This is a genomic window from Pseudomonas sp. 1L-E-NC-VB-C3, from assembly GCF_057291535.1.
Genome location: NZ_JBXAWD010000018.1, coordinates 57,672 through 113,460 on the forward strand (window position 1 = coordinate 57,672; position 55,789 = coordinate 113,460).

59 protein-coding genes and 1 tRNA gene (1 of these 60 running past the window's edge) are annotated in these 55,789 nt (G+C 56.0%); 23 read left to right on the plus strand and 37 right to left on the minus strand.

Annotated features, from left to right (window positions below; translation table 11 throughout):
* From bamB to trmJ, 18 genes are all read right to left on the minus strand, one after another.
* Positions 1–611, minus strand: the 5' portion of a protein-coding gene (bamB, locus tag AC0Z5Z_RS23905; RefSeq protein WP_016773335.1) for an outer membrane protein assembly factor BamB. The gene continues 541 nt to the left of window position 1, outside the view; only the first 611 of its 1,152 coding nucleotides appear in the window; the start codon lies at positions 609–611; its stop codon lies beyond the left edge, outside the window.
* Positions 604–1,245: a tetratricopeptide repeat protein gene (locus tag AC0Z5Z_RS23910; protein WP_056790153.1), complete on the minus strand. Its 642-nt coding sequence runs from the start codon at positions 1,243–1,245 to the stop codon at positions 604–606. Before AC0Z5Z_RS23910 ends, bamB begins: the two co-directional genes overlap by 8 nt.
* A gap of 41 nt (positions 1,246–1,286) precedes the next feature.
* The gene (hisS, locus tag AC0Z5Z_RS23915; RefSeq protein ID WP_252882632.1) at positions 1,287–2,576 is read right to left on the minus strand and encodes a histidine--tRNA ligase; all 1,290 of its coding nucleotides are present in this window, start codon (positions 2,574–2,576) and stop codon (positions 1,287–1,289) included.
* A gap of 22 nt (positions 2,577–2,598) precedes the next feature.
* Entirely contained in the window at positions 2,599–3,708 is a 1,110-nt protein-coding gene (ispG, locus tag AC0Z5Z_RS23920) for a flavodoxin-dependent (E)-4-hydroxy-3-methylbut-2-enyl-diphosphate synthase (protein WP_016773332.1), read from the minus strand.
* 3 nt (positions 3,709–3,711) lie between these two features.
* The gene (locus AC0Z5Z_RS23925) at positions 3,712–4,731 is read right to left on the minus strand and encodes a RodZ domain-containing protein (protein ID WP_095181707.1); all 1,020 of its coding nucleotides are present in this window, start codon (positions 4,729–4,731) and stop codon (positions 3,712–3,714) included.
* The gene (pilW, locus tag AC0Z5Z_RS23930; protein ID WP_252876855.1) at positions 4,731–5,489 is read right to left on the minus strand and encodes a type IV pilus biogenesis/stability protein PilW; all 759 of its coding nucleotides are present in this window, start codon (positions 5,487–5,489) and stop codon (positions 4,731–4,733) included. The genes AC0Z5Z_RS23925 and pilW overlap by 1 nt, the downstream gene beginning before the upstream one ends.
* Positions 5,490–5,501: 12 nt before the next feature.
* On the minus strand, positions 5,502–6,650 hold the full coding sequence (rlmN, locus tag AC0Z5Z_RS23935) for a dual-specificity RNA methyltransferase RlmN (RefSeq protein WP_024014215.1): 1,149 nt from the start codon (positions 6,648–6,650) through the stop codon (positions 5,502–5,504).
* Between the two features lie 28 nt (positions 6,651–6,678).
* Positions 6,679–7,104, minus strand: a complete 426-nt coding sequence (gene ndk, locus AC0Z5Z_RS23940) for a nucleoside-diphosphate kinase (RefSeq protein ID WP_024014216.1) — start codon at positions 7,102–7,104, stop codon at positions 6,679–6,681.
* Positions 7,105–7,192: 88 nt separating this feature from the next.
* Positions 7,193–7,393 (minus strand): Fe-S cluster assembly protein IscX, encoded by a 201-nt coding sequence (gene iscX, locus AC0Z5Z_RS23945; RefSeq protein WP_252868237.1) that lies wholly within the window; start codon positions 7,391–7,393, stop codon positions 7,193–7,195.
* A gap of 14 nt (positions 7,394–7,407) precedes the next feature.
* On the minus strand, positions 7,408–7,749 hold the full coding sequence (fdx, locus tag AC0Z5Z_RS23950) for an ISC system 2Fe-2S type ferredoxin (protein WP_016773327.1): 342 nt from the start codon (positions 7,747–7,749) through the stop codon (positions 7,408–7,410).
* Complete coding sequence (hscA, locus tag AC0Z5Z_RS23955) at positions 7,749–9,614, minus strand: Fe-S protein assembly chaperone HscA (RefSeq protein ID WP_039761433.1); 1,866 nt, start codon at positions 9,612–9,614, stop codon at positions 7,749–7,751. The genes fdx and hscA overlap by 1 nt, the downstream gene beginning before the upstream one ends.
* 50 nt (positions 9,615–9,664) lie before the next feature.
* A complete protein-coding gene (gene hscB / locus AC0Z5Z_RS23960; RefSeq protein WP_056790165.1) occupies positions 9,665–10,186 on the minus strand; it encodes a co-chaperone HscB in 522 nt (173 codons plus the stop codon).
* Between the two features lie 8 nt (positions 10,187–10,194).
* Positions 10,195–10,518, minus strand: coding sequence for an iron-sulfur cluster assembly protein IscA (gene iscA, locus AC0Z5Z_RS23965; RefSeq protein ID WP_003227904.1), 324 nt, complete (start codon positions 10,516–10,518; stop codon positions 10,195–10,197).
* A gap of 34 nt (positions 10,519–10,552) precedes the next feature.
* Positions 10,553–10,939 (minus strand): Fe-S cluster assembly scaffold IscU, encoded by a 387-nt coding sequence (gene iscU / locus AC0Z5Z_RS23970; protein WP_003227907.1) that lies wholly within the window; start codon positions 10,937–10,939, stop codon positions 10,553–10,555.
* A 100-nt stretch (positions 10,940–11,039) separates the two neighbouring features.
* Entirely contained in the window at positions 11,040–12,254 is a 1,215-nt protein-coding gene (locus AC0Z5Z_RS23975) for an IscS subfamily cysteine desulfurase (protein WP_016773324.1), read from the minus strand.
* Positions 12,255–12,304: 50 nt separating this feature from the next.
* A complete protein-coding gene (iscR, locus tag AC0Z5Z_RS23980) occupies positions 12,305–12,796 on the minus strand; it encodes a Fe-S cluster assembly transcriptional regulator IscR (protein WP_016773323.1) in 492 nt (163 codons plus the stop codon).
* A gap of 240 nt (positions 12,797–13,036) precedes the next feature.
* A complete protein-coding gene (gene cysE / locus AC0Z5Z_RS23985; RefSeq protein WP_024014221.1) occupies positions 13,037–13,813 on the minus strand; it encodes a serine O-acetyltransferase in 777 nt (258 codons plus the stop codon).
* 3 nt (positions 13,814–13,816) lie between these two features.
* The gene (trmJ, locus tag AC0Z5Z_RS23990; protein WP_041479930.1) at positions 13,817–14,587 is read right to left on the minus strand and encodes a tRNA (cytosine(32)/uridine(32)-2'-O)-methyltransferase TrmJ; all 771 of its coding nucleotides are present in this window, start codon (positions 14,585–14,587) and stop codon (positions 13,817–13,819) included.
* 145 nt (positions 14,588–14,732) lie between these two features.
* Here trmJ and suhB point away from each other — a divergent pair, with 145 nt between their 5' ends.
* Positions 14,733–15,551: a type III secretion system regulator SuhB gene (gene suhB, locus AC0Z5Z_RS23995; protein ID WP_016773320.1), complete on the plus strand. Its 819-nt coding sequence runs from the start codon at positions 14,733–14,735 to the stop codon at positions 15,549–15,551.
* A 250-nt stretch (positions 15,552–15,801) separates the two neighbouring features.
* On the opposite strand, the gene AC0Z5Z_RS24000 is transcribed toward suhB, so the two are convergent.
* The 6 genes from AC0Z5Z_RS24000 to queA all read right to left on the minus strand — a co-directional run bounded on the left by AC0Z5Z_RS24000 (position 15,802) and on the right by queA (position 21,906).
* Entirely contained in the window at positions 15,802–16,350 is a 549-nt protein-coding gene (locus AC0Z5Z_RS24000) for a glycine zipper 2TM domain-containing protein (RefSeq protein WP_041479931.1), read from the minus strand.
* A 121-nt stretch (positions 16,351–16,471) separates the two neighbouring features.
* Entirely contained in the window at positions 16,472–17,386 is a 915-nt protein-coding gene (gene secF / locus AC0Z5Z_RS24005) for a protein translocase subunit SecF (protein ID WP_041479932.1), read from the minus strand.
* A gap of 9 nt (positions 17,387–17,395) precedes the next feature.
* A complete protein-coding gene (gene secD / locus AC0Z5Z_RS24010; RefSeq protein WP_016773318.1) occupies positions 17,396–19,264 on the minus strand; it encodes a protein translocase subunit SecD in 1,869 nt (622 codons plus the stop codon).
* A 65-nt stretch (positions 19,265–19,329) separates the two neighbouring features.
* A complete protein-coding gene (gene yajC, locus AC0Z5Z_RS24015; protein WP_016773317.1) occupies positions 19,330–19,668 on the minus strand; it encodes a preprotein translocase subunit YajC in 339 nt (112 codons plus the stop codon).
* A 43-nt stretch (positions 19,669–19,711) separates the two neighbouring features.
* Positions 19,712–20,827 (minus strand): tRNA guanosine(34) transglycosylase Tgt, encoded by a 1,116-nt coding sequence (tgt, locus tag AC0Z5Z_RS24020; RefSeq protein WP_160768392.1) that lies wholly within the window; start codon positions 20,825–20,827, stop codon positions 19,712–19,714.
* A 14-nt stretch (positions 20,828–20,841) separates the two neighbouring features.
* On the minus strand, positions 20,842–21,906 hold the full coding sequence (queA, locus tag AC0Z5Z_RS24025; protein ID WP_485611737.1) for a tRNA preQ1(34) S-adenosylmethionine ribosyltransferase-isomerase QueA: 1,065 nt from the start codon (positions 21,904–21,906) through the stop codon (positions 20,842–20,844).
* A gap of 108 nt (positions 21,907–22,014) precedes the next feature.
* Here queA and AC0Z5Z_RS24030 point away from each other — a divergent pair.
* The 15 genes from AC0Z5Z_RS24030 to AC0Z5Z_RS24100 all read left to right on the plus strand — a co-directional run bounded on the left by AC0Z5Z_RS24030 (position 22,015) and on the right by AC0Z5Z_RS24100 (position 36,398).
* Positions 22,015–22,099 (plus strand) — tRNA-Leu (locus AC0Z5Z_RS24030).
* 164 nt (positions 22,100–22,263) lie between these two features.
* Entirely contained in the window at positions 22,264–23,505 is a 1,242-nt protein-coding gene (locus AC0Z5Z_RS24035; protein WP_485611738.1) for a tyrosine-type recombinase/integrase, read from the plus strand.
* 264 nt (positions 23,506–23,769) lie between these two features.
* A complete protein-coding gene (locus tag AC0Z5Z_RS24040; RefSeq protein ID WP_485611739.1) occupies positions 23,770–24,630 on the plus strand; it encodes a hypothetical protein in 861 nt (286 codons plus the stop codon).
* Between the two features lie 340 nt (positions 24,631–24,970).
* Positions 24,971–25,630, plus strand: coding sequence for a hypothetical protein (locus AC0Z5Z_RS24045; protein ID WP_485611740.1), 660 nt, complete (start codon positions 24,971–24,973; stop codon positions 25,628–25,630).
* A 92-nt stretch (positions 25,631–25,722) separates the two neighbouring features.
* On the plus strand, positions 25,723–26,085 hold the full coding sequence (locus AC0Z5Z_RS24050) for a 4-fold beta flower protein (protein ID WP_485611741.1): 363 nt from the start codon (positions 25,723–25,725) through the stop codon (positions 26,083–26,085).
* Positions 26,086–26,185: 100 nt separating this feature from the next.
* Complete coding sequence (locus AC0Z5Z_RS24055; RefSeq protein WP_485611742.1) at positions 26,186–26,434, plus strand: helix-turn-helix domain-containing protein; 249 nt, start codon at positions 26,186–26,188, stop codon at positions 26,432–26,434.
* A complete protein-coding gene (locus AC0Z5Z_RS24060) occupies positions 26,431–26,700 on the plus strand; it encodes a helix-turn-helix transcriptional regulator (RefSeq protein ID WP_485611743.1) in 270 nt (89 codons plus the stop codon). Before AC0Z5Z_RS24055 ends, AC0Z5Z_RS24060 begins: the two co-directional genes overlap by 4 nt.
* Positions 26,697–27,305, plus strand: coding sequence for a hypothetical protein (locus AC0Z5Z_RS24065; protein ID WP_485611744.1), 609 nt, complete (start codon positions 26,697–26,699; stop codon positions 27,303–27,305). The genes AC0Z5Z_RS24060 and AC0Z5Z_RS24065 overlap by 4 nt, the downstream gene beginning before the upstream one ends.
* The gene (locus AC0Z5Z_RS24070) at positions 27,302–27,607 is read left to right on the plus strand and encodes a hypothetical protein (protein WP_485611745.1); all 306 of its coding nucleotides are present in this window, start codon (positions 27,302–27,304) and stop codon (positions 27,605–27,607) included. Before AC0Z5Z_RS24065 ends, AC0Z5Z_RS24070 begins: the two co-directional genes overlap by 4 nt.
* 530 nt (positions 27,608–28,137) lie before the next feature.
* Positions 28,138–28,419: a hypothetical protein gene (locus AC0Z5Z_RS24075; protein WP_130888221.1), complete on the plus strand. Its 282-nt coding sequence runs from the start codon at positions 28,138–28,140 to the stop codon at positions 28,417–28,419.
* A complete protein-coding gene (locus AC0Z5Z_RS24080) occupies positions 28,416–28,688 on the plus strand; it encodes a DUF3077 domain-containing protein (RefSeq protein WP_485611746.1) in 273 nt (90 codons plus the stop codon). The genes AC0Z5Z_RS24075 and AC0Z5Z_RS24080 overlap by 4 nt, the downstream gene beginning before the upstream one ends.
* Positions 28,685–31,570, plus strand: coding sequence for a DUF927 domain-containing protein (locus AC0Z5Z_RS24085; protein ID WP_485611747.1), 2,886 nt, complete (start codon positions 28,685–28,687; stop codon positions 31,568–31,570). The genes AC0Z5Z_RS24080 and AC0Z5Z_RS24085 overlap by 4 nt, the downstream gene beginning before the upstream one ends.
* 96 nt (positions 31,571–31,666) lie before the next feature.
* Complete coding sequence (locus AC0Z5Z_RS24090; RefSeq protein WP_095048367.1) at positions 31,667–32,521, plus strand: hypothetical protein; 855 nt, start codon at positions 31,667–31,669, stop codon at positions 32,519–32,521.
* A gap of 633 nt (positions 32,522–33,154) precedes the next feature.
* Positions 33,155–34,804 carry an RNA-directed DNA polymerase gene (locus AC0Z5Z_RS24095; protein ID WP_485611748.1) on the plus strand — a complete coding sequence of 550 codons (1,650 nt, stop codon included), beginning with the start codon at positions 33,155–33,157 and terminating at the stop codon, positions 34,802–34,804.
* A complete protein-coding gene (locus AC0Z5Z_RS24100) occupies positions 34,779–36,398 on the plus strand; it encodes a DNA polymerase (protein WP_485611749.1) in 1,620 nt (539 codons plus the stop codon). Before AC0Z5Z_RS24095 ends, AC0Z5Z_RS24100 begins: the two co-directional genes overlap by 26 nt.
* Positions 36,399–36,422: 24 nt before the next feature.
* Here the strand turns inward: AC0Z5Z_RS24100 and AC0Z5Z_RS24105 are convergent, their stop codons facing one another.
* From AC0Z5Z_RS24105 to AC0Z5Z_RS24115, 3 genes are all read right to left on the minus strand, one after another.
* Positions 36,423–37,772, minus strand: coding sequence for a hypothetical protein (locus AC0Z5Z_RS24105; RefSeq protein WP_485611750.1), 1,350 nt, complete (start codon positions 37,770–37,772; stop codon positions 36,423–36,425).
* A 135-nt stretch (positions 37,773–37,907) separates the two neighbouring features.
* Positions 37,908–39,584 (minus strand): hypothetical protein, encoded by a 1,677-nt coding sequence (locus AC0Z5Z_RS24110; protein WP_485611751.1) that lies wholly within the window; start codon positions 39,582–39,584, stop codon positions 37,908–37,910.
* Between the two features lie 288 nt (positions 39,585–39,872).
* Positions 39,873–40,121, minus strand: a complete 249-nt coding sequence (locus tag AC0Z5Z_RS24115) for a DUF6429 family protein (protein ID WP_485611752.1) — start codon at positions 40,119–40,121, stop codon at positions 39,873–39,875.
* Between the two features lie 220 nt (positions 40,122–40,341).
* Between AC0Z5Z_RS24115 and AC0Z5Z_RS24120 the strand changes: the two genes are divergently transcribed.
* Positions 40,342–40,671: a hypothetical protein gene (locus tag AC0Z5Z_RS24120; protein ID WP_485611753.1), complete on the plus strand. Its 330-nt coding sequence runs from the start codon at positions 40,342–40,344 to the stop codon at positions 40,669–40,671.
* A gap of 34 nt (positions 40,672–40,705) precedes the next feature.
* Here the strand turns inward: AC0Z5Z_RS24120 and AC0Z5Z_RS24125 are convergent, their stop codons facing one another.
* Positions 40,706–41,455 carry a hypothetical protein gene (locus AC0Z5Z_RS24125; protein ID WP_252878857.1) on the minus strand — a complete coding sequence of 250 codons (750 nt, stop codon included), beginning with the start codon at positions 41,453–41,455 and terminating at the stop codon, positions 40,706–40,708.
* A 115-nt stretch (positions 41,456–41,570) separates the two neighbouring features.
* On the opposite strand from AC0Z5Z_RS24125, the gene AC0Z5Z_RS24130 reads away from it, so the two are divergent.
* From AC0Z5Z_RS24130 to AC0Z5Z_RS24140, 3 genes are all read left to right on the plus strand, one after another.
* On the plus strand, positions 41,571–41,936 hold the full coding sequence (locus AC0Z5Z_RS24130; RefSeq protein WP_016773311.1) for a hypothetical protein: 366 nt from the start codon (positions 41,571–41,573) through the stop codon (positions 41,934–41,936).
* Between the two features lie 100 nt (positions 41,937–42,036).
* Positions 42,037–42,771: a hypothetical protein gene (locus AC0Z5Z_RS24135; protein ID WP_024014226.1), complete on the plus strand. Its 735-nt coding sequence runs from the start codon at positions 42,037–42,039 to the stop codon at positions 42,769–42,771.
* 71 nt (positions 42,772–42,842) lie between these two features.
* Positions 42,843–44,762: an alkaline phosphatase D family protein gene (locus AC0Z5Z_RS24140; protein WP_041479938.1), complete on the plus strand. Its 1,920-nt coding sequence runs from the start codon at positions 42,843–42,845 to the stop codon at positions 44,760–44,762.
* Positions 44,763–44,885: 123 nt separating this feature from the next.
* Here the strand turns inward: AC0Z5Z_RS24140 and AC0Z5Z_RS24145 are convergent, their stop codons facing one another.
* Positions 44,886–46,058 carry an aspartate aminotransferase family protein gene (locus AC0Z5Z_RS24145; protein WP_305381502.1) on the minus strand — a complete coding sequence of 391 codons (1,173 nt, stop codon included), beginning with the start codon at positions 46,056–46,058 and terminating at the stop codon, positions 44,886–44,888.
* 102 nt (positions 46,059–46,160) lie between these two features.
* Between AC0Z5Z_RS24145 and AC0Z5Z_RS24150 the strand changes: the two genes are divergently transcribed.
* From AC0Z5Z_RS24150 to AC0Z5Z_RS24160, 3 genes are all read left to right on the plus strand, one after another.
* The gene (locus tag AC0Z5Z_RS24150; RefSeq protein WP_122611838.1) at positions 46,161–47,081 is read left to right on the plus strand and encodes a LysR family transcriptional regulator; all 921 of its coding nucleotides are present in this window, start codon (positions 46,161–46,163) and stop codon (positions 47,079–47,081) included.
* A 38-nt stretch (positions 47,082–47,119) separates the two neighbouring features.
* Entirely contained in the window at positions 47,120–47,524 is a 405-nt protein-coding gene (locus tag AC0Z5Z_RS24155) for a GNAT family N-acetyltransferase (RefSeq protein WP_252868261.1), read from the plus strand.
* Between the two features lie 133 nt (positions 47,525–47,657).
* Complete coding sequence (locus AC0Z5Z_RS24160; protein WP_016773307.1) at positions 47,658–48,359, plus strand: hypothetical protein; 702 nt, start codon at positions 47,658–47,660, stop codon at positions 48,357–48,359.
* 361 nt (positions 48,360–48,720) lie between these two features.
* Here AC0Z5Z_RS24160 and AC0Z5Z_RS24165 read toward each other — a convergent pair whose 3' ends face one another.
* From AC0Z5Z_RS24165 to cyoA, 8 genes are all read right to left on the minus strand, one after another.
* Positions 48,721–49,212 (minus strand): RidA family protein, encoded by a 492-nt coding sequence (locus AC0Z5Z_RS24165; RefSeq protein WP_016773306.1) that lies wholly within the window; start codon positions 49,210–49,212, stop codon positions 48,721–48,723.
* A 185-nt stretch (positions 49,213–49,397) separates the two neighbouring features.
* On the minus strand, positions 49,398–49,712 hold the full coding sequence (locus tag AC0Z5Z_RS24170) for a helix-turn-helix domain-containing protein (RefSeq protein WP_041479944.1): 315 nt from the start codon (positions 49,710–49,712) through the stop codon (positions 49,398–49,400).
* Positions 49,709–50,053, minus strand: coding sequence for a toxin (locus AC0Z5Z_RS24175; protein WP_252886777.1), 345 nt, complete (start codon positions 50,051–50,053; stop codon positions 49,709–49,711). Before AC0Z5Z_RS24175 ends, AC0Z5Z_RS24170 begins: the two co-directional genes overlap by 4 nt.
* Positions 50,054–50,168: 115 nt before the next feature.
* Positions 50,169–51,056 (minus strand): heme o synthase, encoded by an 888-nt coding sequence (gene cyoE / locus AC0Z5Z_RS24180; protein WP_016773305.1) that lies wholly within the window; start codon positions 51,054–51,056, stop codon positions 50,169–50,171.
* 10 nt (positions 51,057–51,066) lie between these two features.
* Positions 51,067–51,402: a cytochrome o ubiquinol oxidase subunit IV gene (gene cyoD / locus AC0Z5Z_RS24185; RefSeq protein ID WP_011335842.1), complete on the minus strand. Its 336-nt coding sequence runs from the start codon at positions 51,400–51,402 to the stop codon at positions 51,067–51,069.
* On the minus strand, positions 51,402–52,025 hold the full coding sequence (gene cyoC / locus AC0Z5Z_RS24190) for a cytochrome o ubiquinol oxidase subunit III (protein ID WP_016773303.1): 624 nt from the start codon (positions 52,023–52,025) through the stop codon (positions 51,402–51,404). Before cyoC ends, cyoD begins: the two co-directional genes overlap by 1 nt.
* Before the next feature lie 3 nt (positions 52,026–52,028).
* On the minus strand, positions 52,029–54,059 hold the full coding sequence (gene cyoB, locus AC0Z5Z_RS24195) for a cytochrome o ubiquinol oxidase subunit I (RefSeq protein WP_041479948.1): 2,031 nt from the start codon (positions 54,057–54,059) through the stop codon (positions 52,029–52,031).
* A 3-nt stretch (positions 54,060–54,062) separates the two neighbouring features.
* Complete coding sequence (gene cyoA / locus AC0Z5Z_RS24200) at positions 54,063–55,004, minus strand: ubiquinol oxidase subunit II (protein ID WP_024014231.1); 942 nt, start codon at positions 55,002–55,004, stop codon at positions 54,063–54,065.
* Positions 55,005–55,789 lie beyond the last annotated feature (785 nt).

Genomic DNA, 55,789 nt, shown 5'->3' on the forward strand with positions numbered 1-55,789 from the left:
CCGGTCGACAGGCCAGCTACGGCCAGACGGTTGGTCACCAGCGGAGCACTGGTGCCACGCAGGGTCAGGACCGCCGGGGTGCTGTCATACACCCAGCGCTGGTTGCCGGTGGCAGCGTCCAGACCGATCAGACGATCGTCCTGGGTCTGCACCACCACCACGTCGCCATTGTTGGCCGGCGGCGCGAGCACTTCACTGTTGACGCGGGCACGCCACTTCTCTTCACCGTTGCTGGTGTCCAGAGCGACGACTTCGCCACGCAGCGTACCGATCAGTACCAGACCATAACCCACGCCAACGGCGCCGGAGACAGGCAGTTCCAGATCCTGGTCCCACTTCACGTCGCCGTTGCTGCGATCCAGCGCCATCACCACACCGGTCACATCGGCGGCGTAGATGGTGTCACCGTCGATCGCCGGCACCAGCATGTTGTAGGTTTCGCCCTGACCGTCACCGATCGAGCGGCTCCACTGCTTCTGCAGAACGACTTCTTCTTTGAAGTCGGTCAGTTCGGCCGGTGGCAATTCTTTCTTGCTGTTGCTGCTGCAACCCGCGGCCAGAAGGGCCAGAGCCAGCAATGCTGCATGCTTCCAACGGATCACGTCACGCATCCCCTTTGGCCAGGTCGTCGAGCTTGATTTGAAGGCCACCGACCGCCGCTTCATCCGACAGTGCCGCCTTGGCTTTTTGATACGCCTTGTTCGCGTCATCGGTACGGCCCAAGCGCACCAGCAGGTCGCCCTTGAGTTCTTCGCGAGTGGCCAGGAACGCTTTGTCGGCATCGCCGTCGAGCAGTTTCAGGGCGTCTTCGGCCTTGTCCTGCGCGCCCAGCACCTGCGCCAGACGCTGACGGGCGATTTCGCCCAGCGCCGGGTTGGCCGGTTTGTCGACGATGGCTTTGAGTTCGGTTGCCGCGTCGTCCAGCTTGCCGCTGTCGACCGCCACTTTGGCGACGAACAGGCTGCCGTATTGCGCATAGGCAGAACCGCCGTACTCGCTGTTGAGCTTGCCGGCCAGATCCGCAACGCGTGCGGCATCAGGCTTGCCGTCAGGCGTCAGCGTGGTTTCCAGCAATTGCTGATAGAGCACCGAGGCGCCTTGCGACTGGTTGCTCTGGTATTTGTGCCAGGCCTGCCAGCCGAACACGATGACCAGCGCCAACAGGCCGCCGGTGACCAGAGGTTTGCCGTTGCGTGTCCACCAGTCCTTCAAATCCGCCAACTGTTCGTCTTCGGTACTCGACACCCCAATACTCCTTAATCGCTAAATCGGCTGTTAAGACAGCTTCAACCCTGCACGACGCAGGTGGCCAGGTGAGCGGCAAGCGCATCCCAGGCAATGCTTTGTTGTTCGCCCTGGCCACGCAGGGGTTTGAAACCTACCACTTGCTGGGCCATTTCGTCGTCACCGAGGATCAATGCGTACAGCGCACCGCTCTTGTCGGCCTTCTTGAACTGGCTTTTGAAACTGCCGGCGCCGGCATTGACTTGCAGGCGCAGGTTTGGAAGTTGATCGCGAACACGTTCGGCCAGGGCCAGACCGGCCAGCTCGGCCTCTTCACCGAAGGCGCAGAGGTAGACGTCGACCTGACGGGAAATTTCCTGCGGAATCTGCTCAAGGGTTTCGAGCATCAATACCAGACGCTCGATGCCCATGGCGAAACCGACGCCCGGGGTCGGCTTGCCGCCCATCTGCTCGACCAGACCGTCGTAACGGCCGCCCGCGCACACGGTGCCCTGGGCGCCGAGCTTGTCGGTGACCCATTCGAAAACGGTTTTGCTGTAGTAATCGAGGCCACGCACCAGTTTCGGGTTGAGCACGTAAGGAATGCCGACGGCATCCAGACGCGCCTTCAGGCCTTCAAAGTGAGCGCGGGACTCGTCGTCGAGGTAATCGGCCATTTTCGGCGCATCGACCAGCACGGCCTGGGTGTCGGCATTTTTCGTGTCGAGCACGCGCAGCGGGTTGGTTTTCAGACGACGCTGGCTGTCTTCGTCGAGCTTGTCGTGGTGCGCCGAGAGGTACTCGACCAGCGCTTCACGATAGCGACCACGGGATTCGCTGGTGCCGAGGCTGTTGAGTTCGAGCTTGACCGCATCACGGATGCCCAGCTCGCCCCACAGGCGCCAGGTCATGATGATCAGCTCGGCGTCGATGTCCGGACCGTCGAGGTTGAACACTTCCAGACCGATCTGGTGGAACTGGCGATAACGGCCTTTTTGCGGACGCTCGTGGCGGAACATCGGGCCGATGTACCAGAGTTTCTGCACCTGACCACCGCCGGTGATGCCGTGCTCAAGCACGGCACGCACGCACGCCGCAGTGCCTTCGGGACGCAGGGTCAGGGAATCACCGTTGCGGTCTTCGAAGGTGTACATCTCTTTTTCGACGATATCGGTGACTTCGCCGATCGAGCGCTTGAACAGCTCGGTGAACTCGACGATCGGCATGCGGATCTGCTTGTAACCGTAGTTATCCAGCAGACGCGCCACAGTGCCTTCGAAATAACGCCACAGCGGGGTCTGTTCGGGCAGGATGTCGTTCATGCCACGAATGGCTTGCAGAGACTTGCTCACAAAATTTCCTTAATTCGTTCGATCAGCCGCGCGCGATAACGGCAGCGTCAGCTTCGACCTTTTCGGCCGCTTTCTGGCGGATCAGCTTTTCCAGCTCGTCCACCAGATTGTCATTCGTCAGCTTCTGCGACGGCTTGCCGTCGATGTAAATCAGGTTTGGCGTGCCGCCGGTCAAGCCGATATGGGCTTCCTTGGCTTCGCCGGGGCCGTTGACCACGCAACCGATGACCGCGACATCCAGCGGCACCAGCAGGTCTTCAAGGCGCCCTTCCAGCTCGTTCATGGTCTTGACCACATCGAAGTTCTGCCGCGAGCAGCTCGGGCAGGCGATGAAGTTGATGCCACGGGAACGCAGATGCAAAGACTTGAGAATGTCGTAACCGACCTTCACTTCCTCGACCGGGTCGGCCGCCAGCGAGATGCGGATAGTATCGCCAATCCCTTCGGCGAGCAGCATACCTAGGCCCACGGCGGATTTCACCGTGCCCGAGCGCAAACCGCCGGCTTCGGTGATGCCCAAGTGCAACGGCTGAACGATTTCTTTCGCCAGCAGGCGGTAGGCTTCGACGGCCATGAACACGTCGGAGGCTTTCACGCTGACCTTGAAGTCCTGGAAATTCAGGCGTTCGAGGTGTTCAACGTGGCGCAGCGCGGATTCGACCAATGCGGCCGGGGTCGGCTCGCCGTATTTCTTTTGCAGGTCTTTTTCCAGCGAACCGGCGTTGACGCCGATGCGGATCGGAATGCCGCGATCACGCGCCGCATCGACCACGGCACGCACGCGGTCTTCGCGACCGATGTTGCCCGGATTGATGCGCAGACAGTCCACACCCAGTTCGGCCACGCGCAAGGCGATTTTGTAGTCGAAGTGGATATCGGCCACCAACGGCACTTTGACCAGTTGCTTGATCTTGCCGAACGCCTCGGCGGCGTCCATGTCCGGCACCGAGACGCGAACGATGTCGACGCCGGCGGCTTCCAGACGATTGATCTGCGCCACGGTCGCGGCGACGTCATTGGTGTCGCTGTTGGTCATGCTCTGCACAGCGATCGGCGCGTCGCCGCCCACCGGTACGTTGCCGACCCAGATCTTGCGCGATTCGCGACGTTTGATTGGAGATTCGCCGTGCATGACTTATTGACCCAACTTCAGGCGAGCAGTCTCGCCACTGGTGAACGGAGCGATATCGACCGGTTGGCCGTTGTAGCTGACCTGTGCCGCGCGGGCAACGCCCAGACGTACGGCGAGCGGCGGCTTGCCGGAAACACTCACGCTGTCGCCTTTATGCTTCAGGCCGCTGAAAATCACTTTGCCACGGCCATCGGTCACCTGTGCCCAGCAATCGCCGGTGAACTGCAATTGCACCTGGCCTTCGCCGGCAACCGGAGCAGCTGCTTCAGCGCTTGGCGCTTGAGCAACCGGCGCGGTCGGGGCAGGTGTCGCTGGGACATTCGGCGCTGGAGTGGCCGGAGCCGCCACCACTGGCGCAGGCGTCTGTGCCGGTGCGCTTGGCGCAACTGCCGGGGCAGCTGGCTCGGTAGCTGGCGCAGCAGATTCGGCGCCGGTCGATTCAGCACTGGTTTCCGACTGCGGCAAGGCCAGCGTTGTCGAACTGTCGGCCTGATTTTCGGCGACAGCCTGATCTTCCGGCTCGTCGATCGGGTGGATCTGCGTGGTGCCGTCCGCGCCTTCGACTTCGACGTGTTCAGGCGCCAGGCTGGTCAGATCGCGGGTGCGCTGCGAGGTCTGATCCTGCCACCAGACGAAACCGCCACCGATGACCGCGATCAGCAGCAACAGGCTGACGATACGCAAAATGGTGTGGGAAACGCGCACCGGCTCTTCGATACGACCGAGGGCATGAACGTTGCTGCCCTGGGAATCGGTGCCGGTGGACTGGTCGAATTGCTGAACCAGAACGGTCTGGTCCATGCCGAGCAATTTGGCATAGGCGCGAATGTAACCGCGAGCGAAGGTATGCCCCGGCAGCTTGTCGAAAGCGCCGGCTTCAAGATTGCTCAGGGACGTCACGGTGAGGTTGAGCTTGAGGGCCACTTCGGCCAGCGACCAGCCATTGCTTTCGCGGGCCTGGCGCAGGGTCTCACCGGGATTTACGCGATTCGCTGCTACAACTTCGGGATGCGCCGCTTTCATCATTGCTCCGACAGGTATTGCTGATATTCCGGCGTACCGGGATAGAGTCGTTTTAATTGCAGACCGTAACTGGCTGCCTTGTCGCGATCTTCAAACACTTTTGCCAGCCGAACGCCGAGCAATAGACTACGTGCATTTTGTTCGGTGAGCTGGCTGAAACGGTCGTAATAGTCACGCGCGGGCACATAATGCCTGTCTTCGAAGGACAACTCAGCCATTTCCAGCAATGCGCGCGGTTGTTGGCGATTCAGGCGCAGGGCTTTTTCCAGCTGTTGCTGGGCCAGATCACGCTGGCCGAGCTTGGCGGCGGTCATGCCGAGATTTTCGAAGACCCGCGAGCGCTCAGGATACAGGGTATCGGCGGCCGCTTGTTCAAAACGCTCGTAGGCTTCCTTGTAGCGCTGTTCTTCGTAGAGAAAACTGCCGTAGTTGTTGAGGATGCGCGCATCGGCGGGACGTGAGGACAGGGCCTTGCGAAAGTGCTCGTCGGCAAGTGCCGGTTCCATTTCAGCTTGGAACACCAGACCGAGGGCCGCATTGGCGTCGGGGTCGGAACTGTCCAGCTCCAGCGCTTTCTTCAATGGCACCTTGGCGCGCTCGGTCATGCCTTGCTGCAGATAGCCCAGCCCCAGCTGCACGTAGGCAGCCCGCGCTTCATCGCGGCCCTTGCTGGTCTTCATCGGGTTGTAGTCACCCGACAGGACACAGCCAGCGCACAGGCTGGCCAACAGCAACAGCAGCGCAAAGCGCAGGGACATAGAGATCCTCTCTTAGTTAGTGTTCGCGGCGTTCTGTGCCAGATCGCTGTCGGCGCTCAACTCGCGCACGGCGATGTAACGTTCGCTGCGACGGGTGCGATCCAGCACCTGCCCTACCAATTGACCACATGCGGCGTCGATGTCTTCACCACGGGTGGTGCGCACGGTGACGTTGAAACCGGCCTGATGCAACTGATCCTGGAAGCGGCGGATGGCATTGTTGCTCGGCCGCTCGTACCCGGAGTGCGGGAACGGGTTGAACGGGATCAGGTTGATCTTGCACGGGATGTCTTTAAGCAGCTCGATCATTTCCACTGCGTGCTCAAGCTTGTCGTTGACGTCCTTGAGCAAGGTGTACTCGATGGTCAGCACACGTTTCTCACCAAGGGCGGACATGTAGCGCTGGCACGACTCGAGCAGCATCTTAAGCGGATATTTCTTGTTGATCGGCACCAATTGGTTACGCAATGCGTCATTCGGTGCATGCAGGGACAACGCCAGGGATACGTCGATGTGCTTGGCCAGCTCATCGATCATCGGCACCACACCCGAGGTGGACAGGGTCACGCGGCGCTTGGAGATCCCGTAGCCGAGGTCATCCATCATCAGATGCATGGCGGCGACGACGTTGTCGAAGTTCAGCAACGGCTCGCCCATGCCCATCATCACCACGTTGGTGATGGCGCGGTCGACGGTGGCCGGGACGCTGCCGAAAGATTTGTTGGCAATCCACACCTGACCGATGACTTCGGCGGCGGTGAGGTTGCTGTTGAAGCCTTGCTTGCCGGTGGAGCAGAAACTGCAATCCAGGGCACAGCCTGCCTGGGACGAAACGCACAAGGTGCCGCGTTTGCCCTGGGGAATGTACACGGTCTCGACGCAGCTGCCGGACGCCACGCGCACCACCCATTTACGGGTGCCGTCGCTGGAGATGTCCTCGCTGACCACTTCCGGACCACGCACTTCAGCAATGGCCTTGAGCTTGTCGCGCAAGGCTTTGCTGACGTTCGTCATAGCGTCGAAATCATCGACGCCAAAGTGGTGAATCCATTTCATTACCTGACCGGCACGGAAACGCTTCTCCCCGATTGAGTCGAAGAATTTTTCCATTTCCGGCTGGGTCAGACCCAGCAGGTTTGTTTTAACAGTCGATGTAGTCATGGATTCACCTTCACTCTGCAAGCAATGCTTAGCGAGTGGTTACTTCAGTAGCTGCGAAGAAGTAAGCGATTTCGCGAGCGGCAGCAGCTTCGGAGTCCGAACCGTGAACGGCGTTGGCGTCGATCGATTCAGCGAAGTCAGCACGGATGGTGCCGGCAGCAGCTTCTTTAGGGTTGGTAGCGCCCATCAGCTCACGGTTGCGAGCGATAGCGTTTTCACCTTCCAGAACCTGAACGACAACCGGACCGGAAGTCATGAAAGCAACCAGGTCACCGAAGAAACCGCGCTCGCTGTGCTCAGCGTAGAAGCCTTCGGCTTCGGCTTTGGACAGTTGCTTCAGTTTCGAAGCTACAACGCGCAGGCCAGCGTCTTCGAAGCGAGTGGTGATCTTGCCGATCACGTTTTTAGCAACGGCGTCAGGCTTGATGATGGAGAAAGTACGTTGAACAGCCATGGTGTAACTCCAGAAACGGTAATTTGCGAAAAATTAAACCCGCGAATTATACGCGGGTTCTTTGGTATTGCCTAACCTGCGAGGACGATCAGTCGACTTCTTCGATCCAGAGCGCCTGAACCGCTTCCAACACCTTCTCGCCGACACGGCCGGAGGTGTTGTCGAAGTCAGGCAGTTCCATGATCCATCGCTGCAAGTCGACGAAATTGACATAAACCGGATCTACATCCGGCTTGGCTTCCGCCAATTCTTCTGCAATGCGTTGAACATCATTCCAACCGTAGCTCATGACAGTCTTACCAGTCAGTGCGGCGCTTCGGCCGCATGGTTAAGCGAATATTTCGGAATCTCGACGGTGAGGTCTTCCTCACCGACGATGGCCTGACATGCCAGACGCGATTGCGCTTCCAGGCCCCAGGCACGGTCGAGGAAGTCTTCTTCCAGCTCGTCGGCCTCTTCCAGCGAGTCGAAACCCTCGCGGATGATGCAATGGCACGTGGTGCAGGCGCAGACGCCGCCGCACGCGCTTTCCATCTCGATATGGTGTTCGTGGGCCAGTTCGAGAATCGATGTGCCGGGCGCAGCCTCGACCACCATGCCTTCAGGGCAGAACTTCTCGTGGGGCAGAAAAATGACCTGCGGCATCAGATATCCTCGATTTCATTCAGGTTGCGCCCCGACAGAGCGGCTTTCACCGTCAGATCCATGCGGCGGGCAGCAAAAGCATCGGTCACTTGCGACAGACGCTTGGTCTGCTGCTCGATGGCGTAGCCATCGGTACCTTTCATCAGTTCGGCCAGTTCCTGCATTTGCAGTTCGATGACCATGCGCTCTTCGGCGTCGAGCAGACGCTCGCCATCGGCCTCCAGCGCGCCCTGCACCGCTTCGAGCAGGCGCTGGGCATCGACTTGCTGCTCACGCAGAACACGGGCGACCTTGTCGTCATTGGCGTGCTGGAACGAATCCTTGAGCATCTTGGCGATTTCGCCATCGGTCAGACCATAGGAAGGTTTGACCTGAATGCTCGCCTCAACGCCCGAGCCCAATTCACGGGCAGACACGCTGAGCAGACCGTCGGCGTCGACCTGGAAGGTCACGCGAATTTTCGCCGCACCGGCCACCATCGCCGGAATGCCGCGCAATTCGAACCGTGCCAGAGAGCGGCAGTCGCTGATCAGCTCGCGCTCACCCTGCAACACGTGGATCGCCATGGCCGACTGGCCGTCTTTATAGGTGGTGAAGTCCTGAGCGCGGGCGACCGGGATGGTGGTGTTGCGCGGAATCACCTTCTCCATCAGACCGCCCATGGTTTCCAAACCAAGGGAAAGCGGAATCACGTCGAGCAGCAGCAGTTCGCCGCCATCGCGCTTGTTGCCAGCCAGGGTGTCGGCCTGGATCGCGGCCCCGATGGCCACCACTTGATCCGGGTCGATTTCCGTCAATGGCTGACGACCGAAGGCTTCGGCAACGGCTTCACGAACACGTGGCACGCGGGTCGAACCGCCGACCATGACCACAGCGTGGACGTCTTCGAGTTCAATACCGGAATCGCGAACCGCGCGGCGGCAGGCTTTCAGACTGCGCGCGACCATTGGCTCGATCAGCGCATCGAAGGCTTCGCGGGTCAGTTGCGCTTTCCAGTCGCCGTAAGCCACTTCCACACTGGCTGCATCGGTCAAAGCTTCTTTGGCCGCGCAGGCGGTTTGCAGCAGATTGCGTTGTGCGCCCGGATCGAGATCGGCGGACAGGCCAGCACTCTCGATGATCCAGCCGGCAATCGCATGATCGAAGTCATCGCCGCCCAGCGCGCTGTCGCCGCCAGTGGCCAGAACTTCAAAGACGCCGCCAGTCAGACGCAGAATCGAAATATCGAAGGTACCGCCGCCAAGGTCATAAATTGCAACCAGGCCTTCAGCATGTTGATCCAGACCATACGCCACAGCAGCAGCGGTCGGCTCATTGAGCAGACGCAACACGTTCAGACCGGCGAGTTTGGCCGCATCTTTGGTGGCCTGACGCTGCGCATCGTCGAAGTAGGCAGGAACGGTGATTACCGCGCCAACCAGTTCGCCACCCAAGGTCGCTTCAGCGCGCTGACGCAGGACCTTGAGGATATCGGCGGAGACTTCAACCGGGCTTTTCGGTCCTTGCACGGTGTCGATGAACGGCATGTGCGATTCGCCGCCGACAAAGCGGTACGGCAGTTGCTCGCCCAATTGCTTGACGTCGGACAGACCACGACCCATCAAGCGCTTGACCGAAAGCACGGTGTTAAGAGGATCGGAGGATGCCGCCAGCTTGGCGGACTCACCGACTTCGACGCGGTCGGCGTGATAACGCACGGCGGACGGCAGGATGACCTGCCCGTTGGCGTCGGCCAGCGGTTCGGAAAGACCACTGCGCAGCGCAGCGACCAGCGAATTGGTAGTACCCAAGTCGATGCCCACAGCCAGACGGCGCTGGTGCGGTTGAGGACTTTGGCCGGGTTCGGCGATCTGCAGTAGAGCCATGGTGATCAGGTCTTGTCTGTCTGTCAGCGTGCAATCAGGGCAGCACTGGGTTAATCGTCGAGGCGCTCTTCCAGCTGGCGCACTTCGTAGGTGAGCTTGTCGAGGAACTGCATGCGCCGCATCAGGCGTTCGGCCTGTTCACGTTGCGCTGCATCATCCCAACAGGCTGCGAAGCTTTCGTTGAGCTGTTCCTGAGCCGTCTTCAAACGACGCTTGAATACCGCGACACCGTCGAGGTCGGCGCTGTCCTGCAGATCTTCGAGCTCTTCGCGCCATTGCATCTGCTGCAGAAGAAACTCGGGATCGTGGACGGTGACTTCCATCGGCACTTCATGCCCGCTGATTTTCAGCAGGTAGCGTGCGCGCTGGGCCGGGCTCTTGAGCGTCTGGTAGGCGTCGTTGAGCCGCGCCGATTGCTCGAGCGCCGAGCGCTGCTCGCGTTCGGATGCATCGGCAAAACGGTCAGGATGGACGCCGCGCGCCAACTCACGGTAGCGCGTGGCCAACTGCTCGAGATCCAGGCGGAAGCTCGGTTGCAGCTCGAATAAAGCGAAATGACAAGGAATACCCACGACCAGCCTCAGATGTTGAAGCTTTCGCCGCAGCCACATTCACCGCGCACGTTGGGGTTGTTGAACTTGAAGCCTTCGTTCAACCCTTCCTTGACGAAGTCGAGCTCGGTGCCGTCCAGGTAGGCCAGGCTTTTCGGGTCGATGATCACTTTTTCGCCGTGACTCTCGAACACCTGATCTTCCGCCACCACCTCGTCGACAAACTCCAGCACGTAGGCAAGGCCGGAACAGCCTGTGGTGCGAACACCCAGACGAATCCCTTCACCTTTGCCGCGCCCATCGAGGGAGCGCCGCACGTGTCGAGCAGCCGCTTCTGTCATGCTGATAGCCATCGTTGACTCCTTACTCGTCGCCGAATCTTGAAATTCAGATCAAGCCTTTCTTCTGCTTGTAATCGCGAACAGCCGCTTTGATAGCGTCTTCAGCGAGCACGGAGCAGTGGATTTTCACTGGCGGCAGGGCCAGTTCTTCGGCCAGCTGAGTGTTCTTGATGGTTTCGGCTTCGTCCAGGGTCTTGCCCTTCATCCACTCGGTGGCGAGGGAGCTGGAGGCAATGGCCGAACCGCAACCGTAGGTCTTGAACTTGGCGTCTTCGATAACGCCCTGATCGTTGACCTTGATCTGCAGACGCATCACGTCGCCGCACGCCGGAGCGCCGACCATGCCGGTGCCGACATCAGGATCTTCCGCGTTCATCTTGCCGACGTTGCGCGGGTTTTCGTAGTGGTCGATGACCTTTTCGCTGTAAGCCATGATTCTCAATCCTCACTCATCAGGGCCGCTCTTGAGACCCTGCAACTGCGCTGCGTTAACGCCGCGTCGCTACAGGATCTGTATCCGGCGGCTTCTATAGTTAGTGTGCCGCCCACTCGATTTTCGAGATATCGACGCCGTCTTTGTACATGTCCCACAGCGGCGACAGAGCGCGCAGCTTGGTAACGGCCTCGCAGACTTTCTGCGCGGCGTAGTCGATTTCTTCTTCGGTGGTGAAACGGCCGAAGGTAAAGCGGATCGAGCTGTGTGCCAGTTCGTCGTTGCGGCCCAGGGCGCGCAGTACGTACGAAGGCTCCAGCGACGCCGAGGTGCAGGCCGAACCGGACGATACCGCCAGATCCTTGAGCGCCATGATCAGCGACTCGCCTTCAACGTAGTTGAAGCTCAGGTTCAGGTTGTGCGGAACGCGGGCGGTCAGGCTGCCGTTGACGTACAGCTCTTCCAGGTGCTCGACCTGCTTGTAGAAGCGATCGCTCAAGGCTTTGATGCGCACGTTTTCAGCGGCCATGTCTTCCTTGGCTACGCGGAACGCTTCGCCCATGCCGACGATCTGGTGGGTCGCCAGGGTGCCGGAACGCATGCCGCGCTCGTGACCGCCGCCGTGCATGGTCGCTTCGATGCGCACACGCGGCTTGCGGCTGACGTACAGCGCGCCGATGCCTTTAGGGCCATAAGTCTTGTGGGCGGAGAACGACATCATGTCGACTTTCAGCTTCTGCAGATCGATTTCGACCTTGCCGGTGGACTGAGCCGCGTCGACATGGAACAGCACGCCTTTGGCGCGCAGCATCTCGCCGATGGCAGCGATGTCGTTGATGGTGCCGATTTCGTTGTTGACATGCATCACCGACACCAGAATGGTGTCTTCGCGCAGTGCGGCGTCAATCATTGCCGGGGTGATCAGACCGTCTTCGGTCGGCTCGAGGTAGGTCACTTCGAAGCCTTCACGCTCCAGCTGGCGCATGGTGTCGAGGACTGCCTTGTGCTCGATCTTGCTGGTGATCAGGTGCTTGCCCTTGGAGGCGTAGAAATGTGCCGCGCCCTTGATCGCCAGGTTGTCGGATTCGGTGGCACCGGAGGTCCAGACGATTTCGCGCGGGTCGGCATTGACCAGATCGGCCACCTGACGACGAGCGTTTTCGACGGACTCTTCAGCCTTCCAGCCGAACACGTGGGAGCGGGACGCCGGGTTACCGAAGTTTCCGTCGACCAGCAGGCATTCACTCATTTTCTGCGCAACGCGCGGATCAACCGGGGTGGTTGCAGAGTAATCAAGGTAAATCGGCAATTTCATGGACTATCTCCTAAATCAGGGCTGGCGTGCCGCGGGTAGCTCTTCGGCTGTCATTCGACGGCGGACGCTTCAATCTTGTCCAGGCGTGGCGCCTTGCTGCTGCATCGGCGCTGGTCCTGACGCTGGGCCACTTCTTGTACCTCACGGCGAGTGACAAGGTCGGCCAAGCTGATACCGCTCAGAAATTCGTGAATCTGCAGGCTCAAGTCGCACCACAGATGATGGGTCAGGCAGGTATCACCGGAATGGCAATCGCCCTGGCCCTGGCACTTGGTGGCATCGACCGATTCGTTCACCGCATCGATCACCTGGGCGACCTGGATGCCCTGCATGTCGCGGGACAACTGGTAGCCACCACCCGGACCGCGAACGCTGGAAACCAGGTTGCTGCGGCGCAGCTTGGCAAACAGCTGCTCGAGGTAGGACAGGGAGATGCCTTGGCGCTCGGAGATATCGGCCAGAGACACCGGCCCGTGCTGCGCGTGCAACGCCAGGTCAAGCATGGCGGTCACGGCGTATCGGCCTTTTGTAGTCAGTCGCATGGACAGTTACCACGGAGTTCGGAATGGGCGGGAGTATGCAATTCCCGAGCATTTAAGTCAACTATAAGACCTAGTGCTTTAGTCGGGTTTACCCGCAAAAGAGCGCGCACACTATAGCAAAGACGGGCTGCGGACAGCCAGCGGAACCGCGTGATCGTTCTTCGCGAGCAGGCTCGCTCCCACATTGGAATGCATTGCTCTTGTGGGAGCGAGCCTGCTCGCGAAAAGCAGCGCCGCGGTTCAGCCGGCTTTCGATTCGTCCTTGCCCTTGACGCAAGCGAAGTCTTCTTCACGCAGTTCAGGCAGATCTTTCGCACAGTAATTGCTGCCCAGATCCTTCAGCGCGCCGCACATGCCTTCCAGGCGCCCGTCCACTGCTTGCAGATGATCGAGCAACTGGCCGATGGCGCGAGCCACCGGGTCAGGCATGTCTTCGCTGACACCGTAGGCGTCGAAACCGATCTTTTCCGCCATGGCTTTGCGCTTGGCGTCCTGCTCTTCATCGGTCTTGACGATGATCCGCCCCGGAATCCCCACTACAGTGGCGCCCGGTGGCACTTCTTTGGTGACCACAGCATTGGAACCGACTTTGGCGCCGGCACCCACCGTGAACGGGCCAAGCACCTTGGCGCCAGCGCCGACCACCACGCCATCACCCAACGTCGGGTGACGCTTGCCTTTGTTCCAACTGGTGCCGCCGAGGGTCACGCCTTGATAGATGGTGACGTCGTCGCCGATCTCGGCGGTTTCACCAATGACGATGCCCATGCCGTGATCGATGAAGAAACGCCGACCGACCTTGGCGCCCGGATGAATCTCGATCCCGGTCAGCCAGCGACCGAAGTTCGACACCAGCCGCGCCAGCCACTTCAATTCGTTGCGCCAGAGCATGCCGGCCAGTCGATGAATCCAGATCGCATGCATGCCGGGGTAGCAGGTCAGGACTTCAAAAGCGTTACGTGCCGCCGGGTCTCGATGGAATACGCTCTGGATATCTTCACGCAAACGCTCAAACATCATTCAATCCTTCCGCTTTAGAAGCTCGCCACGGGCCGCTTTCTGGGTTTCCGTGAGGATGCCACGCAAAATATTCATTTCCGCCCGGCTGACCGAGCTGCGTCCGTACAACCGGCGCAGGCGCGCCATCAAGTGCCGTGGCTTTTCCGGATCGAGGAATTCGATGGCGACCAGCGTCTGCTCCAGGTGCTCATAGAATCGCTCCAGCTCATCCATGGTCGCCAGCTCGGCGCTTTTCACCGAGGCCACTTCTTCTTTCTCGACCTTGCTCGGCTGACCCTGTGCGGCCAGCCAGGCCATGCGCACTTCATAACTCAACACCTGCACCGCCGCCCCGAGGTTCAGCGAACTGAACGTCGGGTCGGAAGGGATGTGTACGTGAAAGTGACATCGCTGCAGCTCTTCGTTGGTCAGGCCGGAATCTTCACGGCCGAACACCAAAGCAATCTCGGCGCCCTGCCCGGCTTCCTCGACCACTTTGTTACCGCATTCGCGCGGATCCAGCAGCGGCCAGGGAATACGCCGGTCGCGGGCGCTGGTGCCGAGCACCAGATTGCAGCCGACCAGAGCATCTTCCAAGGTGGCGACGACTTGCGCGTTTTCAAGGATGTCACCGGCACCGGAGGCGCGGGCATCGGCCTCGTGGTGCGGGAAGACCCGCGGATCGACCAGCACCAGTCGCGACAGACCCATGTTTTTCATGGCGCGCGCGGCCCCGCCGATGTTGCCGGGGTGGCTGGTGTTGACCAGGACGACACGAATGTTCTGCAGCAAGGGAGGCGCTCTCGGACACAGGAAAGGGGGGCAAATCTTACAGAACAGCCTACCGTTAAGCTATGAAAGCGAACAGCGTCCTTCACCTGAAGAAAAGTTCTGATAGAATGCGCGGCTTTCTTTAACAACCTTAGGTGACACATCCATGCAGCCCATGCTGAATATCGCGCTGCGCGCCGCCCGCAGCGCCAGTGAACTGATCTTCCGCTCCATCGAGCGCCTGGATACCATCAAGGTCGACGAAAAAGACGCCAAGGACTACGTATCCGAGGTCGATCGCGCCGCTGAACAGAAAATCATCGATGCCCTGCGCAAGGCTTACCCGAATCACTCGATTCAGGGTGAAGAAACCGGCCTGCACGCTGGCACCGGCATCGAAGGCGAAGAGTACCTGTGGATCATCGATCCGCTGGACGGCACCACCAACTTCCTCCGTGGCATTCCGCACTTTGCAGTGAGCATTGCCTGCAAATATCGTGGCCGCCTGGAGCACGCAGTGGTTCTGGACCCGGTTCGCCAGGAAGAATTCACCGCCAGCCGTGGTCGCGGCGCTCAACTGAACGGTCGTCGTCTGCGCGTCAGCGGTCGTACCAGCCTCGACGGCGCCCTGCTCGGCACTGGCTTCCCGTTCCGTGACGACCAGATGGACAACCTCGACAACTACCTGGGCATGTTCCGCGCTCTGGTTGGCCAGACTGCCGGCATCCGCCGCGCCGGTTCGGCGAGCCTGGACCTGGCTTACGTAGCTGCCGGTCGTTTCGATGCGTTCTGGGAATCGGGCCTGTCCGAGTGGGACATGGCTGCAGGCGCCCTGCTGATTCAAGAAGCCGGCGGTCTGGTGAGCGACTTCACCGGTGGTCACGACTTCCTGGAAAAAGGCCACATCGTTGCCGGCAACACCAAATGCTTCAAGGCAGTGCTGACGGCGATCCAGCCGCACCTGCCGGCTTCGCTGAAGCGCTAAGCTTTCCGCGAAACCAAAAAGCACCCTCCGGGGTGCTTTTTTTATGCCTGCGATTCAACACCGTTCCCTGTAGGAGCTGCCGAAGGCTGCGATCTTTTGATCTTGCTATCAAAAAAACAAAGTCAAAAGATCGCAGCCTTCGGCAGCTCCTACACTAATCAGGTGAATCAACAGGAGATCGGTTGACTGAAGAAATCGCGAGCACAAAAAAAGCACCCCGCAGGGTGCTTCTTTTCACAACCGTAAATCCTTACTGAGCCGGCTCATTCTGCGACAGGATCAGCTTGCCTTCCTTGTCGACCGGAATCTGGTTGCCCGGATCGCGATCCATCCGCACCTTGCCTTCCTTGCCATCGAGCGAGTAACGCACGTCGTAGCCGACGACCTTGTCGCTGATGTCATTGACCGTGTTGCAGCGAGTTTGCGTAGTGGTGTAGGTGTCGCGGTTCTGCATACCTTCCTGCACCTTGTTACCGGCATAACCGCCGCCAACTGCACCGGCCACGGTGGCAATCTTCTTGCCGGTACCGCCGCCCACCTGATTACCCAACAAACCACCGGCTACGGCACCGATCGCCGTGCCGAGAATCTGGTGTTGATCCTTGACCGGCGCCTGCCGGGTCACGGTTACATCCTTGCATACTTCACGTGGAGTCTTGATCTGTGTCTTGACCGGCTCAACGGCTAATACTTGCGCATACTCAGGGCCGCTTTTAACCAGGCTGTAGGTGGCAACAGCACCCCCGGCTGTGACACCGACAGCACCCAATACCGCACCAACCAGCAACGACTTGTTCACATGAACCTCCTGACCATCACATGCGGGACGCGCCCGCGCTTCTCCCAGCCTTGGAGCACAAAAAAAGGCGCGAGTTCAACTCGCGCCTTTTGTCGGCTGACAGCCGGGAAATCGCTGGCCGTTATGGACGGTCGTCGACTTCCTTGTCGGTGTTGGCCGGAGGAATCAGATCCTCGGTGGTCAGGTTCAGCCAGATCAGCACCACGTTGGCGATGTAGATCGACGAGTAGGTACCCGCCAGTACACCGATGAACAGCGCGATGGAGAAGCCGAACAGGTTGTCGCCGCCGAAGAACAACAGTGCCGCGATGGCCAGCAGCGTGGAGATCGACGTCGCCATGGTGCGCAGCAGGGTCTGGGTGGTCGAGATGTTGATGTTCTCGATCAGCGTCGCCTTGCGCAGCACACGGAAGTTCTCACGTACCCGGTCGAAAACCACGATGGTGTCGTTCAGCGAATAACCGATGATCGCCAGCACCGCCGCCAGCACCGTCAGATCGAAGGTGATCTGGAAGTACGAGAGGATACCCACGGTCACGATCACGTCGTGGATCAGCGACACAATGGCGCCGACCGCAAACTTCCACTGAAAGCGGAACGCCAGGTAGATCAGGATGCCGCCGAGCGCCAGCAGCATGCCGAGGCCGCCCTGGTCGCGCAGTTCTTCACCAACCTGCGGGCCGACGAACTCGACTCGCTTGACCGTCGCCGGGTTGTCGCCGCCGACCTTCTGCAATGCGTCTGCGACCTGATGGCCCAGCTGCGGGTCTTCACCCGGCATGCGCACCAGCAAGTCAGTAGTGGCGCCGAAGTTCTGCACCACAGCTTCGTGATAACCGGAAGTCGCCAGTTGCTCGCGCACCTTGGTGACATCGGCCGGACGCTCGTAGGTCAGCTCGATGAGCGTACCGCCGGTGAAGTCCAGACCCCAGTTCATGCCCTTGGTGGCGACACTGAACAAGGCAATGACGGTAAGCAACACGGTGACGCCGAACGCGAAGTTGCGAACGCCCATGAAGTTGATTGTACGTAACATGGCAGCCCCTTAAATCCACAACTTCTTGAAGTCACGCCCGCCAAAGATCAGGTTGACCATTGCGCGGGTCACCATGATGGCCGTGAACATCGAGGTAAAGATCCCGAGGGACATGGTCACTGCGAAACCCTTCACCGGGCCGGTGCCCATGGCGAAGAGAATGCCGCCGACCAGCAAGGTGGTCAGGTTGGCATCGAGAATCGCAGTAAATGCCCGGCCGAAGCCTTCGTTGATTGCCCGCTGCACAGTCATGCCGGCGGCGATCTCTTCACGAATCCGCGAGAAGATCAGTACGTTGGCGTCGACCGCCATACCCATGGTCAGGACGATACCGGCGATACCCGGCAGGGTCAGCGTGGCGCCCAACAGCGACATCAATGCCAGCAGCAGCACCATGTTCACCGCCAGCGCGACGGTGGCGATGACGCCGAAGAAGCGGTAGATGGCGATGATGAACAGCGATACGAACAGCATGCCCCACAGGGAAGCGTCGATACCTTTGGTGATGTTGTCAGCACCCAGGCTCGGACCGATTGTGCGCTCTTCAGCGAAGTACATCGGTGCAGCCAGACCACCGGCACGCAGCAGCAGCGCCAGCTCGGACGACTCGCCCTGACCGTTCAGGCCAGTGATGCGGAATTGCGCACCCAGCGGCGACTGAATGGTCGCCAGGCTGATGATCTTCTTCTCTTCCTTGAACGTCTGCACCGCAACGTCTTTCTCGACGCCATCAACCACTTGCTTGGTGTAAGTGGTGACCGGACGCTGTTCGATGAAGATCACCGCCATGCTGCGGCCGACGTTGGAGCGGGTCGCGCGGCTCATCAGCTCGCCACCGTGGCCATCCAGACGGATGTTCACTTCAGGCGTGCCGTGCTCGCCGAAACCGGCCTTGGCGTCGGTGACCTGGTCACCAGTGATGATCAGACCACGCTCGATCTGCGCTGGCGGACGGTTGCCTTCGCGGAATTCGAACGACTCGGAAGTGGCTTTCGAAGCGCCCGGCTCGGCGGCCAGACGGAACTCAAGGTTGGCCGTCTTGCCGAGGATACGCTTGGCTTCGGCAGTGTCCTGCACGCCCGGCAGCTCAACCACGATGCGGTTGGCGCCCTGACGCTGCACGATCGGTTCGGCAACACCCAGCTCGTTGACGCGGTTACGTACCGTGGTCAGGTTCTGCTTGATGGAGTATTCACGGATTTCCGCCAGCTTGGCCGGGGTCATCGCCAGACGCAGCACCGGTTGACCGTTGAGATCGGCCGGAACAATGTCGAAATCGTTGAAGTTCTTGCGGATCAGCGCACGGGCCTGTTCGCGAGAATCTTCATCGCTGAAGCCCAACTGAATGGCACCGCCCAGTTGCGGCAGGCTGCGATAGCGCAGCTTCTCTTTGCGCAGCAGGCTCTTGACGTCGCCTTCGTAGACTTTCAGGCGCGCATCGAGGGCTTTGTCCATGTCCACTTCGAGCAGGAAGTGCACACCACCGGACAAGTCCAGACCCAGCTTCATCGGGTGCGCACCGAGGTTGCGCAACCATTGCGGCGTGGTCTGTGCCAGGTTCAGCGCGACGACGTAGTCATCACCCAATGCCTTGCGCACAACATCCTTGGCCGGCAGCTGGTCTTCAGCCTTGCTCAGACGGATCAGACCGCCCTTGCCGCCTGCCGTCAGCGTAGCCGCCTTGACGTTGATGCCGGACTCTTTCAGCGCTGTGCTGACGCGAGCCAGATCGGCGTCATTGACCTGCAGAGCCGTGCTGGCGCCGCTGATCTGAATCGCCGGGTCATCAGGGTAAAGATTGGGAGCGGAATAAATCAGACCGATCGCCAGCACCGCCAGGATCAGAATGTATTTCCACAGAGGGTATTTGTTCAGCATCACGCCGCCCGTTATGAACGCGGGGCGCCTTGCGCGCCCCGTCGATTGAGTAGAAGTTGTTGCTCTTAGATCGCTTTCAGCGTGCCTTTTGGCAGCGTGGCGGCGATGGCGCCTTTCTGGAACTTCATTTCCACGGTGTCGGAAACTTCCAGAACCACGAAGTCATCGGCAACCTTGGTGATCTTGCCGGCGATGCCCCCAGTGGTCACGACTTCGTCGCCCTTCTGCAGGCTGCTCAGCAGGTTCTTCTGCTCTTTGGCGCGCTTGGCCTGTGGACGCCAGATCATCAGGTAGAAGATGACCAGGAAGCCGACCAGGAAAATCCACTCGAAGCCGCCGCCCATTGGGCTTGCAGCAGCCGGTGCAGCTGCGTCAGCCATGGCGTTAGAGATAAAAAAGCTCATTTAGCACTCCAGTTGCAAATGTTGAATCTTGGGGTCAGAAAACTCAGTCCAAAGGCGGAACGGGAAGTCCGCGTTTGGCGTAGAAGGCATCGACAAAGGCGGCCAATGTACCCTGTTGAATAGCCTCGCGCAAACCAGCCATGAGCACCTGATAATGGCGCAAGTTATGGATGGTATTGAGCATGCTGCCGAGCATTTCGCCGCACTTGTCCAGGTGATGCAGATAAGCGCGCGAGAAGTTCTGGCAGGTGTAGCAATCGCAGGTCGGATCCAGCGGCGATTCATCATGGCGATGGAACGCGTTACGGATCTTCAGCACACCGGTATCGATGAACAGATGCCCATTGCGGGCATTACGGGTTGGCATCACGCAATCGAACATGTCCACCCCGCGGCGCACACCCTCAACCAGATCTTCCGGTTTGCCAACGCCCATAAGGTAACGAGGTTTGTCAGCGGGCATCTGGCCCGGCAGATAATCCAGCACCTTGATCATTTCGTGCTTCGGTTCGCCCACCGACAGACCGCCGATGGCGAGGCCGTCGAAGCCGATCTTGTCGAGGCCTTCGAGCGAGCGCATGCGCAGGTTTTCATGCATGCCGCCCTGAACGATGCCGAACAGCGCTGCGGTGTTGTCACCGTGGGCATTCTTCGAACGCTGGGCCCAACGCAACGACAGCTCCATCGATACCCGCGCGACGTCTTCGTCAGCCGGATACGGCGTGCATTCGTCGAAGATCATCACAATGTCGGAACCGAGATCGCGCTGCACCTGCATCGATTCTTCCGGGCCCATGAACACTTTGGCGCCGTCGACCGGAGAAGCGAAGGTCACGCCCTCCTCCTTGATCTTGCGCATCGCGCCGAGGCTGAACACCTGGAAGCCGCCGGAGTCGGTGAGGATCGGGCCTTTCCACTGCATGAAATCGTGCAGGTCGCCGTGCTCCTTGATCACTTGAGTGCCGGGACGCAGCCACAGGTGAAAAGTGTTGCCCAGAATGATTTCCGCGCCAGTGGCGACGATGTCGCGCGGCAGCATGCCCTTGACCGTGCCATAGGTGCCGACCGGCATGAACGCCGGGGTCTCTACGGTGCCACGGGGGAAGGTCAGGCGACCACGACGAGCCTTGCCATCGGTGGCCAGCAGCTCAAAGGACATTCGACATTCGCGACTCATTCTGTTTCCTCTGGGCCTGTCTGTTCAGGGGCAGTTGGAGCGGGATTGCGGGTGATGAACATCGCATCCCCGTAACTGAAAAAGCGGTAGCCGTTTTCCACGGCGGCCTTGTAGGCGGCCATGGTTTCGGGATAACCGGCAAACGCCGAAACCAGCATCAACAGCGTGGATTCCGGCAAATGGAAATTGGTCACCAGGGCATCGACCACATGAAACGGCCGGCCCGGATAGATAAAGATGTCGGTGTCGCCACTGAACGGCTTGAGCACACCCTCGCGCGCCGCGCTTTCCAGCGAACGCACGCTGGTGGTGCCGACCGCAATCACCCGACCGCCACGCGCACGGCACGCAGCGACCGCATCGACCACATCCTGGCCGACTTCCAGCCACTCGCTGTGCATGTGGTGATCTTCGATCTTCTCGACACGCACCGGCTGAAACGTCCCCGCGCCGACGTGCAACGTCACGAACGCAGTCTCGACGCCCTTGGCAGCAATCGCCTGCATCAGCGGCTCATCGAAATGCAGCCCCGCCGTCGGCGCCGCCACCGCACCCAGACGCTGGGCATACACGGTCTGATAACGCTCGCGATCCGAGCCTTCATCCGGGCGGTCTATATAAGGAGGCAACGGCATGTGCCCGACGCGATCGAGCAGCGGCAAGACTTCCTCGGTAAAACCCAGCTCGAACAGCGCATCATGACGCGCGAGCATCTCGGCTTCGCCACCGCCGTCGATAAGGATCTTCGAACCCGGCTTCGGCGACTTGCTGGAGCGCACATGCGCCAGCACGCGGTGCGCATCGAGCACGCGCTCGATGAGAATTTCCAGCTTGCCGCCGGACGCTTTCTGCCCGAACAGCCGCGCCGGAATCACCCGGGTATTGTTGAACACCATCAAATCGCCCGGGCGCAAATGCTCCAGCAAATCAGTGAATTGACGGTGTGCCAGGGCGCCGCTCGGCCCATCAAGGGTCAGCAGGCGACTACCGCGACGCTCGGCCAACGGATGGCGGGCGATCAGCGAATCAGGAAGCTCGAAAGTAAAGTCAGCAACGCGCATGATGGGGTTCGTCTAGCAGGGCCGGAAAGTCTAGCGGAAATATCGAAAATTGACCATGAAACGTGATTGACCAACGGTAATCACCTCTCTATACTTCGCCGCCATTGAGCCCTGATGGCGGAATTGGTAGACGCGGCGGATTCAAAATCCGTTTTCGAAAGGAGTGGGAGTTCGAGTCTCCCTCGGGGCACCACATAGCAGTATCTGAGAGTCTCTACCAGCCTCTCAGACCCAGAGAAACCGGCCACTTGGCCGGTTTTTTTGTGCCTGTCTGTTTACCCCTGTCTCCCCTTATCCGTTGTATCCCTGTATCCCTGCTTGTATCCTGAGAAAAATACCGAACTTTGGGATACAAGGATGAAACGCGCAGACATCAAGCGCCGCCCCCTCGCCGATACGACGCTTGCAGGGCTTGAGCCTGAAACAAAGGAATATCGAGAACTGGATGCAAACGGCTTGTATTTTCGGGTCAAGCCGGACGGTGGCAAGTCATGGCAACTCAGGTACAAGCGGCCTGCGGGTAACTGGGCATGGATGGGCCTCGGCGGCTATCCAGAAGTCAGCGGCGCACTTGCCCGTGAAAAAGCAGCCGATCTACGTAAGGTTGTCAGTAGCGGTGCCGACCCTCTTGAACAGAAGCGTTCGGCAAAAGCGGCAATCGATGCCGCTCGAACCCGAACCTTCAGAGCAGCTGCGGAAGCTTGGCTAAAGGCAAAGGAGGAGAAAGGTCTCGCTCCCTCCACCCTCAACAAAATCCGCACCTACCTCGACAAAGACATTCTTCCAGCGCTTGGTGATAAACCTCTGGACGAAATAACCCGAACCGATTGTGCAAATCTCCAGGCCTCCCTCGAAGCTCGGGAGGCGCATAACGTTGCGGAGAAATGTCGGACGTGGGTCAATCAGATCTTCGGCAGAGCAATCGGATTGGGGCTGACAGAAAACGATCCAGGTAGCCGTCTACGCGACATCGCAGCTCAAGCACCGAAGACTCAACAACACCCTCATTTGCTAGAGCCCGAACTCGGCGAGTTCCTCACCGCCTTAAAGAACACCCCCAGCAGGCTCACCGCCAGAACGGCGGCATGGCTTTGCATATGGACAGCCTCTAGGCCGGGAATGGTTCGTCTCGCGGAGTGGAAAGAGTTTGATCTCGATAAAGCTCTTTGGACTACACCTGCATCTAAGATGAAGATGCGCCGAGACTTTGTGTGTCCCCTTCCGCGCCAAGCACTGACCGCCCTTAGAGAGCTGCAAACTTTAACCGGGCGCAGCCGCTGGCTATTTCCGGGAGTAGGCGCGAAGAACCCTACAATCAGCGAAAACACGATAAATAAGGTATTCGCGACCATTGGCTACAAAGGGCGTCTAGTTGGTCACGGTACACGGCACACGGCGAGCACCTTGCTGCGTGAACACGGATGGCCAAAGGAGCATGTGGAAGCGCAATTGGCCCACAAAGAAGAGGGCATCTCGGGGGTCTACAACAAAGCTCAGTACCTCGAGCAACGGACAGCCATGATGCAGTGGTATGCCGATCATCTGGACAAGCTGCAGAATGGGAACGTCGTTCTGGGCCAATTCGGACAAGCCATTTGATCATGCAAATCCTGAACCCTCAAAAACGCGGTGTTCCGCGTGTTCCATGTGTTCCTAAACTGCTGAGAGCCTTTAATTGTTTGGCTTTCAACGGTGGAACACCAATAGCGCCCAACTGGAACACATGGTCGATGGCACCCAAAAGGTGTTCCAAAATTAACAACACCGGCAAACAGAACTCCCCCCTCCTCACTGGCGGCCTTACAGCTCTGCCGGGCGCAAGCGCTCGCATTTTTTCGGGCACGGAAACGGGGCGAGGGGTGAATGTTGAATAGAAAATTCTACTTGAGCGCTCCCCTCAACATTGAGGGATGGGAGATTGTCGAAACGTTTGAGCGATTCACGCTATACGACGAATTCGCAGAACGCATCGATGATGCTCTCGAACTAATACTAGAAGGCCAGGAGCATTGGGCGAGCCATCTGACAGATGGGGAGTGGTCCGCTGAGTCTATTCGAGTGCTGGCAAATGTCAGACGGCTCTCCTACAACATACGCCAACAATTTGAGCGCTCTAGAGACGATTTACCTCGATGCATCCACTGGACGGTAGGTGAATCATCCAACTCAGCTATCGCTGACAGCCAATACGTTGCTGCGATGGCGATTGATCGAGCCTGCCGCGTCATTGAGACACTGGAGCATTGGTTAAGCGGCTTCGACAAGGTTCTATATGCGGGAAACTTTGAGAATTTAGCGGCTCTGATTGCAGATGCGTCAGAAGACTTTATGGAGCTTGTGGAAGAGGTACGTCACGAGCAACCTCATCTGGAAATCGAAGCACGTGAGGCGGCCGCTGACTTGATGGGTGCAGCCCGGCATTACATGACCTTGGCGAACGTCTACGCCTCTCCGCTTTTGAGCAGCGCAGATAAGATCCGGATTAGCGCAACTGCGCGCAAAGCGGGCAACAGCTCGGCAGCCATACGCCGTGAAGCCACGATAGATCGCAATGAGAGCATTTGCTCCCACGCCAAGCGCCTGCTCAGTGATGGTCGATCAGAAAGAGAGATCGTTGGCATTATCGCAGGCACCGATTCTGCACTTAAGTTACCGAGCGGTACCGCCAAGCTTTCCACAAAACAAATCCGCAATATTTTAGTCGCAAACCGTGTGATTTCTTAGAAGCAGCGTAGCGTTTACAGACTCAAATCGACATTACCTGTCATAGACATTCAACTTGGTGCTAATCAGAGACGATTTGACTCGCTAAAAAGCGAGCGCCTCCGGAGGCATAGCCACCAATCGCAAGAGGCGAGTCCTTCTCGGACAGGCTCGCCAACCATAGCCTCACGTTACGCTTGTCTAGGTCTCGTCGTTTCTTCTTAAAATACGTCATTTTTTTGGGCGTAATGTATGGGCTTAAGAATCACACGCGCAGGGGCTGCCCTCCTGACATAAGCTACTGCTACAGTATCCACAAATGCTGCACGCTCACCTTGGCATTTAAAGAAAGGAATCCACTTTGAACAAAAAAATTTCCGAAAGATTTGAAAGCTTGATGAACGAAGTAAATGCGATAGAAACAGCCAAAGTCAAAGTAGCCAGTGATTTCGGTGATGGGTGGCGAATCGACCACGACGCCCTTCTATCTTGGCGTGTAAAAGCAAAAAACATTATAATTCAAGTTTGCGGAGAAGCTTCACAGCATTTCGTCGAATTTGTTCATGCAGAAAAGTTAAACGGTTTAGGCGATGGTTATTACAAGGCATTGAAACGCACGCGAGCTGTTTTAGGGGCGGCAAAAGATGACTTTGAGGGCGGCTATTTGACGTCTATTAAGGCCTTAGTCCAAGCTGAGGTTTTCGACAATGAATTAGAGCAAGCGGAAGAGCTCTTGACAAGCGGCTATCATGTTGCAGCAGCCGTTATCGCAGGGGTCGTCCTTGAAACCGGACTTAGAGAATTATGCGACAGAAGTACTCTTGAGCATGGCAAGCTCGACAAGATGAACGCTGATCTGGCCAAGGCTGGTACCTATAATAAACTTCAGCAGAAAAGGATTACCGCGCTCGCGGACATTAGAAATAATGCGGCACACGGGAAGTCCTCTGAATTTTCTGCGGATGATGTACGCTCTATGATTAAAGAAGTAGAGCAATTTTTAGCACATTATCTAAAATGATACTCGTCCAGCCGTCAAATAGACCGAACCATCTGCATCGTTCAGTATCGATGTATTAAAGCAGCCTCATCAACCAGAGTACGAGGGATTGTATGGAACTTACTTTCTACGACAGCAACGGCCAACCATACTGCTACTGTCAAGACGGTGAACATCTTTACACATTCGGCGGCCAGCCTATTGCATATATCCATGAGGAGTCTATTTACTCCTTCGCCGGAAGGCATTTAGGTTGGTTCGTTAATGGCTGGATTTATGACCCCAATGGACGTGCCCTGCTATTCACTGAACATGCCAATGGTGGTCCTGGTAAACCCGGGCGCGCTGGTCGGCCAGGAAAAGCAGGTCGAGGTGGTCGTCCAGGAAAGGGCGGGCGTGCAGGACGCCCTGGCCGCCCTGGCTTGAGCGCGAGTTGGTCTAACCTCACTGCAGCAGCATTTTTTAACCAACCCTAACACCCGTAATGTTATTGAAAAGGGAAGTGAACCACCGTTCATTTCCTTTCCCTAATTTAGCGTTAGCCCTGTAACTCTCCACGACTACAGGAAACGTTAAATGACTGCGACAACGCTTCAATCCATCACTCCGCTTTCACACTCCGCCACTGATTTGCTTACACCCGATCAAGTGGCCGCTACTCTGGGTCTGTCTCATCGCACGCTCGCCGCTTGGCGCAGTTCGCGCCGCAATCCGCTGCCGTATGTAAAAGTGGGAAGCCGCGTGCGTTATCGACCTAAGGATGTGTCGACTTGGCTCGAAAGCCGCACACATAGCGCTGCCACAAGTGCGAGGAACGAGCAGTGAAAACCTCTCGCCTCCTCTCCTCTGCAAACGACTCTACGCCAATCGACCCATCGCTGACGCTCATCCGTATCGCCGAAGTCATGGCAATCGTCGGCCTTGCGCGCCCCACCATCTACAAGCTGATGAATGAGCCTGAAAGTGGTTTTCCTAAAACCGTAAAACTCACCAACAGCAACGCTCGCGGCGCCCCTGTCGCCTGGGTTTTGTCGGAAGTTCAAGCTTGGGCACGCGGTCGCATTGAAGCCCGTGATGAGGTGGCCGCATGAAGCGTAACTACTGCCCATTCAAAGGCCCCTTCCACGACTCCTACAGCATCGGCTTTCAGCTCTACGCTCAAGGCGGAATCAATTGGCGTCACCGCACCATCGCCGGCGTGAGCTGGAACGGTGAAGAAAAAGAGGCGTTCTTTTTCAATCCTGATGGCGTCGTATTGCCGCTCGCACCCAATCCCTGGGAACTGCCGGAGATCATCCGCAAGCACGCCGTTCGCCGTGAGTTTTCCAGCATTCACGGTCATGGCCATTTCGCGATGAAGGAAGGACGTCGTGCAGGGCTGAGCCAATCCGCGCTCAACAACTGGGTCACCTATTGGCTGATCGATCAGAAGGATGGCTACTCCAACGATTCGGACGTCTGGGGCAAGTTCGTTGACAAGGAAATTGAGCAAGAAAAGGGCATCAGTGAACGGCTCTATATAGATCTGCGCATTACATCCGACCTCAGTGAATACATGGAAGGGTGTCTGAACGAGCGGCGCAATGTACTCGCCGAGCAGCACCGTCGCCGCTACGCGGAGGATAGGAAGATCCTCGCGTGGCTCAAGGGTGACACTCCGCCTCCGTTGTTCGCCAACGTGCAGGAGGCCGCGTGAGTCATTCGATTGCCAATCAAACTTTGATGCATCCCTTTTCAGTACTGCGACGCATCGGCTTTTCAGACGCCACGATGCAGCGCCTCGAGCGCTATCGCAGCCGACAGGACAAACAGGGGCGCGTGGTCAGTGTACTTAGCTGGGCCGACGGTACCTGGTGTGCCCTCGCACTCCACTGCGAAAACATCGGTGCGGTGATTGTCGACGAAGGCCAGCAAACGGATGCCTACGAAGACGCCCGCTCAATGCTCGATGACGGCTTCCTGCCCCTGCTCAATCTGCGCTGGGAAGCCCACGCCTGAAACGAAAACGCCCCCGGCGGCAACCGGGGGCGTTTGAGGTCAATCTGTATGCCAGGTCAATTTATGTCGCATCAAAAAAATGCGCAAGGCTTCGTGCCGGTTGCGCTTGTAAAAACTCGGAGTTATCCTGCCGCCGTCGCTGCAAATTCAGCGACCGGGCGTAGGAACCCGAGAATTAGTAGGCGCATCAGCGCCCAGATCACAACTGCCGGCGTTTTTTTTCGCCTTCAGTATCGTGTTATGGCGGCTGTGTGTGGGCAGGCTTCGGCCTGGCCGGGTGCCTACTATCCCGGTATTCCTACCCCGCGCACAGCTGCCACCCAATCCCGTAGGAAGGACGGTGGCGGCTCCAGTCAGAAAGTAGGAGCCTCACCCATGCACGCCCTCATTCCGTCCAAAAATCGCGCCGCTGCACACCGTGCAATGGCTCTCGCCGCTCTACACGCCAACTCAAGTCTTGCTACACGTCTCGCCCGCTACAACGCACATATGGCCAAAGCTCGCGCTCTCGAAGCCGCAGGCGGTGCCCAATGAACAACGCCCTGAGTTTTGCCCTGCCCGAAGACATTCTCAGCGTCAGTCAGCGCGCCGGGGCTGGTGTGCCGATTGACGCTATCGCCTGCGCAATTGAGCGCGCGGACTCGGTGCTGACGTTGCTCGAAGACCACTTTGAAGGTGAGTCGCGCCTCTCCAACCGTGTTATTGCCGCCGTCATTTGGGATGTTCGCGGCACCCTCGGCTTGATCAAAACCCTCGCTCTGCACGGTGATACCACTTCCGTTCCAGCGGAGCACGAAGGCGGTGCGCTATGAACGCGTTGACCACGATTGGCCGCACGGATTTTTCGCCTGCTAATGCCAGCGGCTTGAAATTATTTCGCGTCAACGCAGGCATCCCCATCGAGGATGCTCTGGAGCTAGCCTCTCAGTTGCAAGACGACGTGAACCTGCTGAACCGCGACGCCGCCATGAGCGATCAATGCGAACGGTTTAGTTGGCCTGCTCTTTATCTAGGTGAAATGGCAAAAGCGCTGCTTGATGACGTGGCTGACACCCTGTTCTCGCCGAGGGCCGACACGTGAGCCAGCACCAGAGCAGCAAAACGAAACGTCCGAGCTTCGCCGACGTAAAAGCTGCCTCGCAGAAGGACATTGAACGTGTCCTCGCGCACTGGCTGCCCAACGGAAAGCGTGTAGACGGCGGCAAGGAATACACCGCCCCCAATCCGACTCGCACCGATAAGCGCGCCGGCTCGCTCAAGGTCAATTTGAACAAAGGCACCTGGGCTGACTTCGCTACTGGAGACAAAGGCGGAGACCTGATTGATTTAGTCCGCTACTTGGACGGCGGCACCGATGTCGAGGCGTGCGCGAAGCTCACCGAACTGCTGAGCGTGAGTGTCGGTGCTGCGCGGTCGGCTCCAATTCAAGGTAAAACCAAAGCGCCAACATGGACCGCCATACAGCCGATCCCGGCCGAAGCGATGCAACGTTGCCCGGTCCGCCATCGAGATCACGGTGCTCCGTCGAAGGTCTGGATCTACCGTGACGCTAGCGGTCAGCCACTCATGGCGCTTTACCGCTTTGATCTCGGTCCAGATGAAGACGGCAAGCCTAAAAAAGTCTTCGCTCCACTGACTTGGTGCCAGCACTCCAACAGCGAAACCACGCAATGGCGATGGCAGGGATTGCCTGACCCGCGTCCGCTCCTACGCTTGGAAGAATTGGCACTGCGCGATTCTGCACCTGTCGTGTTGTGCGAGGGCGAAAAAGCCGCCGATGCGGCAAGCGAATTGATGCCGGACTTCGTGGCCATGTGCTGGCCGAACGGGTCTAACTCTTGGCACAAGTCAGACCTGGCACCACTCAAAGGACGTCATGTTGTGCTTTGGCCGGACAACGACAGCAGCGGCTCAGCGTGCATGGAAGAGGTCGCCAAAAAGCTGCTCGAGATCGGTGCCGAATCGGTGCGATTCGTTGAACTGGCTACGTTCAAGCGCAAACCCACGCTAAGGGATGGTCTAGCCGCGTTTGCCAAAGGTGGTAAGTGGGACGAAGGCGACGATGCCGCCGACGCGCTGGCCAAAGGTTGGACGGCAGCACACGTCGCCGAGCTGGAGCGCAGCGGTGAGTTTTTCGTCTCCCTCAAACACGAGCAGTCCGACGAACCTGCAGAGCCAAAAGCAGCAGCCAAACAACCGGCAAAATCGAAAACAGATTTGCTGCCCGGTGGATTTCGACTGGCCCCCGAAGGCGTGTTCTATACCGGCGATGATGGTGAGTCGCGGCCAGTGTGTTCCTCCTTGGAGATTCTCGCCCGCACTCGCGATGACAAGGGTCACAACTGGGGTTTGCTGGTTGAGTTCGACGATCCAGACGGCGCTAAAAAGCGCTGGAACATTCCCGCTCGTAACATGACCGGTGACTTCGGCAAAGACGTATTAGGGCCGCTGGTAGATATGGGCTTGCGCTTACCTGGAACGCGCTCAGGTCGCAATGCGCGCAACGATCTTCAAAGTTATCTGCAAGGGTTCGACAGCAACGAGCGGGCACGTTTGGTCACTCGCCTTGGATGGCATGGGCCTGCATACCTGCTGCCTGATCAACAGATTGGTAACAGCCATGAGCACTTATTCTTCTGCGATTCCGGGGCGCAGCTGCCACCTATCAGCGAGGCAGGGACGCTAGAGCAATGGCAGCAGCAAATCGGTGCTCTGTGTGCTGGCAATCACCGCTTGGCGTTTGTTGTGAGCGTGGCCTTTGCCGGGCCGCTGCTGCACTTGTTAGGGCATGAATCAGGTGGCTTCCATCTGTATGGCGACAGCTCCGGCGGCAAGACGACTCATTTACAAGTTGCCGCGTCGATCTACGGCGGGCCGAGATTGGTCCGGTCGTGGCGCTCTACCGACAACGCGTTGGAGTCGATTGCCGCCGCACATTCGGACGGCGTCTTGGTACTCGACGAAATCGGTATGTGTGATCCGCGCATCATCGGTGAAACGGTGTACATGCTCGGCAACGGCACGGGCAAAGCTCGCGCCAATGATCGAGGGCTAGCGGGCCGTCAGGTGCAAGAGTGGCGTTTGCTGTTTCTTTCGACCGGCGAAAAGACACTGGCGCAGCACATGGCCGACGCGAACAAAGAGCTAAAGGCAGGGATGGAAATCCGCATGCTGGCGGTGCCTGCGGATGCGAGCAAAGGCCTGGGCATGTTCGACGTGCTGAACGGGTTCGAAGACGCCGCCGCCCTGTCGGACGCACTCAAAGCACGAGTAGGAAAATACTACGGTACGCCGCTTACCGCATTCCTGTCAGCGCTGTGCAAGCCCGGTGAAATGCTCGGCTGGACAGCCATGCTGCGGCGCACGGTAGAGCGCTTTATCGCCAAAGCGCTTCCTGCATCCGCCAGCGGACAGGCGCATCGAGCCGCTGCTCGCTTCGGTCTCGCCGCTGCAGCCGGTGAACTGGCGACGGCACTTGGTGTTACTGGCTGGCCGGAAGGTACTGCGACCACAGCGGCGCAGGTTTGCCTCAATGCTTGGCTCGAAGAGCGCGGCGGTGCCGGGAACATGGAAGGCGACGCCATTGTGAATCGATTGCAGCAGGTCATCGAGCGATTCGGTGAAAGCCGCTTCACCCGCTGGGACGGTCTTGCCGCCAAAACAGACGATCACGCACCACGGACCACCGACCGCCTCGGCTTCCGGCGCACAGTTGAACACGGCATGGGCGATGGCGTTTACACGTTAGTCACCTACTACTTCTTGCCCACCGCGTGGAGGGCGGAAGTGTTCAAAGGCATGAGCCTCACCTTGGTCAACCGGGAACTGATCGAGCGCGGGATTCTGGAAGCCAGCGCGGAAGGTCGTGCTGCGCAATCGGTGCGGCTCCCCGGGCTCGCCAAAACGAGAGCGTACGTGGTGCATGCCAACGCCCTCCTCTCCTCTGAAACCGAAGCCGCGTGAAGTTGGCGGATCGAGGAGAGCTGCCGGCCGCCTCGGGTCTGGCCCGCCCGGAATAATGCGTACAAACACCACAAATTTTGATATGGAAGAATTCTCATGAGCGAACTTCAAAAGCAACTCAAGCACCATCAAGCGGAACTGGAACGTCTCAAAAAGGCGCTACCGAATCTTAGCGCGGCGGCAAAGGAGGCCAAACGCTTCCACGCAAACAACCGCATCAATAGAGCGCCTTATCCTCGCGAAATCACTGATGCGTTTGATAACGCTAAATCTGCTATCGAGGGTCACGCTTCCGAGATCAAGCGTATTCAAAGGCTGGTCGACTGGGAAGATGGCACCCGGTTCGCGAGCGCCAACATCAAAAAGGCTCAGAAAGAAATCGGTCAGGTACAGAGCGACCTGCAAAAACTGCAGGACAAACGCCTAAAACTATCGACCAAACTGCAAAAGCTAGAGGATGAGAAACGAGCCGAAGTCGAGAAGGCCCAATATGCAGAGAAACAAGCCGCGGCGAGTTATGCGGTAGCTCTCAGTGACGGAGACGACGCAGATGAGCAGCGTGCGGAGAAGGTGCTGCGTCTCGCCTCCGAAGCACTGGCAATGGTGACACGTGGCAAGCGAGGATTGGCAGCGACCGCGCAGGCCTTGAAAAACGAAGTCGAGAAGCTCGATGTGGAAATTGCAGAGATCAGAGAGGTTTTGAAAGATCTTCGTCAGCGCCAGCTACGCGTAGCGCGGATCATGTGGGCTGACCGCATGGACAAGGCCGCTCAGGAGTTCGCCACCGTTGCGGCACACTTGGAAGCCACCGAGAAAGCCTTGGGATGGACAAGCTCGTTGAGTGAGCTCTATGTGCCCTTACAAACCCCGCATGGGGCTTCGTGCATCAGCGAGAAGACAATCAAAGATAAAGCCTATGCACTGTCCATGGAGCAGTTGCTAGCCGCATGACTCACCGCATCGCCGATACCTACGGTGTTGCTTTCCACCCTTAACCGGATCACCAAATCGCGGAACACCAAACGTGTTCCGCGTAACTGGTGTTCCGGTTATTCGCATTTGGTGTTCCGCCTCTGAAAGCCACGTATTTCGTGGCCTCCGAAGTTTCTGGAACACATGGAACACGTGGAACACTGCCTTTTCGCTACCTAAGGATTAGCTTTCCCCTCGCCCCTTTTCACGGCGTGAACCTTCAGCGCTAATGGACGCGACGGATAGCTCCGGTTCTGCCGATTGCTGTGTGCGACTAGTCCCAGGCGAAGAGCCGTAGCGGCAGATTTTACGGGTCCTCCTGAAGGGGGGGCACCTACACGGGTTATCAGACTCGCAGGTTTCCTCTAGCTGAAATGACTGCAGAGATGTCCGTCTTTATTAAGATGCAGCACATTGTGATTTCCGTGGAGCATGCCACCGACACATATAAGTGGTTCATCGGCGACAACCGCAGAGCGCGCAGCTCACCAAGATGGCTCGAGAACAGGTAACACTTTTCGACCAAGTACTTCTCTGCCATTGCTTCCGATGAGCTACGCTTCAGCTTCAAGATAAGCGCTCATTGCCAATTTTCTTGTCAAGGAAAAGTCGATGGAAGAGGAAGTGAATCTAGGCGGTTTTCATATAGACGTTAATAGAACGCTTTCTCACTTAAAGCAAGATCTAAGGGATGACTGGTTCCCCGACTTTTTGAATTATGAAGACTTTCTTAATCCGGGGATAATAACCGAGAGCATTAAATCTAACTTAGAAGAAAATTTCGGCAGGTATGAGCCAGGCAAATGTTCGATATTCAACATACCGAAAAGCAATTTTTCTGTTCGATACAGCATAGAAAGCAATATTGTCGACAGATTTGTCTTTCAAGCAACTGCCTCTTTTCTAATGAAGCATCTGGACAGCGCCCTTTCAAAACGAGTACTCAGTTATCGATTAGATACCAGTGACTCCTCAGAAAGAGAAAAATATCTGATACGTCATAAAATTGAGCAATGGAAAATATTTGAGGGAATAACAAAGTATTCAATTGACAGCGGAAGCGTTTTACTGATTACTGACATATTAAACTATTACGAAAACATACTTATCTCTGACGTTGAAACCGCGCTTTGTCACTTGCTTAAAACCTGTAATGCAAAAGGAACTCTGAAAGTAGAGTTAAGATGTGCTGTCGACACACTAGTTAGATGCCTGAAAAGTTGGAGTTTTAATGGCATCGTGGGTCTCCCCCAAAATCGAGATGCATCGTCATTTATTTCTAATGTAGTCATGTGCAGCATCGATGAAGCGATGGTAAATCACGGCTATGAATATTTTAGATACGTTGACGACATCAGGATCGTATGCGATGACAAGTATCAAGCCAGAAAAGCGCTAAAAGTCCTTATTTGTGAACTGAGAAGGCTTGGTCTAAATGTCAACTCCAAAAAAACAGCAATTATTGAAAATCGAGACTGTCAAGAATTCAAAGAGTTCTTCTCCAGTGAGAACGAAACAATCGAGCGAATTGACTCGATGTTCAGATCTAAAAGCAAATATGTAATAGCACGTTCGCTCCCACTTATAGCGGCTTACTGCAAGGAATTAATAGATCAGAAAAACACTCAGCAAAGGGGGTTCAGATTCTGCATCGACAGATTGGAAAAACTACAACGCTGCGAAAACTTCAACCTAGGCGAAGAATACTTCAATACTATTGCAGCAGATGTAATAGAAGCTCTTTCTGAACACGCTGTCACCAGCGACAGATTCGTATCGTTCCTCATGTCATGCAAGCTTAACGAATGCAACAAGCTGAAGTTAACCGACTTAATGCTTGACCGCGAAAAATCGATCTATTCATGGCAATCTTTTTTACTCTGGCGCTTACTTGCACTACAAGGGATCCGCGATGACAGATTAACTGAAACTGCACTACGTATTATCGACGAGGAAAAATACACCCCCGAAGTTAATTCTGCCTTGATCTACTTAGCAAAACATTACAAAGCAAGCCTATCAACAAACCTATTAAAATCGCTTGAGCATAACAAATGCTTTCTCTATCAGCGTGCATTATTGATAGCGTTTCATGAGATCGATACCAAGGACGTAGCCCCCCAAATACTTAGCTATATAGTTCCAGTTGCAAAAAATACTGGAAGAAGAATTTCAGCCTCCCGCTTCCGTGGGGTCTACATAAGCCCCTTACCGACATACAATTTCAAAGAAATTTATGACCAACTGCCAAAATATGAATAACATTTATTTCGCCACCATACTAAAAGAATTTAGCAATGTACGCCCCTCATGCATATATGCCATGGGACATGAAAACAAACTTCTTCAACTTAAAATAAGTGACATCGGAAAAATTGATGGAACTATTTTCTTTCATGACAGCACGCTATTAGTAGATGAATTTATTGGATCAGGAAATGCCTTACCGAACAATATCGGTGACATTGGGCTACTAATAAATACAATTGAGACAAAAGAAAACAAAGAATCCTCAGAAAAGAATAGAGACATAGTGCGACTATTCGGAACTCTCCCAGCTGAAGGAGAAGTGTTGATCTCGAAATACATAAAAGCTTTTTGGGGTGACGACACCTCAAGAAGCAATCATGAAGCTTTAACGCCCGCTATACATTATTTCTTACAAGCTGCTAGAGAGCAGCTTCTTCGATATTTAAGCAACCCATATTTCAGCTTAGCGATCCAAAGATACTTTGATATAGAACAAAAAATATTTTTTATTTTTAGCGAATTATCAGTAAAGGGGATTAGTTATGACAAGCATGCTGTAAAACTGAAGCGATCAAAATTAGAATCCGAGCTTTACTCCTCCATTAAAGAGCTATCCGACCGATCCTCACTCCCACTCGTCATACCCAATAGCAACGACAAATTGAAAGTCCTTAAAGAGCAAACACAAGGAATTAATTTTTCTTCAGACAGCAGCAACCAAATCAATCTACAAATTAAATTATTGGCAGAAACAAATACTACCATTGGCTTATTACATAAGACCATTAAAGCCAGTACTAACCTTTACATTTTCAAGAAAATACCCAGCGCTCAAAATACACTAAATCCAATCTTTGACACCATGGGAACAACAACAGGTCGAATATTATGCAAAGACCCTGAGCTGCAAAACATATCTAAGATACACCGAAACATTATTACAGCAGAATGCGATTCCACTTTCTTATATGCAGACTACGAACAGTTTGAAGCAGGTATATTGGCAAGCGTTAGCGGATGCGACGAACTAGTAGGACTCTACAACCAGGGAGACATTTACGAAACTCTTGCAATAGATGTCTATGGTGATCCCAGCAATAGAAAATTTGCTAAACGGCTATTCCTATCATATATATATGGAATGAAAGAAAAAACATTGTGCCGCGTTTCCGAGGCAAAACAAAGAGGCTCGAAAAAACGTCTAACGAGCTTTCTGGAAAAATTTATATCTATAGAAAAATGGAAAGACGACGTCTACAAAGGAGTTATCGAAACAGGTTTCGTTGATAATGGTTTTGGAGGAGTAAGGCGATTTAGCGTAAAAAACGGGGTATTAAGTGAAAAACAGCAACGAGCAGTTATCAGCCAGAAAATTCAAGGTACAGCATCTCACATCTTCAAAATGGCCATTTTAGAATTCTACGAGAATGTAGGCCACAGAGGACGAATTGTGCTTCCAATGCACGACGCCTTATTGGTATCCGCAAAAAAACGATACTCAAAAGAGGTATTCGAAATATTAACTTCCTCAATGGAAAAACCATTAAGATCAATATGTCCAGATCTCAAACCCAAGGTATCTAAAGCACAATTCTTTACGATCTAGATGCCTTTTTAGCTTCGAAGCGAGCTAATCCTGCACATCACACAACAGTCGAGGGTGACCACCAGAGGAGTAGTCAATGCGATCCCCATTAAAGCCTATATGTCGAGCTAGCATTTCATAAAACATAAATATACAGCTGTAAGAGCTGTCAAGTAGCTGCTGCGTGTTAAATTTTTTCTGCGAAAGTGTACCGTGCGCAGCGGGATGCCTTATAAGATTCCACTTATCTACTGCATTTTTCTCAAATATAGAATAAAGCGCATTTTTGACACTCGGTGTTTTGGCGCTAGCGAGACTATGGAATATTTTCTCCTGAACCCTGGATGTTATTTCCGTACCAGTCAATAGCGCCCTTAGAATGGCAGCAGCATCATGGCACTCCTGAACAAACTCCGGGTCAGCCCGTCTCAAATCAGAAAAATACTCGTTAACCATCCCTTCGACGTTTACACTCACACAAAGTGAAAAGGATTCAATACTTGCGGTTTGAGAAACACAAAGCTCTTGCCAATATTGATAAAAAAGCGGCTGTTCACAGGCAATTTTTTTCACCATTAACTTTATGTAGAGAGCACAATTATTAAGCTGCCCTGGATGACGATTGGGGATAGGTGGGGGAAGCCTCATATCTTGCTCACTCATATCTAACGCTTCTATTTTCGTAAAAGAATTAAAGCGATTTCTGCTCTCCGTCACCGTAGGTTTTAGAGGGGTCCCGCTGATTATTTCTATGGATTTCAAAATAGCACCGCAGATCTTTTTATCAACCCTCTTTTCAGAGCTAATGAATAAACTAATATAGCTCTCATGAGTTTTTAACCGACAACTGTATCTACCCACACTAAAGACACTTACGTTTCTGAGCCTTCCATCTCCATAGTCAGTGAACTCATTCTTAGGAAATAGGAAATCTTTAACATTAACGGTATATTCGTAGTAATTTACAGCAGGTGAATCCCGGTGAACTGCCATATTGGAGATTACCGAACACTCTGCCTTTACAACAGCAGTTCGCGTGGTCCAAAAACAATCAGCTTCCAGCCATATGTCTTCTCCTCTCCAAACTTTCCCATCGACCGAAACCGCTACCATACTAAAGTAAGAAGATTTTGGAAAAACCGTGCCAGTGGGCGTATTATTAGATAAAGCAGAGGATGTCATTATGAGAAACGGAGAGGACGATTTCTTACATTTGTAGTTCATACAAATATAAAAGCAACCCTTTTTATCCTGGATAATTCTTCCGGCAGCTGAGTAGGTCACACGGTTCTTCGCGCATTGCTGACTTAGTGTGATTTTTGCGCACTCAATTACTAAAGCACCTTCCCTAACATCGATAGATAGCTGCTGCGCGTCTGATACTATTTTTTTCATTAGACAATCTCATATTTTATCTTTACAGAGCAAATCAAATACATCAGTACAACCGTACCGCGACTAGGTTCTCGCTCGCTACATTCAACCACATCAGACACACTTCACATTTACTATATGTCAGATACACAGCTATCAAACCACCTTTACACAACGAAGCTGTAGAAACACCTTACGAGGCTTAGACCGAAGGGCATTAGAAGGATAAGTTTTAATCAACCGAAGACTTTGGTCATCGTAAACCATACCATCGACAAGACAACTCAAGGCCAGCTGCGGATGCCGAATATAAAGATCAGCATAAAACTCTTTCACCCATCCGACAATAATATTCCTTAAGACTTTCTCATGCTTATTATTTAGCTTATAGGGTAGTAATCCTAAGACGTTTAGAAAATAGCCAACAAACTTTGCCCCCTTATAATTTGGTGTTTTCTTCATGAATTGTATTTCGTCGTATATCAACCTTCTAAACTTATGCCGAATGACCTTACTTGCATCTCCATCATGCGAAAAGCCTCCGAATATCTCACCCCATATTAGATTGTGGTGTAGCCACCAACATAAAGACCAAGGAGATTGGACCGCTCCCGCGCTGTGGATCACTTCAAATATAAGCTTAGCCACATCATCAAAATGCGTCCCTATGACGCCTTCTTTCTTCAACGTAATATATTTTGGCACCCCTTTTTTATCAAGAACAGACATCAGTTTTTTTATAAAATCAACTACGACTTTTAGTTTTTTTATCCCGTCATCTTTCAAAGTATAGTCATCAATACCGTTAAGCTTATAAAGATCAAATACGGCGCGTTGAATATTAGTTCCTGCGCTCCAAAGAGAGCGTGACCCACCCCAAAAATTATTATTGACTTTATCCTCATACGCCATCATCACAATACGGCAGTATGCTTCCCATTGAGGGGTTTCAAATGAGTGCTCCCCCCATAGATCCAACTCAAACATTGAGCCGATCTTTTCTACCATCTCATGATCCGAAAACATAGCTTGACTGAGAGGCTTAGTATGGCCAATTAACCCGGAGTCATAGCCCCCTACCTCTTGAAAAAGAAAAGAGTCTCTATTAAGCAGAGCATAATTAACGATATTTTTAGAAAAAACTTCGATCCTAATTGAATACTTCTTTGTCGTCTTAATAGCCTTGTACACTTCCAAAGCTGTAGCTGGCGAAGAATCGACTATAGCTTTACAAAACTTCCTTTCGGAAATCAGCATTAAAATATCATCTGCGCAACACGCCACAATGGATAACTCTTTAGACTTATTACTTCTTTTTGATTCAACAAAGTCTTTATACTCAGGCGCAAATTCAACAATTTTACCTGCAGATTTTTTTAGCTCATCTGCTACAACGGATAGCTCCGCGGGAGTGCCCTTGAGTGCAAAATCATACAATGCACGACGAAAGTTCTTTGCATTAGTTCGACCGAACACTGGTGGTCTTATAAATGCGAACCAAGCCCAAGATAGAAATGTCATTAAGAAAAGCGCACCCAAAAAAGCCTGCCATGATGCGGGAGTGAATACACTACCTCTAGGCACCCACCATTGTTCCGCTCTCCATAAATCCGTCAGTAAAGATAGTATTCCAACGGTCGAGACAACAACAAAGGTCCAACGTCTTAAGCGTATAGGGGCTGTTGCAACCCTGAACCGGTAAGAGACATCAGCCATTGTCCAGGCTAAAACCATCAACGCTAAGCCGGCTAAAAACTCAGAGAACCCAAAAAATTTCGGCTCACTCGAAGCCAAAGGCGCGAAACATACAAATCCGTAGCAAAATTCAACCACCTTGTACCACTCCCCAATCCGTTGCGATGGTCAAGATTGGAGTGCATTAGGAAAAAGGGCAAATCGACGAATTGGTTACTTCTGTTCAAAGGCTATGCAGCTACGATTTTTTTGTATCCCATCGTGTATCCCCGAGAATATAATCAAGCTGCAAGCCACGTATTATATGGAACTCGACAGTCTCCCTCGGGCACCAACACAGAGAAAAAGGTCTTGCGAAAGCAGGGCCTTTTTTTCGTCTGGAAGAAAGTGGTTGGTGCCTATCTGGCTTTCCTACCCAAGATCAAATCAGTTTCCGGAATCGGATGTGTGCCCAGCCGACTCCTTGACTGCAAACATCCGCCCAGCAATCTCCCGCCCCCGCTCCATCCCTTCCTCCGTCAACCATATCGACTTGTTTCTGTTAACCGGATTACTGATCAAACCCTGTTCGTGCAAGCGGTTCATGATCTCGAAGTCATAGCCCTTCCACGCATTGCCGGCGTCGGAGCTATAGGCTGCCAGGAGAGCGAGGACGGCGTCGTCGATCAGTTTCATGTCGTATTCCATGATGGTCACTCCGCTGATGTTCAGTTTTTGTAATCAAAGCGTCGTATCAAAGTGGATGTCAATGCTGCGCGAGCTTGAGAGTTTAGATGGCCGATTGCTGGTTGCCTCGCATGCGATGACCGCCCGTATAATCGCGCCCGCAAAATAGACTTCCGCTGGTACTTCGCACATCGGGCTCAAGCCCTTCACTTCATTGACAGACATCCCCATGGAAACCTCACTGGAAACCGTCGCCCTCTTCTCCCTCAAACTCGCCTACGAAGAAGAGGGCCTGAGCCCGATCCTGCGCGATGACATGGTCATGGGCGATTATCAGAAAGACGTTTTCGAGTTACTGATGAAACGCGGCGATGTCGAGGCCATTCAGTTCAAGATGAACGAATGCCTGAACCTGGCGCTGGATGCCTTGGGTGGGGTCGAGAAGCCGTTGGGGCGGGAGTTGCGCAAGTTGTCGGCGGAGTTGGCTCAGGCGCGGTCGGTGGAGCAGCTGGGTCAGCCGCTGCTCGCGCTGAAAGGGTATCTGCGCGACATTCTTTGAGTGCCGCGCTACAACCATGCCGGTATCTCTCCTGTCAGCGACGTGCTTTCAGCACTCGAATATCCGTTGGGAAGCCGTCAGCGCCCACCAGTTTTTTCCAGCCCATGTACTGAAATTCGCCGCTGGGATCAATGTAGTCGCCCTTCTCTGGTTGCCCCCCGCCAACTATCGCAACACGCTTCACTTCGCCACAGCCGCCATCCGACGGTCGCACCGTGTAGATCACATAGGGCTTCACGTATTGCGTGGCGCGGAAGTATTGGCCGCAGATTTCGTCGACGGTAATCAGCATGGTTTTCAGGCGGGCTTCGCCGTCGGTGTCTTCGTGCAGTTTCAGGAAAGAGATGTCGCCGACGTCGCTGTAGCCGAGGGAACGGGCGCGTTGGTAGGCGGGGGAGTTCTGGTGCGCAATACGGCCCTCCTCCACACCCCGTTGCATTTGCGCGGCGAACTCGGCTTTGCCTTGGGCCAGGGTTGCCTCGGCATGGGCCGCGACGTTTTCGCAGTGGGCATACTCGCTGGAGTCGAGGTGTTGCGGTAGCAAGTTAAGGCGGCGCTCGTTCATGGAGGCGAGGCTGTCTTGCAGGCCGGACGTTAGTGCATAGGCAGCGGAGACGCGACCGCTCTGGACGTCGGCGATTGTTTCCTGCATCCGCTGGCAATTGGCGAGGTAGTAATCCCAGCTGGCTTGCGGGTGTTCTTTCGCGAAGCAGAAGGCTGGGGTAATGGAGACGGCAAGGGTGAGAGCGCCGAGCAGTTGCAGCAAACGGGTTGTGGAAAACATGGGTAGTCCATTACAGAGAAGGCATGGCGCGACGCTACTATTTTGCTATCGTGCCGTCCACTCTCAACAGGCGACCAAGTTGTCGCCTCTGTCTCGTGGCAAGGAAAGAAATCCGATGGATGCTGTGTTGTGTTTAGTGGTCATGGCGGCAATGTGGTTCTGGGTGGTGCGACAGCGTGGGCACTGGAATCTGTTATTGGCAAACCTCGCCGGAGCGGGCAGCGCTGTGGTGGCGGGCATTGTCTTCACACTGCTTTATGACGGTCTGTTCGGCACCACCATGGCAGCGCCGGGACTGCATAACAGCCTGGTGGTGTTCATGACCAGCGCGGGCGTTCTGGCGGGTGTGTGGTTGTGGATCGCCAAGCGTCGACAGCCGGCGCATCCGGTTGCACGTCAACTGCTCGCGGGCGCCTGTGGCGTTGCCGCCGGCATGGTCACGTTGATTTTTCTGGCGGCGAATTATTTTCCGCAGCCGTAGCCGGACGGTGCGTCTATTTTGCTATCTTGCCGCGCATCGTCGGTGCTCGCTGATCGTCTCGCGCCGCGCTTGGATTGTTGAAAGGTAAGGAAAGGATCAAATGGAGTTTCTGCGTTTTCTGGCGTTCGTCGCTGTCTGGGGTTTCATGTGGCGCTGGGTGGTGAAGAACCGCGGCAGCTGGAACATTTTCTACGGCAACATCGTTGGCGCGGCGGGTGGGTTCATTGTCGGGCTGGTGATGTTGTCGATCACGTTTTCGCTGTTTCCTTCGTCGTTCGATCACGAGGCGCAGGCGCAAAACACGCCAGTCGTCGAGTCGACCTCTGTGTTGCCTGAAGCCGAGGCAGTCACGCCCGTCACCGAGCTGAAAGATGCGCCGGTGTTTGCTGCCATCGAGGCGGACGACAAGCCTTCCCCCCCGGACTCCGCACTGCTGCCGAATAACGTCAGCCGAGCGCCGAAATCAATGGCGGTACAAACGGTGCTGAATCAGAGCGACTACGAGGGTCGCATGGCCCTGGCCGCGCTGAACAAGAAATTGCGCGGCGACGCACAGGCCGACAAATCGATGATCGCGTATGTCATGTGCAGCCCGTTTGTCACCAGCACCCTGCGTTATCCCGCTTCGGCGCGTTTTGCTGACAGCAAAGCGCTGGTCAGTCATCGCTACAAGGATCAGGTCTACAGCTTCAGCAACAGCGTCACTGCGCGCAACATGAATGGCGACGATGTCACCTACCGATTCGATTGCTCCGTGCAGGAATTGCCACGGGTTGATGCGACGGCTGGGGAGTGGCGTTTGCTGGCGCTGAAACTGCAAAAAGCCGACTCTTAAGGCTGATTTAAGGGATCAAGGCGCCGGCTGCGCTATCATCGCCGGCCTGTGCGCCTTGAACCTTGCCCTCAATGTTTTCAACACCTGATGACCTGATCTCGCTGCCTCCTGTACTGGCCGGTCCGTTGCTGCGGCGGCTGGAGCCGACGCGCGTGGTGCTGTGGCTGGTGGGCTCGCGTGAACTGTCGCTGACCTTGCGCCTGCAAGGTGTAGGAGATATTCCGCTCGACTCGCAGAAATGCACGGTCATTGCCGTAGGCCGTCATGCGTTCGTGCATCTGATAGACGTTCAGCTTGAAAGCGCCCTGCCCTGCGACACGTTTATCGCTTACGACCTGCTGATCGATGACGCCATCGGTATGGCTGAGTGGGCGCCTCATCTGCTTTACCCTGGTGCCAGCTGCGCGAACCTCGTCGTGCGTTCGCGGATCGACCAATTGCTCCACGGTTCCTGCCGCAAGCCGCATCATCCGGCAACCGATGGTTTGCTCTGCGTCGATCAATTGTTGGCCGACGAAGCCGATGCGCAACTCCGTCCGGCGCTGCTGATGATGAGCGGTGATCAGGTTTATGCCGACGACGTCGCCGGGCCGATGCTGCGGGCGATTCATGCCCTGATCGAGCGTCTCGGTCTGTTCGATGAGCACCTTGACGGTGCCGTGGTCAGCGACAGCGCCAAGCTCTATCAACACCCGGCCAGCTACTACCACCGTGCGGATTTGTTACCGGCGCTAGAGAGCAACGAGACCTTGCGCGAGCGATTTTTCGGTGGCGCGCGTAAGCCGATTTTCACCAGCAGCAGTGCCGACAACCATCTGGTGACGTTCGCCGAAGTCATGGCCATGTACATGCTGGTGTGGTCGCCGACGCCGTGGTCGCTGATCAATCCGAGCGCGCCGACGCTGACGCCGGAACGCCGCAAGCGCTACCACCTCGAGCAGACGCGCATTGATGCCTTCAAGACGGGCCTGGGCAACGTCGCGCGGGCGCTGGCGCATCTGCCGAGCCTGATGATTTTCGATGACCACGACATCACCGATGACTGGAATCTTTCTGCGCAGTGGGAGGAAACCGCCTACGGCCATCCGTTCTCCAAACGCATCATCGGCAACGCGCTGATTGCTTATCTGTTGTGTCAGGGCTGGGGCAACAATCCGGATGCCTTCAAGGACGTGCTGGAACAGACCGCGCAACTGAGCGCCAGCGGTGACGACGGCTATCTGGACATGCCGGTGCAGGACGATCTGATTGATCAGTTGCTGCGTTTTCAGCAGTGGCATTTTGTGTTGCCGAGCAGTCCGGCACTGGTGGTGATAGATACGCGCACCCGGCGCTGGCGCAGCGAGATGGCCCTCAAGCAACCGTCGGGCCTGCTCGACTGGGAAGCCTTGAGCGAACTGCAACAGGAACTGCTCGATCACCCTTCGGCAATCATCGTGTCGCCGGCGCCGATCTTTGGCGTCAAGCTGATTGAAACCGTGCAGAAAGTGTTCAGCTGGTGCGGTTATCCGCTGCTGGTCGACGCGGAAAACTGGATGGCCCATCGCGGCGCGGCGCAGGTGATCCTGAACATTTTCCGACACTCGCGCACACCCGGAAACTACGTGGTGCTGTCCGGCGATGTGCATTATTCCTTCGTCTACGAAGTCCTGATCCGCCACCGCAAGGCCGGCCCACGGATCTGGCAGATCACCAGCAGCGGCATCAAGAACGAATTCCCGCCAACGCTGCTGGAATGGTTCGACCGCCTCAACCGCTGGCTCTACTCACCACGCTCACCGTTGAACTGGTTCACCAAACGCCGCCTGATGCGCATCGTCCCGTACACGCCGGAACATGCCGAGGCCGGGGAACGGCTGTGGAATTCGGCGGGGATCGGACAGGTGTTTTTCAATGAACAGGGTCAGCCGAGCGAGATTGTTCAGCACAACTCGAATGGGGCGGAGAAGACGAGGATGCTGGCGCCGGAGTTTGCAAATGCGCCGGACTAAAGCCATGCGCTGATCTGTGGGAGCGAGCCTGCTCGCGAAGGCGCAATTTCAGTCGACACCTACTGTGAATAGTCGACCGCTTTCGCGAGCAGGCTCGCTCCCACAGGGTTTTGCGCAGACCAATCAATGTGCGGCCAGAGCCCGCCCAACCCCTCTGACAATCATCCCCACCTCGCGCTCATCAATCGTCAGCGGCGGGAGCAACCTGATGGTCTTGCCACGAGTCACGTTGATCAACAAGCCGTGATCCCGCGCAGCGATCAGCGTCAGGTCGCGCACCGGTTGTTTCAGTTCGATACCGATCATGAGGCCCTGCCCCCGGATTGCCAGCACGTTCGGGTTGTCTGCCAATTCGGCGCGCAGGCGTTCCAGTAACCGTGCGCCCTGCACCCGCGCATTCGCCAGCAGGCCTTGTTCTTCGATGATGTCCAGCACCGTGCAGCCGACCCGGCAGGCCAGTGGATTGCCGCCGAAAGTGCTGCCATGGCTGCCCGGGGTGAACAGGTCGGCCGCGCGGCCACGGGCCAGGCAGGCGCCGATCGGCACGCCATTGCCCAAGCCTTTGGCCAGGGTCATGACATCGGGCACGATGCCTTCGTGCTGAAAGGCGAACCACTGCCCGGTGCGGCCGATGCCGGTCTGGATTTCATCGAGCATCAGCAGCCACGCGTGGCGATTGCACAGGTCGCGCAGGGCCTTGAGATAACCCGGCGGTGCGACTTGTACGCCGCTTTCGCCCTGAATCGGCTCGACCAGAATCGCCACAATGCGCGCGCCGTGTTTGCGCTGTATTTGCTCCAGCGCGGCGAGATCGCCGAACGGCACTTTGACGAAGTCCCCCGGCAGTTCGTTGAAGCCAAGCCGCACCGCCGGGCCATCGCTGGCGGACAGCGTGCCGAGGGTGCGGCCATGGAAAGCGTTCGCCATGACCACCACCAGCGGCTCCTCGATGCCTTTGCGCCAGCCGTACAGACGCGCCAGTTTCAGCGCCGTTTCGTTCGCTTCGGCGCCGGAGTTGTTGAAGAACGCGCGCTGCATGCCCGACAACACCGCCAGCCGTTTGGCCAGTTGTTGCTGCCAGTCGATGCTGTACAGGTTTGAGGTGTGCAGCAGCAGCCCCGCTTGCTCGCTGATCGCCGAGACGATACGCGGATGCGAGTGGCCGACGTTGGTCACTGCCACACCAGCAACGGCATCCAGATACTCGCGCCCCGCCTGATCCCACAGGCGCGTGCCCAGGCCCTTGGTGAAACTCAGGGCCAGTGGTTGGTAGGTGTTCATCAGGGCGGCGGTCATGACGTGAAACTCCATTGCAGGTCGGTGTTTTTGCAGTATGGTTAGCCACCTGAGCTGGATAAACCCGGAAAAACTTCAATCATTTAAAAGCCGAGCTTGATAATGGATTTGTTTCAGTCGATGGGCGTGTACGTCAAAGTGGTCGAAACCGGGAGCATGACGGCCGCCGCGGCGAAGTGCGAAATGTCGACGACGATGGTGGGCAATCATCTGCGCGCGCTGGAGCAACGGCTCGGCGTGCAACTGCTGCAACGCACCACGCGCCGCCAGCGCCTGACCGAATTCGGCAGCGTCTATTATCAACGCTGCCTGGAAGTGCTTGGCCTGGTGGCCGACTCCGAACGCCTTGCCGAACAAGCGTCGGACGAGCCGCGCGGTTTGCTGCGTATCACCGCGCCGCTGACCTTCGGCGTCGAACGACTGACCCCGGCTCTCAGCGAATATTCCTTGCTGTATCCGCAAGTGAAACTCGACGTGGTGCTGACCAACAGCCGTCCGGATCTGCTGGAAAACGGCCTCGATGTCGCGTTCCGTTTGGGCAATTTCGACCAATCCAACCTGATCGCCCGGCCCTTGATCGACTACACCCTGACGGTCTGCGCCTCGCCTGATTACATCGCGCGGCGCGGCATGCCGCATACGCCACAGGATTTGCAGCAACACGATTGCCTATCCTTCGCCTATCCGGCTGGGGATGACTGGCAATCGGTGGAAAAACGCTGGCGTCTGAGCGGTCCGGAAGGCGAAGTCCTCGTCGACGTCAGCGGGCCGATGTTGATCAACAGCTCCGCCGGTTTGCACCAGGCAGCGCGCAACGGCATGGGCATCATGATGCTGCCCGACGCGCTGGTGGAGCAGGATCTGCGCGACGGTAAACTGGTCAGGGTAATGACGGACTACCAACCGCCGAGCAGGCCGATGCATCTGTTGTATGCGCAGGATCGCTATCGATTGCCGAAGCTGAGACGCTTTGTCGAGTTTGCGATGCGTACGTGGGGGAAACCTGACGTCGGCAGGCCGTAATCATTCACGATGGAAATTGATAAGGACTTGAACATCCCATGAACGACAGCCTTACCGTGCGTGAATTGCATCCCAGCGAAACAGAATCAGCAAGGCTGTTTCTCAGCCAGCATGGCTGGGGCCATCGCATTGGCGATGCCGAATCTTTTGCTCGCTTGATTCACAATTCGCAGCGTGCAGCTGTTGCGCTCTTAGGCGAGCAAATCGTCGGTTTCGCTCGAGCGATCACTGATGAGGTTTCTAATGGCTATCTGTCGATGGTGGTGGTCGATGACCAGCATCGGCGCATGGGAATCGGCCGCGCACTGGTGGAGCATGTCATGGGCGATAACCCCGATATTACTTGGGTGCTACGCGCTGGACGCGAGGGCGCTGAAGCTTTCTTTGCCAGCGTGGGCTTCGAGACGTCCGCGATTGCCATGGAACGTCCGCGCCGCAAATAGCGCGCTTTAGAAAAATCCCGACCACCAGACCGTTGCTCCGTGACAACGCCGCCCCGCTCCCCTAAATTAGTCGGCCTGAAAAAGACCTCGTGCTTTCTCGCCTCAACTCAAGTTAAAAAGTAGTGAAATTTCAATGTCCGATTTCAACACCGCTGAATCCGTAGTCACCCAGTCGTCCAAAGCGGAATACGAAAACTCCATCAATCTTTCACAACACCTGCCTCAAGCCAAAATCATCAGCGAGATGGTCCTGGACGCGTTCCAGTCGACCCGCGAGAGCGACCAGATCCGTGAATTGCGTGCGGCGATCCGTCAGGCGCATGACAGTTTTGATGACGACAAGGCGTACGAGCTGATGGGCGAACTCAAGCGCCTGAAAGACGCCGAGGCAGCCGACATCGCCGCGCTGGAAGACCTGAGCAGCAAGTTCTCGATCGGACGCATTCTGTCCAGCTTCAAGGACGATCCGGCATTCCAGGAAATCGTCTATGGCCTGGCGCTGAAGGTGCTGAATCAGACCCATCAGGCGATCAGCAACCCGAGCGGCGGCAAGAGCAAAGCTGCGAAGAAAAAAGAAGTGGAAATCTTCACCATCAGCAAGGACGGCGCCAGCGTGACCCTGCCAATGCGCACCCCGCGTTCGCGTCTGAACGTAGATCGTGAGGCACTGGAATTCCTCGGTTTCACTTTCGTGGGTGAAGGCGATGAAGCCGAGCTGGAAAGCGAAACCTTCGTCGATAACGCCGGTACCGAACAGGCGGTGAACCGCAAGAACATCATCACCGCCCTGCAGCAGCAGACCGCGTTTGATGGTTACAGTATCGCGGCGCAGTAATAGCGCAGCCGCTGTACGAAAAAGCCCCGCACTGAGATTCAGGCGGGGCTTTTTGTTGTCCGGCTTGTGATTCGTGAGGAGGCGAAAATCGTCGCCCCTCACCCCAGCCCTCTCCCGAGGGAGAGGGAGCCGACTTGTGTAATTTTCAAACCTGAGTTCGGCTCGGTATTTCAGGTCGGCGTATATCTTGAAAGCCCCTCAGTCAGTCCCCTCTCCCGAGGGAGAGGGAGCCGACTTGTGTGATTTTCAAACCTGAGTTCGGCTCGGTATTTCAGGTCGGCGTATATCTTGAAAGCCCCTCAGTCAGTCCCCTCTCCCTCCGGGAGAGGGTTAGGGTGAGGGCAAACCGCTACCCCCCCCCTCAAGCCGAAGGATGCAACGCCGCAATCATGTCCACTTCAATCGCCGCATTCTTCGGCAACTGATACACGCCGATGGTCGTACGTGTATGCCGCCCGGCATCGCCCAGCACATGGCTGAACACATCCGAAGCGCCGTTGGCCACTTCGCTCAGGTCGACAAAGTCAGCAGTCGACTTCACATACACCGTGACCCGCAACAACGCGCGAATCTTGTCCAGCGAACCGACCGCATCGACGATCAGCGCCAGACAACGCATGGCGCTGATGCTCGCCGCGGCTTGCGCATCCTTGAGGTTCAATTCCAGCCCCACGCGACCGGGATAGAGAATCTTGCCATTGACCCGCGGCACCATCCCGCTGATGTAGAGCTCGTCGTGATGACGGATCAGCGGCGCGTAATTGCCACCGGCGGTGTTCTCGCCATAGATGTCATAGTTGAGTTCTTCGGCCAGGGCGATAAAGCGCTCATCGCAGGTCATCCGTTCGGTCATTGCGCCCAGCCTTTTGATCAATGCACGGGTTAGACAGTCGAGCACCGGAGATGGCTTGGAGCTACTACTGTCGGGGTTGGATCCGAATCTATGGCGTTTGCCTAAGTTGTGCAACCAGCGTAGATGGAACAAAAAGCCCTAAACCTTTCGGATGCCCCGGACCACAAGCTGGTCTTCAGCGGCGCTCAAACAGTGTTCAAGCGCTCAACCATATCTGGAAATTTTTCAACCAGTCGTATCAATAAGGCTGCTTGAGCATTGGGCTTCGACTTTTCCTGCTCCCAATTTCGAAGGGTGTTTGGACTTGTCCTGATTCGACTGGCAAAAACAGCTTGAGACATATGCAGTTTTTCTCGAAGAGCCACAATTTCCTGTGCGCCCACTTCAGGTACAGGCTTGTCCTCAAGCACTGTATTGCGCAGTGTGATCTTGCCCTCGCGTTGAGCCGCCATCTCATCAACGCCCTGCATTAACTCTGCAAACAGGTCGCGTTTTTTCATGGGGTACCTCGTTTTTTCAACTCTTTATCAATGGCTGTCCTGAGTGCCCTCTCTTGCTCGGCAGTCAGCTTCTCAAGCTCATCTTTGTCGTAAATGGCGAACATCCAGAACTGACCATCATTCATAAGACAATAGTAGAGAACCCGCAAGCCGCCTCGTCTTCCCTTGCCACGGCGAGAGTCAGCCCAGCGCAGCTTACGGAAGCCACCCGTTCGAGGCATTACATCGCCCGCAAGCGGATTGCTCTGAAGGTAGTTCTGCAATGTTCGATATTCGTCGTCCGTCAGATAGCGGCCAACGCTTTTGGTAAATATCGTTGTTTCAAAAAAGATTGTTCGCATAGCCAAACTATAAGCAGCTTGACTATAGACAGCCTATCAACAAATCGCTGCTCGAATAAACAAAAAACCCCGCACATCTCTCAACGTGCGGGGTTTTTCCTGAAGCTTGCAAACCTTACGGCGCGTACGTCAGCAACAGCTCTGTCGGCACCTTGAAGTCCAGGGACATCATGACGCTCAACGCAGTGATGGTGAAGATCGAGAACACGAACAGCTTGCGTGCCCAGACGGTGTCATCGACTGCCTTGTAGCCGGTCCAGGCCATGTACAGCCAGTACATGCCCATGGCGGCGGCGACGGCTAGGTAGCTCATGCCGGCGTAGCCGCTGAAGGTCAGCATCAAGGTCGCCACGAGGAACGCCAGGATGTAGAGCAGGATGTGCTTCTTCGCCACTTGAATGCCGCGTTTCACTGGCAGCACCGGAATCGATGCGGCCAGGTAATCATTGAAACGGAAAATCGCGATGGCGTAGGAATGCGGCATCTGCCACAGGCTGAACATCACCAGCAGGGTAAGTGCGGCCATGTCGAAGCTGTTGGTCACGGCAACGTAACCGATCACTGGCGGCATGGCGCCCGACAGACTGCCCACCAGCGTGCCGTGAACCGACTTGCGCTTGAGGTACAGGCTGTAGAAGCCGACGTAGATGATGAAGCCGATTACTGCGAACAAGGCAGCCAACGGGTTGGCCACCTTGTACAACAAGGCAACGCCGAGAACACCCAGAATGGTCGCGTAAACCAGGGCCAGTTTCAGGGAGATGAGGCCCTGGACCAGCACACGGTTCTTGGTGCGTTCCATCTTCAGGTCGATGTCGCGGTCGATGCAGTTGTTGAACACGCAACCGGAGGCCACGACCAGGGAAGTACCGATCATGGCGGCCAGAAACACCGCCAGATCGACATGCCCTTTCGAGGCCAGGAAGAACCCGCCTGCCACAGAAAGCACGTTACCGAAAATGATCCCCGGTTTGGTGATTTGGATAAAGTGCTTGAGCGACATCGGGTCTACCTCACTTCGCCATCATGTACGTGTGGATGCTGAACATGATCCACAGCGACAGGCCAACCAGCAGCACGATCACAATCGCCGTGAAGACGAACGCGATCACGTTGTTACGCTGTGCAATGGAACGGTCCAGGTGCAGGAAGTAATACAGGTGAACGATCACCTGGATCACTGCGAACAGTAGAACGATTGCCAGCGTCGTCGACTTCGGCAGGGTCGGGTACATCACCAGACCGAACGGAATGACGGTCAGGATTACCGACAGGATGAAGCCGATGGCGTACGACTTGACGCTGCCGTGGCCAGCATCGTGGCTGTCATGGGAGTGTGCATTAGCCATTACAGAGTCCCCATCAGGTAAACAACGGTGAAGACGCAGATCCAGACCACGTCCAGGAAGTGCCAGAACAGGCTCAGGCAGCTCAGACGGGTCTTGTTGGTCGACGTCAGGCCATGCTTGTTGACCTGATACATCATGATGCCCATCCAGATCAGACCGGCCGAAACGTGCAGACCGTGGGTGCCGACCAGGGTGAAGAACGCCGACAGGAAGCCCGAACGGCTAGGACCGAAGCCCTCGGAGATCAGCAGGTGGAACTCGTTGATCTCCATGGCGATGAAGCCCGCGCCGAGCAGGAAGGTCATGAACAACCAGCCCAGGACCGCCTGCTTCTTGCCCTTGTACAACGCCAGCATGGCGAAGCCGTAGGTGATCGAACTGAACAACAGCAGAGCGGTTTCGCCCAGCACGTAAGGCAGTTCGAAGATGTCGTGGCCCGACGGGCCACCGGCAACGTTGTTTACCAGTACTGCGTACACCGCGAAGATCGACGCAAACAGAATGCAGTCGGTCATCAGGTAGAGCCAGAAACCGTATACGGTCATCTCGCCCGAGTCGTGGTGATGGTCATCGTGCCCATGGTCACCATGGGCGTGTCCAACATTGGTCACTAAGTTCGACATGGTTTAAGCCTGTTCCAACGAGGTTTCAACACGGGTGGCATTGGCCGGGATTTTCCCTGCCGCGACCAGACGCTTGTGCTGCTCGGCTTCGATACGCTCGATCGTTTCAACCGGAACCATATAGCCCTGGTCGTCACGTGCAGCGTGGATCACGAAGTAAACGACGGTGCCCACCAGGCTCGCGATCGCCAGCCACCAGATGTGCCAGATCATCGCGAAACCGAAGACGGTCAACAGCGCGCCCATCACCACGCCAGTGGCGGTGTTGTTCGGCATGTGGATCGGCTCGTACTTGGCCGGACGCTGGTACGCAGTACCGTTTTCCTTGGCTTCGGTGAACGGGTCGATGCAGTCAGCCTTTGGCAGCACAGCGAAGTTGTAGAACGGTGGTGGCGACGAGGTCGACCATTCCAGGGTGTGTGCATTCCACGGATCACCGTGATCGCAAACGTTCTCTGGCTTGTTGCGGTCGCGCACACTGACGTACAGCTGGATCAGTTGGCAGGCGATACCCACAGCAATCATCACCGCACCGAACATGGCAACGTACAGGTACGGTACCCACTCAGGGTTGGTGGTGGCGTTCAGACGACGGGTCATGCCCATGAAGCCCAGTGCATAGAGCGGCATGAACGCGACGAAGAAGCCCGAGATCCAGAACCAGAACGCTGCTTTACCCCAGCCTTCGTGCAGCTTGAAGCCGAACGCTTTAGGGAAGTAGAACGCGAAGCCAGCGATGTAACCGAATACCGCACCGCCGATGATCACGTTGTGGAAGTGCGCGATCACGAACAGGCTGTTGTGCAGCACGAAGTCAGCACCCGGGATGGCCAGCAGTACGCCGGTCATGCCGCCGATGGCGAAGGTCACCATGAAGCCCAGTGTCCACATTACCTGGCTGGTGAAGCGCAGACGGCCCTGGTAGATGGTGAACAGCCAGTTGAACAGCTTCACACCCGTCGGGATGGAAATCAGCATCGTCGCCAGACCGAAGAAGGCGTTGACGCTCGCACCCGAACCCATGGTGAAGAAGTGGTGCAGCCAGACCATGAAGCCCAGTACCGAGATCGCGCCCGAGGCGTAGATCATCGAGTGGTGGCCGAACAGTTTCTTGCCGGTGAACGCCGAGATCACTTCCGAGAAGATGCCGAATGCCGGCAGGATCAGGATGTAAACCTCAGGGTGGCCCCAGGCCCAGAACAGGTTGACGTACATCATTGGATTGCCACCAAGTTCATTGGTGAAAATGTGGAAATCCATGTAACGGTCAAGGGTCAGCAGTGCCAGGGTAGCGGTCAGGATCGGGAACGAAGCCACGATCAGAACGTTTGCCCAGGTGCAGGTCCAGGTGAAGATCGGCATGTCCATCAGTTTCATGCCAGGGGTACGCATTTTCAGTACGGTCGCGAGGAAGTTGACCCCGGTTAACGTCGTACCCAATCCGGATAGCTGTAGCGCCCAGATGTAGTAATCCATACCCACGCCAGGACTGTATTGCAGACCCGACAGCGGCGGATACGCAACCCAACCGGTCTTGGCGAACTCGCCGACGCCCAGGGACAGGTTGATCAGCACAACGCCGGACACCAGCAGCCAGAAGCTCAGGGAGTTCAGGAACGGGAACGCAACGTCACGCGCGCCGATCTGCAGCGGCACTGCAAGGTTCATCAGGCCGGTGAAGAATGGCATCGCCATGAAGATGATCATGATCACACCGTGAGCGGTGAAGATCTGGTCATAGTGTTCAGGTGGCAGGTAGCCAGGCGAACCCTCGGTGGCCATGGCCAGCTGGGTACGCATCATGATCGCGTCGGCAAAGCCGCGCAGCAGCATGACCATGGCGACGATGATGTACATCACGCCGATTTTCTTGTGGTCGACCGAAGTCAGCCACTCGGTCCACAGGTACGTCCACTTCTTGAAGTAAGTGATCGCAGCGAACAGCGCCAGACCACCGAGGGCGATCATGGCGATGGTCACCATCACGATCGGCTCGTGGAATGGGACTGCTTCCCAACTTAATTTACCAAACATCGTTTACTCCTCTGCCCCGGCAGCTGAATGCGAACCCGCGTCAATATCCGTGGCCGCCACTTCTTTCTCTTTCTTCTCGTGCTTCAGCGGCTTGCCCGGCTTCATACCTTCGTACTTGTCGACGATGATCTGGAACTGGTTCGGCGTGACCGACGAGTAGAGTTCGACTGGGTTGTTCTGGCTCGGTTTGGCCAGGGCCGCGTATTCAGCCTGATCAAGCTGTTTAGGCGACTTCTTGACTTCACTTACCCAGGCGTCGAAATCTTCCTGAGTGGTGGAGATAGCCTTGAATTTCATACCGGTGAAACCGGCACCGCTGTAGTTGGCGGAGATACCGTCCATTTCAGCGTTGCGGTCAGCGATCAGGTGCAGCTTGGTCTGCATGCCCGCCATCGCGTAGATCTGGCCGCCCAGGCCCGGGATGAAGAACGAGTTCATCACGGCGTCGGAGGTGATCTTGAAGTTGATTGGCGTGTGCGCCGGGAACACGATCTTGTTGACCGTGGCAATGCCTTGTTCCGGGTAGATGAACAGCCACTTCCAGTCCAGCGCGACGACTTCGATGGTCACAGGCTTGACGTCAGACTCGATCGGACGATACGGGTCCAGCTCGTGAGTCGAGATGTAAGTGATGTAGCCCAGGGCGATGATGATCAGCACCGGGATGGTCCATACGGCCACTTCGATCTTGGTCGAGTGCGACCACTTCGGCGTGTAGACGGCGTTCTTGTTCGAAGCGCGGTACTTCCAGGCAAACAGGAAGGTCATGACGATGACCGGCACGACGACCAACAGCATCAGCAGCGTGGCGGTGATGATCAGGTTGCGCTGTTCCAGGCCGACCTGGCCCGTTGGATTGAGCAAGGTCATGTTGCAGCCTCCCAGCAACAACGTGCCGAGCAGCGGCACTAGGCCTAGTAATCTGGGGTACCTGTTTTTACTCATCTCACGACCTCTAAAGCAGCTTGCGCAATGCAGTTGGGTTTTGATCGCCAACACTTCACCCTGCCAAGGGTTGGCATTTTCTTTGGATTGAATAAGGGCCGCCCGTCGCGCGTCTCACACTCGACAAAACCTTGGGACAGCGTTCAGTTCTTATTCGAATTCGTGGTCAAAGGCCTTGTTACAGACCAATTCCATTTGGTGCGGAAAATTGGAAAGGCACCGACACCAGGGTGTCTCGAAAGCCTCGCGGCTCGCTCGACACCCGACCTCCTGATCAGTTCCTTGATAAAGGCTGAACAGCGTCGGGAATTCAGTGCGGGCGATTGTAGATAGGTAGCGCCCTATACACCATGTCTTATCCCGAAATAATTTTTATCACTCAGAGCAACAATCCATCGCCATTTTTGCAAAAGTTGCGCAAGTTATCGAAAGCGTTTCTCAATAAAAGCGGCAAAATCTGCCAGCGTAACCGCCTCAAATCAGACAGCTCTGCACCCGATCTACAAACACTGGAGCGGCGCAAAGCCCGATGTTCCAAGGGCTTCGTCCATCTGCCGGCGCCTGTTAAAACTGCCTGCTCTGGTACGTCCGTGCTCAAGCCCGAAAACACTAAAACTGGCCAATGTTTTTATGTAACAGGCGGCCAATCCGCCGCATCCCGAGTCCCTGCGACAGCCCCTGTGTGACAACATGTCGCACATTTGCCGCACGCTTCATTGCCGTTCGTCACGGTGTTTTCACAAACGCTCTGAAATGCAAAACGCCCCGATTTTCATCAACGAAAA

What these genes read in the sequence shown, in the direction of transcription:
- AC0Z5Z_RS24140 (WP_041479938.1), top strand. Translation starts at nt 42,843, where the DNA reads ATGTTTTCAACACCTGATGACCTGATCTCGCTGCCTCCTGTACTGGCC.
- ndk (WP_024014216.1), bottom strand. Translation starts at nt 7,104, where the DNA reads ATGGCTGTTCAACGTACTTTCTCCATCATCAAGCCTGACGCCGTTGCT.
- AC0Z5Z_RS24155 (WP_252868261.1), top strand. Translation starts at nt 47,120, where the DNA reads ATGAACGACAGCCTTACCGTGCGTGAATTGCATCCCAGCGAAACAGAA.
- fdx (WP_016773327.1), bottom strand. Translation starts at nt 7,749, where the DNA reads ATGCCGCAGGTCATTTTTCTGCCCCACGAGAAGTTCTGCCCTGAAGGC.
- rlmN (WP_024014215.1), bottom strand. Translation starts at nt 6,650, where the DNA reads ATGACTACATCGACTGTTAAAACAAACCTGCTGGGTCTGACCCAGCCG.
- AC0Z5Z_RS24165 (WP_016773306.1), bottom strand. Translation starts at nt 49,212, where the DNA reads ATGACCGAACGGATGACCTGCGATGAGCGCTTTATCGCCCTGGCCGAA.
- yajC (WP_016773317.1), bottom strand. Translation starts at nt 19,668, where the DNA reads ATGAGCTTTTTTATCTCTAACGCCATGGCTGACGCAGCTGCACCGGCT.
- AC0Z5Z_RS24130 (WP_016773311.1), top strand. Translation starts at nt 41,571, where the DNA reads ATGGATGCTGTGTTGTGTTTAGTGGTCATGGCGGCAATGTGGTTCTGG.
- ispG (WP_016773332.1), bottom strand. Translation starts at nt 3,708, where the DNA reads ATGCACGGCGAATCTCCAATCAAACGTCGCGAATCGCGCAAGATCTGG.
- AC0Z5Z_RS23975 (WP_016773324.1), bottom strand. Translation starts at nt 12,254, where the DNA reads ATGAAATTGCCGATTTACCTTGATTACTCTGCAACCACCCCGGTTGAT.
- AC0Z5Z_RS24065 (WP_485611744.1), top strand. Translation starts at nt 26,697, where the DNA reads ATGAAGCGTAACTACTGCCCATTCAAAGGCCCCTTCCACGACTCCTAC.
- secF (WP_041479932.1), bottom strand. Translation starts at nt 17,386, where the DNA reads ATGTTACGTACAATCAACTTCATGGGCGTTCGCAACTTCGCGTTCGGC.
- AC0Z5Z_RS24075 (WP_130888221.1), top strand. Translation starts at nt 28,138, where the DNA reads ATGAACAACGCCCTGAGTTTTGCCCTGCCCGAAGACATTCTCAGCGTC.
- secD (WP_016773318.1), bottom strand. Translation starts at nt 19,264, where the DNA reads ATGCTGAACAAATACCCTCTGTGGAAATACATTCTGATCCTGGCGGTG.
- cyoA (WP_024014231.1), bottom strand. Translation starts at nt 55,004, where the DNA reads ATGAGTAAAAACAGGTACCCCAGATTACTAGGCCTAGTGCCGCTGCTC.
- iscU (WP_003227907.1), bottom strand. Translation starts at nt 10,939, where the DNA reads ATGGCTTACAGCGAAAAGGTCATCGACCACTACGAAAACCCGCGCAAC.
- AC0Z5Z_RS23925 (WP_095181707.1), bottom strand. Translation starts at nt 4,731, where the DNA reads ATGAAAGCGGCGCATCCCGAAGTTGTAGCAGCGAATCGCGTAAATCCC.
- cyoB (WP_041479948.1), bottom strand. Translation starts at nt 54,059, where the DNA reads ATGTTTGGTAAATTAAGTTGGGAAGCAGTCCCATTCCACGAGCCGATC.
- tgt (WP_160768392.1), bottom strand. Translation starts at nt 20,827, where the DNA reads ATGTCCTTTGAGCTGCTGGCCACCGATGGCAAGGCTCGTCGTGGTCGC.
- AC0Z5Z_RS24100 (WP_485611749.1), top strand. Translation starts at nt 34,779, where the DNA reads ATGACCAACTGCCAAAATATGAATAACATTTATTTCGCCACCATACTA.
- AC0Z5Z_RS24080 (WP_485611746.1), top strand. Translation starts at nt 28,416, where the DNA reads ATGAACGCGTTGACCACGATTGGCCGCACGGATTTTTCGCCTGCTAAT.
- cyoC (WP_016773303.1), bottom strand. Translation starts at nt 52,025, where the DNA reads ATGTCGAACTTAGTGACCAATGTTGGACACGCCCATGGTGACCATGGG.
- suhB (WP_016773320.1), top strand. Translation starts at nt 14,733, where the DNA reads ATGCAGCCCATGCTGAATATCGCGCTGCGCGCCGCCCGCAGCGCCAGT.
- cyoD (WP_011335842.1), bottom strand. Translation starts at nt 51,402, where the DNA reads ATGGCTAATGCACACTCCCATGACAGCCACGATGCTGGCCACGGCAGC.
- AC0Z5Z_RS24120 (WP_485611753.1), top strand. Translation starts at nt 40,342, where the DNA reads ATGGAAACCTCACTGGAAACCGTCGCCCTCTTCTCCCTCAAACTCGCC.
- AC0Z5Z_RS24035 (WP_485611738.1), top strand. Translation starts at nt 22,264, where the DNA reads ATGAAACGCGCAGACATCAAGCGCCGCCCCCTCGCCGATACGACGCTT.
- AC0Z5Z_RS24175 (WP_252886777.1), bottom strand. Translation starts at nt 50,053, where the DNA reads ATGCGAACAATCTTTTTTGAAACAACGATATTTACCAAAAGCGTTGGC.
- iscA (WP_003227904.1), bottom strand. Translation starts at nt 10,518, where the DNA reads ATGGCTATCAGCATGACAGAAGCGGCTGCTCGACACGTGCGGCGCTCC.
- iscX (WP_252868237.1), bottom strand. Translation starts at nt 7,393, where the DNA reads ATGAGCTACGGTTGGAATGATGTTCAACGCATTGCAGAAGAATTGGCG.
- AC0Z5Z_RS24040 (WP_485611739.1), top strand. Translation starts at nt 23,770, where the DNA reads ATGTTGAATAGAAAATTCTACTTGAGCGCTCCCCTCAACATTGAGGGA.
- pilW (WP_252876855.1), bottom strand. Translation starts at nt 5,489, where the DNA reads ATGTCCCTGCGCTTTGCGCTGCTGTTGCTGTTGGCCAGCCTGTGCGCT.
- cysE (WP_024014221.1), bottom strand. Translation starts at nt 13,813, where the DNA reads ATGTTTGAGCGTTTGCGTGAAGATATCCAGAGCGTATTCCATCGAGAC.
- AC0Z5Z_RS24125 (WP_252878857.1), bottom strand. Translation starts at nt 41,455, where the DNA reads ATGTTTTCCACAACCCGTTTGCTGCAACTGCTCGGCGCTCTCACCCTT.
- cyoE (WP_016773305.1), bottom strand. Translation starts at nt 51,056, where the DNA reads ATGTCGCTCAAGCACTTTATCCAAATCACCAAACCGGGGATCATTTTC.
- hscA (WP_039761433.1), bottom strand. Translation starts at nt 9,614, where the DNA reads ATGGCTCTACTGCAGATCGCCGAACCCGGCCAAAGTCCTCAACCGCAC.
- AC0Z5Z_RS24105 (WP_485611750.1), bottom strand. Translation starts at nt 37,772, where the DNA reads ATGAAAAAAATAGTATCAGACGCGCAGCAGCTATCTATCGATGTTAGG.
- queA (WP_485611737.1), bottom strand. Translation starts at nt 21,906, where the DNA reads ATGCGCGTTGCTGACTTTACTTTCGAGCTTCCTGATTCGCTGATCGCC.
- AC0Z5Z_RS24145 (WP_305381502.1), bottom strand. Translation starts at nt 46,058, where the DNA reads ATGACCGCCGCCCTGATGAACACCTACCAACCACTGGCCCTGAGTTTC.
- iscR (WP_016773323.1), bottom strand. Translation starts at nt 12,796, where the DNA reads ATGCGACTGACTACAAAAGGCCGATACGCCGTGACCGCCATGCTTGAC.
- AC0Z5Z_RS24090 (WP_095048367.1), top strand. Translation starts at nt 31,667, where the DNA reads ATGAGCGAACTTCAAAAGCAACTCAAGCACCATCAAGCGGAACTGGAA.
- AC0Z5Z_RS24055 (WP_485611742.1), top strand. Translation starts at nt 26,186, where the DNA reads ATGACTGCGACAACGCTTCAATCCATCACTCCGCTTTCACACTCCGCC.
- AC0Z5Z_RS24170 (WP_041479944.1), bottom strand. Translation starts at nt 49,712, where the DNA reads ATGAAAAAACGCGACCTGTTTGCAGAGTTAATGCAGGGCGTTGATGAG.
- AC0Z5Z_RS24095 (WP_485611748.1), top strand. Translation starts at nt 33,155, where the DNA reads ATGGAAGAGGAAGTGAATCTAGGCGGTTTTCATATAGACGTTAATAGA.
- AC0Z5Z_RS24150 (WP_122611838.1), top strand. Translation starts at nt 46,161, where the DNA reads ATGGATTTGTTTCAGTCGATGGGCGTGTACGTCAAAGTGGTCGAAACC.
- AC0Z5Z_RS24115 (WP_485611752.1), bottom strand. Translation starts at nt 40,121, where the DNA reads ATGAAACTGATCGACGACGCCGTCCTCGCTCTCCTGGCAGCCTATAGC.
- AC0Z5Z_RS24050 (WP_485611741.1), top strand. Translation starts at nt 25,723, where the DNA reads ATGGAACTTACTTTCTACGACAGCAACGGCCAACCATACTGCTACTGT.
- AC0Z5Z_RS24160 (WP_016773307.1), top strand. Translation starts at nt 47,658, where the DNA reads ATGTCCGATTTCAACACCGCTGAATCCGTAGTCACCCAGTCGTCCAAA.
- AC0Z5Z_RS24135 (WP_024014226.1), top strand. Translation starts at nt 42,037, where the DNA reads ATGGAGTTTCTGCGTTTTCTGGCGTTCGTCGCTGTCTGGGGTTTCATG.